The sequence below is a fragment of the Nocardia sp. NPDC046763 genome, from assembly GCF_040645495.1.
Classification (GTDB): Bacteria; Actinomycetota; Actinomycetes; order Mycobacteriales; family Mycobacteriaceae; genus Nocardia.
On the sequence record NZ_JBEYYI010000030.1, the window covers coordinates 1 to 55,933 of the forward strand.

58 protein-coding genes and 2 pseudogenes are annotated in these 55,933 nt (G+C 68.8%); 29 read left to right on the forward strand and 31 right to left on the reverse strand.

What is annotated here, in order from left to right:
* Positions 1-789: 789 nt before the first annotated feature.
* The 4 genes from ABZ909_RS35110 to ABZ909_RS35125 all read right to left on the reverse strand — a co-directional run bounded on the left by ABZ909_RS35110 (position 790) and on the right by ABZ909_RS35125 (position 5,903).
* Positions 790-1,281 carry a recombinase family protein gene (locus tag ABZ909_RS35110; protein ID WP_357008607.1) on the reverse strand — a complete coding sequence of 164 codons (492 nt, stop codon included), beginning with the start codon at positions 1,279-1,281 and terminating at the stop codon, positions 790-792.
* A 68-nt stretch (positions 1,282-1,349) separates the two neighbouring features.
* Positions 1,350-2,099 (reverse strand): type 1 glutamine amidotransferase domain-containing protein, encoded by a 750-nt coding sequence (locus ABZ909_RS35115; RefSeq protein WP_357008610.1) that lies wholly within the window; start codon positions 2,097-2,099, stop codon positions 1,350-1,352.
* 689 nt (positions 2,100-2,788) lie between these two features.
* Positions 2,789-3,781, reverse strand: coding sequence for an IPT/TIG domain-containing protein (locus ABZ909_RS35120; RefSeq protein WP_357008613.1), 993 nt, complete (start codon positions 3,779-3,781; stop codon positions 2,789-2,791).
* Between the two features lie 1,036 nt (positions 3,782-4,817).
* Positions 4,818-5,903, reverse strand: coding sequence for a hypothetical protein (locus tag ABZ909_RS35125; RefSeq protein ID WP_357008616.1), 1,086 nt, complete (start codon positions 5,901-5,903; stop codon positions 4,818-4,820).
* A 530-nt stretch (positions 5,904-6,433) separates the two neighbouring features.
* On the opposite strand from ABZ909_RS35125, the gene ABZ909_RS35130 reads away from it, so the two are divergent.
* The gene (locus ABZ909_RS35130) at positions 6,434-6,940 is read left to right on the forward strand and encodes an IS30 family transposase (protein WP_357008619.1); all 507 of its coding nucleotides are present in this window, start codon (positions 6,434-6,436) and stop codon (positions 6,938-6,940) included.
* Between the two features lie 109 nt (positions 6,941-7,049).
* Here ABZ909_RS35130 and ABZ909_RS35135 read toward each other — a convergent pair whose 3' ends face one another.
* The 3 genes from ABZ909_RS35135 to ABZ909_RS35145 form a co-directional block, all read right to left on the reverse strand.
* Complete coding sequence (locus tag ABZ909_RS35135) at positions 7,050-8,639, reverse strand: carboxylesterase family protein (RefSeq protein WP_357008622.1); 1,590 nt, start codon at positions 8,637-8,639, stop codon at positions 7,050-7,052.
* A 261-nt stretch (positions 8,640-8,900) separates the two neighbouring features.
* Positions 8,901-9,281 carry a glycine cleavage system protein GcvH gene (gene gcvH, locus ABZ909_RS35140; protein ID WP_357008625.1) on the reverse strand — a complete coding sequence of 127 codons (381 nt, stop codon included), beginning with the start codon at positions 9,279-9,281 and terminating at the stop codon, positions 8,901-8,903.
* Between the two features lie 778 nt (positions 9,282-10,059).
* Positions 10,060-10,467, reverse strand: a complete 408-nt coding sequence (locus ABZ909_RS35145; protein ID WP_357008628.1) for a hypothetical protein — start codon at positions 10,465-10,467, stop codon at positions 10,060-10,062.
* 601 nt (positions 10,468-11,068) lie between these two features.
* On the opposite strand from ABZ909_RS35145, the gene ABZ909_RS35150 reads away from it, so the two are divergent.
* Positions 11,069-11,509 carry a hypothetical protein gene (locus ABZ909_RS35150; RefSeq protein ID WP_357008631.1) on the forward strand — a complete coding sequence of 147 codons (441 nt, stop codon included), beginning with the start codon at positions 11,069-11,071 and terminating at the stop codon, positions 11,507-11,509.
* An 18-nt stretch (positions 11,510-11,527) separates the two neighbouring features.
* Here ABZ909_RS35150 and ABZ909_RS35155 read toward each other — a convergent pair whose 3' ends face one another.
* Together ABZ909_RS35155 and ABZ909_RS35160 are read right to left on the reverse strand one after the other, a co-directional pair.
* Positions 11,528-11,842 carry a transcriptional regulator gene (locus tag ABZ909_RS35155; RefSeq protein ID WP_357008633.1) on the reverse strand — a complete coding sequence of 105 codons (315 nt, stop codon included), beginning with the start codon at positions 11,840-11,842 and terminating at the stop codon, positions 11,528-11,530.
* Positions 11,839-12,303: a hypothetical protein gene (locus ABZ909_RS35160; protein ID WP_357008635.1), complete on the reverse strand. Its 465-nt coding sequence runs from the start codon at positions 12,301-12,303 to the stop codon at positions 11,839-11,841. The genes ABZ909_RS35155 and ABZ909_RS35160 overlap by 4 nt, the downstream gene beginning before the upstream one ends.
* 258 nt (positions 12,304-12,561) lie before the next feature.
* On the opposite strand from ABZ909_RS35160, the gene ABZ909_RS35165 reads away from it, so the two are divergent.
* Positions 12,562-13,785: an MFS transporter gene (locus ABZ909_RS35165; protein ID WP_357008637.1), complete on the forward strand. Its 1,224-nt coding sequence runs from the start codon at positions 12,562-12,564 to the stop codon at positions 13,783-13,785.
* A gap of 8 nt (positions 13,786-13,793) precedes the next feature.
* On the opposite strand, the gene ABZ909_RS35170 is transcribed toward ABZ909_RS35165, so the two are convergent.
* The 7 genes from ABZ909_RS35170 to ABZ909_RS35200 all read right to left on the reverse strand — a co-directional run bounded on the left by ABZ909_RS35170 (position 13,794) and on the right by ABZ909_RS35200 (position 22,335).
* On the reverse strand, positions 13,794-15,662 hold the full coding sequence (locus ABZ909_RS35170; protein WP_357008640.1) for a Na+/H+ antiporter: 1,869 nt from the start codon (positions 15,660-15,662) through the stop codon (positions 13,794-13,796).
* 121 nt (positions 15,663-15,783) lie between these two features.
* Complete coding sequence (locus tag ABZ909_RS35175; protein ID WP_357008643.1) at positions 15,784-16,140, reverse strand: hypothetical protein; 357 nt, start codon at positions 16,138-16,140, stop codon at positions 15,784-15,786.
* Between the two features lie 206 nt (positions 16,141-16,346).
* On the reverse strand, positions 16,347-17,681 hold the full coding sequence (locus ABZ909_RS35180; RefSeq protein ID WP_357008646.1) for a pyridoxal-phosphate dependent enzyme: 1,335 nt from the start codon (positions 17,679-17,681) through the stop codon (positions 16,347-16,349).
* Positions 17,681-19,102, reverse strand: a complete 1,422-nt coding sequence (locus tag ABZ909_RS35185; RefSeq protein WP_357008648.1) for a decarboxylase — start codon at positions 19,100-19,102, stop codon at positions 17,681-17,683. The genes ABZ909_RS35180 and ABZ909_RS35185 overlap by 1 nt, the downstream gene beginning before the upstream one ends.
* The gene (locus ABZ909_RS35190; protein ID WP_357008939.1) at positions 19,099-20,349 is read right to left on the reverse strand and encodes a heavy-metal-associated domain-containing protein; all 1,251 of its coding nucleotides are present in this window, start codon (positions 20,347-20,349) and stop codon (positions 19,099-19,101) included. The genes ABZ909_RS35185 and ABZ909_RS35190 overlap by 4 nt, the downstream gene beginning before the upstream one ends.
* A 2-nt stretch (positions 20,350-20,351) precedes the next feature.
* Positions 20,352-21,632 (reverse strand): aminotransferase class V-fold PLP-dependent enzyme, encoded by a 1,281-nt coding sequence (locus ABZ909_RS35195; RefSeq protein WP_357008651.1) that lies wholly within the window; start codon positions 21,630-21,632, stop codon positions 20,352-20,354.
* Positions 21,633-21,759: 127 nt separating this feature from the next.
* The gene (locus tag ABZ909_RS35200; RefSeq protein WP_357008654.1) at positions 21,760-22,335 is read right to left on the reverse strand and encodes a DUF2599 domain-containing protein; all 576 of its coding nucleotides are present in this window, start codon (positions 22,333-22,335) and stop codon (positions 21,760-21,762) included.
* A gap of 237 nt (positions 22,336-22,572) precedes the next feature.
* Between ABZ909_RS35200 and ABZ909_RS35205 the strand changes: the two genes are divergently transcribed.
* A complete protein-coding gene (locus ABZ909_RS35205) occupies positions 22,573-23,037 on the forward strand; it encodes a hypothetical protein (protein WP_357008657.1) in 465 nt (154 codons plus the stop codon).
* 113 nt (positions 23,038-23,150) lie between these two features.
* Here ABZ909_RS35205 and ABZ909_RS35210 read toward each other — a convergent pair whose 3' ends face one another.
* A complete protein-coding gene (locus tag ABZ909_RS35210; protein WP_357008659.1) occupies positions 23,151-24,881 on the reverse strand; it encodes a GMC family oxidoreductase in 1,731 nt (576 codons plus the stop codon).
* 100 nt (positions 24,882-24,981) lie between these two features.
* Between ABZ909_RS35210 and ABZ909_RS35215 the strand changes: the two genes are divergently transcribed.
* Positions 24,982-25,659: a MerR family transcriptional regulator gene (locus ABZ909_RS35215; protein ID WP_357008662.1), complete on the forward strand. Its 678-nt coding sequence runs from the start codon at positions 24,982-24,984 to the stop codon at positions 25,657-25,659.
* A 20-nt stretch (positions 25,660-25,679) separates the two neighbouring features.
* On the opposite strand, the gene ABZ909_RS35220 is transcribed toward ABZ909_RS35215, so the two are convergent.
* The 3 genes from ABZ909_RS35220 to ABZ909_RS35230 all read right to left on the reverse strand — a co-directional run bounded on the left by ABZ909_RS35220 (position 25,680) and on the right by ABZ909_RS35230 (position 28,841).
* Positions 25,680-27,044, reverse strand: a complete 1,365-nt coding sequence (locus ABZ909_RS35220; RefSeq protein ID WP_357008664.1) for a family 1 glycosylhydrolase — start codon at positions 27,042-27,044, stop codon at positions 25,680-25,682.
* A gap of 311 nt (positions 27,045-27,355) precedes the next feature.
* Positions 27,356-28,678, reverse strand: coding sequence for a family 1 glycosylhydrolase (locus tag ABZ909_RS35225; protein ID WP_357008667.1), 1,323 nt, complete (start codon positions 28,676-28,678; stop codon positions 27,356-27,358).
* A 7-nt stretch (positions 28,679-28,685) separates the two neighbouring features.
* The gene (locus tag ABZ909_RS35230; protein WP_357008954.1) at positions 28,686-28,841 is read right to left on the reverse strand and encodes a hypothetical protein; all 156 of its coding nucleotides are present in this window, start codon (positions 28,839-28,841) and stop codon (positions 28,686-28,688) included.
* A gap of 18 nt (positions 28,842-28,859) precedes the next feature.
* Here ABZ909_RS35230 and ABZ909_RS35235 point away from each other — a divergent pair, with 18 nt between their 5' ends.
* Positions 28,860-29,027 carry a hypothetical protein gene (locus ABZ909_RS35235; protein WP_357008942.1) on the forward strand — a complete coding sequence of 56 codons (168 nt, stop codon included), beginning with the start codon at positions 28,860-28,862 and terminating at the stop codon, positions 29,025-29,027.
* Between the two features lie 116 nt (positions 29,028-29,143).
* Here ABZ909_RS35235 and ABZ909_RS35240 read toward each other — a convergent pair whose 3' ends face one another.
* Both ABZ909_RS35240 and ABZ909_RS35245 read right to left on the reverse strand, forming a co-directional pair.
* Positions 29,144-29,863, reverse strand: a complete 720-nt coding sequence (locus tag ABZ909_RS35240; protein WP_357008670.1) for an SDR family NAD(P)-dependent oxidoreductase — start codon at positions 29,861-29,863, stop codon at positions 29,144-29,146.
* Positions 29,864-30,161: 298 nt separating this feature from the next.
* Positions 30,162-30,680, reverse strand: coding sequence for a hypothetical protein (locus ABZ909_RS35245; RefSeq protein ID WP_357008672.1), 519 nt, complete (start codon positions 30,678-30,680; stop codon positions 30,162-30,164).
* A 108-nt stretch (positions 30,681-30,788) separates the two neighbouring features.
* On the opposite strand from ABZ909_RS35245, the gene ABZ909_RS35250 reads away from it, so the two are divergent.
* The 3 genes from ABZ909_RS35250 to ABZ909_RS35260 all read left to right on the forward strand — a co-directional run bounded on the left by ABZ909_RS35250 (position 30,789) and on the right by ABZ909_RS35260 (position 32,938).
* A complete protein-coding gene (locus ABZ909_RS35250; protein ID WP_357008675.1) occupies positions 30,789-31,547 on the forward strand; it encodes a hypothetical protein in 759 nt (252 codons plus the stop codon).
* Between the two features lie 116 nt (positions 31,548-31,663).
* Entirely contained in the window at positions 31,664-32,113 is a 450-nt protein-coding gene (locus ABZ909_RS35255; RefSeq protein WP_357008945.1) for a helix-turn-helix transcriptional regulator, read from the forward strand.
* Between the two features lie 84 nt (positions 32,114-32,197).
* On the forward strand, positions 32,198-32,938 hold the full coding sequence (locus tag ABZ909_RS35260) for an aquaporin (RefSeq protein ID WP_357008677.1): 741 nt from the start codon (positions 32,198-32,200) through the stop codon (positions 32,936-32,938).
* Here ABZ909_RS35260 and ABZ909_RS35265 read toward each other — a convergent pair.
* Together ABZ909_RS35265 and ABZ909_RS35270 are read right to left on the reverse strand one after the other, a co-directional pair.
* Entirely contained in the window at positions 32,935-33,906 is a 972-nt protein-coding gene (locus tag ABZ909_RS35265) for an aldo/keto reductase (protein ID WP_357008680.1), read from the reverse strand. The two genes, ABZ909_RS35260 and ABZ909_RS35265, sit on opposite strands and share 4 nt — an antisense overlap.
* Positions 33,907-33,994: 88 nt before the next feature.
* Positions 33,995-34,300: a hypothetical protein gene (locus ABZ909_RS35270; protein ID WP_357008683.1), complete on the reverse strand. Its 306-nt coding sequence runs from the start codon at positions 34,298-34,300 to the stop codon at positions 33,995-33,997.
* Between the two features lie 103 nt (positions 34,301-34,403).
* Between ABZ909_RS35270 and ABZ909_RS35275 the strand changes: the two genes are divergently transcribed.
* The 8 genes and pseudogenes from ABZ909_RS35275 to ABZ909_RS35310 all read left to right on the forward strand — a co-directional run bounded on the left by ABZ909_RS35275 (position 34,404) and on the right by ABZ909_RS35310 (position 39,236).
* On the forward strand, positions 34,404-34,577 hold the full coding sequence (locus ABZ909_RS35275) for a hypothetical protein (RefSeq protein WP_357008686.1): 174 nt from the start codon (positions 34,404-34,406) through the stop codon (positions 34,575-34,577).
* Positions 34,574-34,861, forward strand: a pseudogene (locus ABZ909_RS35280) (alkanesulfonate monooxygenase); the annotation flags it as partial. The gene ABZ909_RS35275 and the pseudogene ABZ909_RS35280, both read left to right, overlap by 4 nt.
* Positions 34,861-35,019, forward strand: a pseudogene (locus tag ABZ909_RS35285) (ABC transporter substrate-binding protein); the annotation flags it as partial. The pseudogenes ABZ909_RS35280 and ABZ909_RS35285, both read left to right, overlap by 1 nt.
* A 394-nt stretch (positions 35,020-35,413) precedes the next feature.
* The gene (locus tag ABZ909_RS35290; RefSeq protein WP_357008689.1) at positions 35,414-36,943 is read left to right on the forward strand and encodes an ATP-binding protein; all 1,530 of its coding nucleotides are present in this window, start codon (positions 35,414-35,416) and stop codon (positions 36,941-36,943) included.
* Positions 36,940-37,374, forward strand: coding sequence for a roadblock/LC7 domain-containing protein (locus tag ABZ909_RS35295; protein WP_354832976.1), 435 nt, complete (start codon positions 36,940-36,942; stop codon positions 37,372-37,374). Before ABZ909_RS35290 ends, ABZ909_RS35295 begins: the two co-directional genes overlap by 4 nt.
* Positions 37,371-37,718 carry a DUF742 domain-containing protein gene (locus ABZ909_RS35300; RefSeq protein ID WP_357008692.1) on the forward strand — a complete coding sequence of 116 codons (348 nt, stop codon included), beginning with the start codon at positions 37,371-37,373 and terminating at the stop codon, positions 37,716-37,718. The genes ABZ909_RS35295 and ABZ909_RS35300 overlap by 4 nt, the downstream gene beginning before the upstream one ends.
* Positions 37,693-38,289 carry an ATP/GTP-binding protein gene (locus tag ABZ909_RS35305; protein ID WP_354832972.1) on the forward strand — a complete coding sequence of 199 codons (597 nt, stop codon included), beginning with the start codon at positions 37,693-37,695 and terminating at the stop codon, positions 38,287-38,289. Before ABZ909_RS35300 ends, ABZ909_RS35305 begins: the two co-directional genes overlap by 26 nt.
* Positions 38,290-38,444: 155 nt before the next feature.
* Positions 38,445-39,236 carry an alpha/beta hydrolase gene (locus ABZ909_RS35310; RefSeq protein WP_357008695.1) on the forward strand — a complete coding sequence of 264 codons (792 nt, stop codon included), beginning with the start codon at positions 38,445-38,447 and terminating at the stop codon, positions 39,234-39,236.
* Here ABZ909_RS35310 and ABZ909_RS35315 read toward each other — a convergent pair whose 3' ends face one another.
* Positions 39,237-40,025 carry a helix-turn-helix transcriptional regulator gene (locus tag ABZ909_RS35315; protein WP_357008697.1) on the reverse strand — a complete coding sequence of 263 codons (789 nt, stop codon included), beginning with the start codon at positions 40,023-40,025 and terminating at the stop codon, positions 39,237-39,239.
* A 293-nt stretch (positions 40,026-40,318) separates the two neighbouring features.
* On the opposite strand from ABZ909_RS35315, the gene ABZ909_RS35320 reads away from it, so the two are divergent.
* From ABZ909_RS35320 to ABZ909_RS35350, 7 genes are all read left to right on the forward strand, one after another.
* Positions 40,319-41,500, forward strand: a complete 1,182-nt coding sequence (locus ABZ909_RS35320) for a 2-deoxy-scyllo-inosose synthase (protein WP_357008700.1) — start codon at positions 40,319-40,321, stop codon at positions 41,498-41,500.
* A 7-nt stretch (positions 41,501-41,507) separates the two neighbouring features.
* Positions 41,508-42,809: a DegT/DnrJ/EryC1/StrS family aminotransferase gene (locus tag ABZ909_RS35325; protein WP_357008703.1), complete on the forward strand. Its 1,302-nt coding sequence runs from the start codon at positions 41,508-41,510 to the stop codon at positions 42,807-42,809.
* Positions 42,806-44,011, forward strand: coding sequence for a GNAT family N-acetyltransferase (locus ABZ909_RS35330; protein ID WP_357008706.1), 1,206 nt, complete (start codon positions 42,806-42,808; stop codon positions 44,009-44,011). Before ABZ909_RS35325 ends, ABZ909_RS35330 begins: the two co-directional genes overlap by 4 nt.
* Before the next feature lie 27 nt (positions 44,012-44,038).
* On the forward strand, positions 44,039-45,178 hold the full coding sequence (locus ABZ909_RS35335) for a cytochrome P450 (protein ID WP_357008709.1): 1,140 nt from the start codon (positions 44,039-44,041) through the stop codon (positions 45,176-45,178).
* Positions 45,179-45,206: 28 nt separating this feature from the next.
* Complete coding sequence (locus ABZ909_RS35340; protein WP_357008712.1) at positions 45,207-46,826, forward strand: MDR family MFS transporter; 1,620 nt, start codon at positions 45,207-45,209, stop codon at positions 46,824-46,826.
* A 128-nt stretch (positions 46,827-46,954) separates the two neighbouring features.
* Positions 46,955-47,614 carry a GNAT family protein gene (locus tag ABZ909_RS35345; RefSeq protein ID WP_357008715.1) on the forward strand — a complete coding sequence of 220 codons (660 nt, stop codon included), beginning with the start codon at positions 46,955-46,957 and terminating at the stop codon, positions 47,612-47,614.
* A gap of 12 nt (positions 47,615-47,626) precedes the next feature.
* Positions 47,627-47,791 (forward strand): hypothetical protein, encoded by a 165-nt coding sequence (locus ABZ909_RS35350; RefSeq protein WP_357008718.1) that lies wholly within the window; start codon positions 47,627-47,629, stop codon positions 47,789-47,791.
* Between the two features lie 120 nt (positions 47,792-47,911).
* Here ABZ909_RS35350 and ABZ909_RS35355 read toward each other — a convergent pair whose 3' ends face one another.
* The gene (locus ABZ909_RS35355; protein ID WP_357008721.1) at positions 47,912-48,121 is read right to left on the reverse strand and encodes a hypothetical protein; all 210 of its coding nucleotides are present in this window, start codon (positions 48,119-48,121) and stop codon (positions 47,912-47,914) included.
* 93 nt (positions 48,122-48,214) lie between these two features.
* Between ABZ909_RS35355 and ABZ909_RS35360 the strand changes: the two genes are divergently transcribed.
* Positions 48,215-48,637, forward strand: coding sequence for a pyridoxamine 5'-phosphate oxidase family protein (locus ABZ909_RS35360; protein WP_357008725.1), 423 nt, complete (start codon positions 48,215-48,217; stop codon positions 48,635-48,637).
* Positions 48,638-48,685: 48 nt separating this feature from the next.
* Here the strand turns inward: ABZ909_RS35360 and ABZ909_RS35365 are convergent, their stop codons facing one another.
* From ABZ909_RS35365 to ABZ909_RS35380, 4 genes are all read right to left on the reverse strand, one after another.
* Positions 48,686-49,123 (reverse strand): heme-binding protein, encoded by a 438-nt coding sequence (locus ABZ909_RS35365; protein ID WP_357008728.1) that lies wholly within the window; start codon positions 49,121-49,123, stop codon positions 48,686-48,688.
* A 153-nt stretch (positions 49,124-49,276) separates the two neighbouring features.
* Complete coding sequence (locus ABZ909_RS35370) at positions 49,277-49,849, reverse strand: dihydrofolate reductase family protein (protein WP_357008731.1); 573 nt, start codon at positions 49,847-49,849, stop codon at positions 49,277-49,279.
* A 61-nt stretch (positions 49,850-49,910) separates the two neighbouring features.
* Positions 49,911-50,645, reverse strand: coding sequence for an SRPBCC domain-containing protein (locus ABZ909_RS35375; RefSeq protein ID WP_357008734.1), 735 nt, complete (start codon positions 50,643-50,645; stop codon positions 49,911-49,913).
* Positions 50,646-50,647: 2 nt separating this feature from the next.
* Positions 50,648-51,265, reverse strand: coding sequence for a helix-turn-helix domain-containing protein (locus ABZ909_RS35380; protein WP_357008737.1), 618 nt, complete (start codon positions 51,263-51,265; stop codon positions 50,648-50,650).
* Positions 51,266-51,334: 69 nt separating this feature from the next.
* Between ABZ909_RS35380 and ABZ909_RS35385 the strand changes: the two genes are divergently transcribed.
* The 3 genes from ABZ909_RS35385 (at position 51,335) to ABZ909_RS35395 (ending at position 53,431) form a co-directional block, all read left to right on the forward strand.
* The gene (locus ABZ909_RS35385; RefSeq protein ID WP_357008740.1) at positions 51,335-51,607 is read left to right on the forward strand and encodes a hypothetical protein; all 273 of its coding nucleotides are present in this window, start codon (positions 51,335-51,337) and stop codon (positions 51,605-51,607) included.
* Between the two features lie 6 nt (positions 51,608-51,613).
* A complete protein-coding gene (locus ABZ909_RS35390) occupies positions 51,614-52,144 on the forward strand; it encodes a hypothetical protein (protein ID WP_357008743.1) in 531 nt (176 codons plus the stop codon).
* Between the two features lie 108 nt (positions 52,145-52,252).
* Positions 52,253-53,431: an FAD-dependent oxidoreductase gene (locus tag ABZ909_RS35395; RefSeq protein ID WP_357008746.1), complete on the forward strand. Its 1,179-nt coding sequence runs from the start codon at positions 52,253-52,255 to the stop codon at positions 53,429-53,431.
* A 26-nt stretch (positions 53,432-53,457) separates the two neighbouring features.
* Here the strand turns inward: ABZ909_RS35395 and ABZ909_RS35400 are convergent, their stop codons facing one another.
* On the reverse strand, positions 53,458-54,681 hold the full coding sequence (locus ABZ909_RS35400; protein ID WP_357008748.1) for a site-specific integrase: 1,224 nt from the start codon (positions 54,679-54,681) through the stop codon (positions 53,458-53,460).
* Positions 54,682-54,704: 23 nt separating this feature from the next.
* Here ABZ909_RS35400 and ABZ909_RS35405 point away from each other — a divergent pair, with 23 nt between their 5' ends.
* Positions 54,705-55,922, forward strand: coding sequence for an epoxide hydrolase family protein (locus ABZ909_RS35405; RefSeq protein ID WP_357008751.1), 1,218 nt, complete (start codon positions 54,705-54,707; stop codon positions 55,920-55,922).
* The last annotated feature ends 11 nt before the right edge of the window (positions 55,923-55,933 follow it).

The following is a 55,933-nucleotide window of genomic DNA, read 5'->3' on the forward strand; positions in this document are numbered from 1 at the left end:
GCCATGCAACACCGCACCGACAACCTCCTCGACGGCTTCCTCGCCGAAACCGGACTCACCCTCGACTCGGTAACTCCATGAATTCATCCTCAGTACTACCGGAACCCCCATTATCGGTCGATGTAATAGGTCGTTGTCCGGAAAACGGTTCTCGACACATGTGACTCGCAGCGATAAATGACGGTACTTTCGCGCTGTCATGTAGCGCTCGCGACCAGGGAGGCGACTGCGCGGGTGGCCGACTTTCGGCGTCTGGGTCCCCGCATCCGGTCGCGGTCGATGCGTCGTGGTGTGCTTCGGGGTGCTGATCGCGCGTCGAAGCGCGCCCGTACCCGATTCGCTCGAGCCGCAAGCGTATCGGCAACCACCGACAGGATGACATTGCCGCGTACACGGCAAGCTTTACCGAACCGGACTGCGGAAACGATCAGTGCCACAAGGTGTCTCACCAACATTCGTTGCCGATTCACGACACGGACCGGGTCCCCGGCCGGCCGAGCGTGCGCGGGAGAATCCGGCACCATCCCGACAATTCACGACGCGGTGCCGTCGGGATGGTGCTGCCGGGCTCGGAAAGGTCATGCGTAACTGCCCGGCGCTGAACCCTCTTGAACACCAACGGGATAACTCATACCTCTACGAGACAACCCGTCATCGACCCGCCACAAGTGCCCAAAGCCTCTTTCCGCGTTGGGGTTCCGGTAGTAATCGCCCGAATTCCGTTGGATTCTCAGCGATTACTACCGGAACCCCCCAAGGCCGGAGTCTCAGCCTGCAACTAGCTGACGGTCACCGTGCAGGTCCGGTGACGGTGTCGGCGCGCAGGCAACTGTAGACGGTTTCGCGGCTGATGCCGAATTCCTTGGCCAGCAACGACTTCGACTCACCCGCTGCGGCACGGTCGCGCAGCCTCCCGGCCTGTTCGGTGATGAGGACGGGTTTGCGGCCGGCGTAGGCGCCGCGCGCCTTGGCCGCGGCGACGCCCTCGCGCTGGCGTTCCAGGATCAGACGCAGCAGGGTCGCCATCGGTGAGTCCTCGCCGGTGAAGATCAAGCTCTCCTTCACGAATTCCACCCGCACGCCCTTGCCGGTGAGCAACCGGACCAGGCGGCGCAGGTCGTCGAGGTCGCGGGCGAGCCGGTCCATCGGGTGCACGATGCTGGCCCTCACGCCGGATCCATGCACTTTCGCGTGGGGGATCAATTCTCGGGCGGTTGTTCGAGTTCGTCGCTGATGAGATGCTCGGCGATGTCCGCGCTCGGGCCGCTCGAGGCCGACCACGCGATCCAGCGGGGTGGCGACTCGTCCGTGTTCGGCCTGAGTTGTCGGAGCACGTCTTCGGTGAGCCGTTATGAGGTGGTGAGTAGCTCGAGGTAGCGGCGAGCGAACAAGTAGGCATCGCCGGGCCAGCGCGCGGACAGGTAGTTGCCGTCGAGCACCGTGAAGGCAGGAGCGTCATCGGTGGCCGTGCCGCGGCGCACCAGTTCGATAGGGCCACGCTGGAATTGAGTGTCGGGGTGAGTCAGTGCAGCGCGGACCTCGTCCTCGACGTAGGCGGGATAGGTGCGGTAGTAGCGGCCCAGGCGCCAGGCGGTGGAGAAATAGGCGCTGCGCTCCATGTATTTCGGAAGACACGTGGTGAAGCGGTCGGCGAGGGCACTTCGGCCGGTGGCCGGATCCTGGGCGCGAGCCAGGACCAGCACGCCATGGCAGATCGCGCCGACCGGCCGATTCAGTGTCCAGAAGCGGCTGATCTGTTGTTGCAGTGGCCGGGAGCCCAGGTACTGGCGCATGCCGGGTGCGTGACCGCCCGGCAGCAGCAGCCCATCGAACTGTGCGACATCGATGTCCGACCAGCTGAGCGTGGCGCGGAACTCCGGAGCGGCGCAGAGTTGGTGGTAGAACTTCTTGGGCTCGTCTTCTGCACCGAGTTGGCCGAACAGGACACCGGTCAGCAGCCGGGGGTCGGCTTGCGGGACAACGCCGGCCCGCTCGGTGGCGAACACGACCTGATGTCCGGCATCAGTGAGAATGCGCCAGGGAACGGCGACCTCGGTCACGTCGAAATCCCTGTCGGGGACGGGCATCAGTACGCGCATTCCAACATCCTTCTATGAACGATCGTGAGCAGGTACTCGACTGGCCGCATTCGCCCTCTGATGGCCCGGACGCCAGAGCGGGGGAGAGGCCACATCGCCGCGTCAACCTTGCGCGGATCGTCGTCGCCCTCTCGGCGTCGGCCGGGGACAGCGTGAAGAACCGGAACAGCTCTTCGCGGCTGATCTCCGGGAACTCCTGCAGACGGGCCAACTCCTCATCCGCGAACACCCGCGTCGCTACGAACCAACCAATAGCGTTGGGAGCCAAGCCAACCAGCAACCGGCCGTCACCGCAGGTCGAATCCGTGATTCACCCGCGGGCCGCTGCGGCTACGGCATATCCGTTGTTTTCGGCGGTTGCTACCGGAACCCCAGGTCGGCGGAGATGGTTTCGACCAGGGCCATGCGCTGGTCGAACAGGTCGAATGTGGTTGTGGTGTAGATCAGTTCGGTGTCCAGCGGGACCACGCCGAGCACCGGTTTGGGCAGGTCGAACGCGGTGTCGAGCAGGTACCGGAGTTGCCCGGCCAGTTCGCCATCACGAGACCGACCATGAGGCGGGCCTCCTTCGACTGTGAGAACGCTGGTCGAGTGTCGTAACCGCCAGCATCGAAGGAGGCCCGCCCTAAAGGTGGAACCACAGGTGAGCAATCCCGATGAGCGTCAGTCGGGATCTTCAGTGAGCACCATCAGAGGAAGGTGAAGGCGACGCTGCCGCTGGTTCCGCTTGGGGTGGTGACGGTGACCGAGACCGCGCCGGGCAGGTGGGCGGGGGTGACTGCGGTGATCACGGTGTCGGAGAGGACGGTGAACGAGGCCGCTGGTGTGCCGCCGAAACTGACGTCGGTGGTGCCTTCCAGTGCTGTGCCGGTGAGGGTGACCGTCGTCCCGCCGAGCAAGGTCCCCGTAGTGGGAGAGATGGCGGCGAGAGTGGGTGCCGCGGCGAAGGTGTAGGCGACGCCGTTGCTTGTTGCGCTTGCGGTGGTGACGGTGACCAGCACTGTGTTGGGCGATCCCAGGGGGGTGACGGCGGTGATCGTGGTGTCGGACAGGACGGTGAACGAGGCGGCTGGTGTGCCGTCGAAACTGACCGCGGTGGTGCCGGTCAGTGACCTTCCGGTGATGATGACGGTTTGCCCGCCTGCCGTCGGCCCTGAGTTGGGAGAGATGCAGGACAACGTGGGAACCACGGCAAAGGTGAAGGACACGCTGTTGCTGGTTCCGAACGCGTTGGTGACGGTGACCGAGACTGCGCCTGCCGCGTGGGCGGGGGTGACGGCGGAGATCTGGCTGTCGGAGAGGACGGTGAACGAGGCCGCTGGTGTGCCGCCGAAACTCACAGCGCTCACGGTTGCCAGCCCTGTGCCGTTGAGGACGACCGTCGTCCCGCCTGAGGTCGCCCCTACCGTGGGAGAGATGGAGGTGAGGACGGGAGCGCCGTAGGTGTAGGACACGCCGTTGCTGACTCCGTCGGAGTTGGTGACGGTGACCTGCACTGTGCCGGCCGCGTGGGCTGGGGCGATGGCCGTGATCGAGGTGGAGGAGTTGATGGTGAACGTCGCTGCGGTACCGCCGAATAGCACGGTGGTGGGAGTGAGGGTGAACCCGGTTCCGGTGATCACGACGCTGTTGGCCCCGGTGGTCGGGCCCGCGTTCGGAGACAGGGATGTGATGGTAGGCATGATGTTCGCCGCCTTACTGCTGTAGTGATGATTGCTTCTGCTGCACCGGGTGGTTGCCCGGCACTTGTGATGCGGCCCGCTATCTCCAGTAATGCCTCGGATCGGTTACCGGGCAACGCGTCTCCCGGTCCGTTTTCGTCCGGTTCGCCGATTCCTGCCGGGTGTCGCAGACCCCGACACCCGCCCGGCCCGCAACCCTTGCACTCCTGCGGTTTTGCGGGCCGTGGCGAGATCCGCGCCCGCGGCGGCCGCGAGATCCTCGCTCGGCCAGGGCCCGCCGCCGTGCCGGGCCACGACATCACCGATCGTGTGCGTCACCCCCAGGTCGTGCGCCTGCTCGGCCAGACCGCCGTGGGTTCCTCACCGCCGCCGGCCTTTTCGCCGCCGACCTCATCGTCGACGTGCCGGGCCGCATCGGCGCCGCCGATGTAGCCATCGACCCCAGGCGATCTCCCACCGATGCTCCAACCGGGTCTGATCCCGCCGCACACACGTCTTCACGCACGACATATCCGTGATCACGAGCTGCTCGCCCAGACGCTCCACCACGACCAACCGAACACCGACACCGAGGACGGAGCGCGCATCTACTCCGCCAGGAGTCTCGATCAGATCCAAGCGTGGCTGGACACATAGGGCGACAGGCCCCGGCCCAGACATGCCGGGCCCGTCTCGACCGCTGTCACGAAGGGGACGGGACCTCGGCCTCTAACACCGAGGATCCCTTGCCACACCGACATTTTCGCCGCGGGTTCGAGTCGTGGGCGCCGATGAGCTCGCGACCCGGCACACCTAGGCACCCCGACTTCGCCACACGTTTTTCGACACGGCATCCGAACGACAATCCTGCTGTGACTCGCGGCGGAAAGTGGCGGTGTTTCCGTGGTGCCAATTGGCGCCGATCACGAGGTTCTGCGGGCGTCCGTGCGGCAGGGGATGGCTCGGGTTGCCGACGCTACGCCGAGCGCAGCACAGTAATCGGCGGCGATATTCGGCGATCCGGTTACCTACCTGAAACGTTGCCTGATGCGGCGATCTACGTGTGCCGGCTCGGCTCAGAGGTGCCGAGTCCCCACTGCACGAGCTTCTCAACAGGGATGTTCCATGCTCGCACCGCGGAGTTGGGGACGAACGTCGTGATTTCTGGAATTCCCTCCAGTTCCGGGACCGTGGCGAGGAAGTGGAGGTATCTGCCATCTTCGAGCCGGGTCGAGAAGGGTTGCTCCTGATCGTCGGGTCCGGGTTCGAACAACAGCTCGGGCTCATCGGCGAGCCACGGTTCCAGCAGATCCTCGACTTGGGTGAAAGTGACTCCGTTGAGCCAGTCCCGTTGCGGTTGTCCTGTGACGTAATCGTCGATCACGGAGAAGCAGAGAGTCGACCAGTCTTCGATATCGCTTGCTCGGCACTGGTCGGCCAGTCCGTCGATATCGAAATCATGCACGTCGGGATCCGGATCGCCCGCAGCCAAGCTGACGTAGCCGGCGTCGATATCCTGGCCGTCGGCACCGAACGCCCCCAAGGCGGAGTCCACCGCTGCGGCGAACCTGTTGTACTCGTCGAGTGTGAAGAATTCACACCAGTCGGGGACTGCGTCGCGCGTGGTGGGTGGGTCTGCGCGCTCGGCTTCCCGGCAGGCGGCCCGCAGCGGGGTGGCGGATTTCTGCAGGGTGCCCCGTTCTCGGTCTCGGACCAGCTGACGCAGATAGAATTCCGGGATCACACCTGTCGTGAATTCTGCCGGGGTGTTGGAGCGGATGACGGGGGCGCGGTTGTAGGGGTTGAGGTCGTCACCTGCACGATCCTGATAGCCCCAGCGGGCCGGTGCGACACGCAACAGGACTTCACCGATGTATCGCACTGTGCCGGTGGTGAACTCCGCGTTGTCCTGGATGCCGATGGCGGCCTGGTCCGGGTAGCGCGCGAGCACGATCGGTTCCAGCGGGTCCAGGGAGTCGAGGGTGAAGTCGAAAGGAAAGTCCGCAGGCAGATGGGAACGGCGCCACTGCTGCAGCGCACTTCCCATGCCGGCCAGCCATCTGTCCAGAAAGACGCGCGCCGGTTCGGTCATGTTCTTGCGGTCCTCGGCCATGTACGCCTCGGCCCGGTCATCCTCATGCACGATGTCCATCCTCGCGTACTGCTGGCGGGTTCCCATCTTTGAGTAGCGCGCTCGATCTCTGACCCGACCGTCGGTCGATGCACCGACCGTGTCTGGCGATCACGCGGGTATCCGGTCAGTGGTGAAACGAATCCATTTCATGAGCAACGCCGGAACCACCTACTCGCCTGTAATAGCCCGCTCACCCGGCGGTATGTGTCTCGTCAACGATGGTGGGTTCAAGGGGTCGCTGCATCGCTGCGTGGATGATCATGTCAGCGTGGAGGTTTGGGTGCGGGACTACGGGATGTCGGCTGCTCGCCAGGAGGAGTTGTGGCGCCGGTGGCGGGCCGGCGAGTCGTTCAGTGCGATAGCTCGATCCCTCGAGATGCCGCTGCAGCACGTCCGGCGGTTCCTCGCGCAGACCGCACGGCCTATCGGGCGGCCGTTGCCGATCATCAGTCGTATCAGCGCGCGCGACGGCCGAAACCAGCCAAGCTGGCGCGGAATCGGTTGCTGCGAGACCTTGTCGAGGACAAGCTCGCCCACTGTTGGCGTCCGAGCAGATCGCCGGTTGGCTGCGCCACCAGTTCCCTGGCGACGAATCGATGCGGGTCTCGCATGAGGCGATCTATCCGACCTTGTTCGATCCTCGGCGAAAGGCGATCGAGCGAACCCTGTCACGCAAACTCCGCACTGGCCGGCTGATGAGACATCCGAAACGAGCGCGCCGTCGGGACGGGCGCGCAGTCATCAGCGACCTGGTACCGATCAGCGAACGCCCGATCGCCGGCCACAAGGCCATCACCGCGGCGACAGGTACCCCGATCTACCTGTGCAAGCCTCGAAGCCCGTGGCAACGCGGCACCAACGAGAACACCAATCGCCCACTGCGCCAATACCTGCCGAAAAATGCCGACCTGCGCCGCTGGAGCCAAAGCGACCTCGACACCATCGCCGACGAACTCAACCACCGCCCCCGCAAGATCCACGGCTACCGCAGTCCCGCCGAGGTCTACGCTGACCACCTGAACAGCGGTGACGCACTGACCGTTTGAGCCCGCCATCGTTTTCCGAACGCATTGCTAATCGCCACACCGCCCGGCTCCACACGAGAGGAGCCGGGTGACGTGCCGTCCGGGGCTCACACGTTCGGGCAGGGGGGTATCAGTCGGTGTCGGCGGACAACTCGACGTTGTCCCACAGCTGTCGTTCTATCCCACGGGGGTCGTCGACGATCTGGTTCACCTCGACGTTGTCCTTGTAGAAGGTCATGGTCGATCGTTTGTTCGTGTTGTAGACCGGCCAGTTCTTCAGGGCGCCGGTTTCGGCGAACTCGATCCAGCGGGCGTGTATGGCCGTGGCCAGGTCGGCCGGGGGATCTTGGAGCAGTTCGTCGACGCCTTTGGCTGTGAGGGTGTCCCACACGAAGGGGATATCGGTGACGTGGCATGCGCCCAGCGGATGCCGGCCGACATAGGTTTTGCCCGAGCGCCATCCCAGTTCGTACACATAGGTTTTCGAGTCCCCGCCCCGGTCGGCCCGGGCCTCGGCCACCCGGATGGTGGAGATCCGGAACAGCCGGTCGGACATGACGGCGGAGAACACCTCGCACGGCAGGGATCGGGTGTAGGGGGCGCTCGACCGCGAAGCGTACTTGTCGTACATCGTGTCCGGCGCGCCGTAGACACCGAGCCGTTGCTGCAACGGTTTCGCCTCGGCGTCCACGATGGCCTTGTAGGGCATCGTGAAGAGCCGGTGCTCTTCGGTGGTGGTGCCGATCAGCAGCGGGATGTGAGCACCCGCGCCGGCGCGGATGCGGTCGTAGGCGATGCCGGACACCACGTCGTTGTCGACGACCGGCAGGAACGACATGCCGCAGGAGGCGATCGTGGTGGGGCCGAACCTGTCCGGGTCGGCGGTGTCGACGACCTCCTGATGCACCTGCTGCTGGGCGGCGATCAGATCGCTGAACGCGACCGCTCGCAGCGCGGTGGCGGTCGGTTCGACTTTCAGTTTCTCCGCGACCGCGGCCACCACCAGGGCCGCGTCCTGGGTGCTCTGTGCGATGTGGGCGGTGCCGCTTTGCACGATGGCCTTGTCGAACAGAGTGGGCCTGCTCGCCATCAGCGCGAGAATGCTCATCGCGCCGGCCGATTCGCCGAACACCGTGACATTGCCGGGGTCGCCGCCGAAGTTCTCGATGTTGTCGCGGACCCATTGCAGGGCCAGGATCTGGTCGAGCAGTCCGCGGTTGGCCGGGGCGGGGGCATCGGGCAGATACCCGAATCCCTCCAACCCCAGCCGGTAGTTGAAACTGACCAGCACCACACCGTCGCGAGCGAACGCTGTGCCGTCGTAGGCGGTTCCCGCCGACGCTCCCCGCACGAACGCACCCCCGTGGATCCACACCATCACCGGTCGCGGCTGCCCGGGTCGGCGCTGCGCCCACACGTTGATCGTCAGCCAGTCGGTCGACTTCTGGTTGATCCCGCCGATCAGCGCGGGATCGCCACCGAGCAACAGATCGCCGATGCCCGCGGTGCCACGCGGCGGCGTCGGACCGAACGCGTGCGCCGGATACGAGTCGATCCAGGGGTCCGGTGGTTGCGGTGCGACGAAACGGTTCGACTGCCACAGACCCGGCTCGACCCGCAGTTGCCCGTACGGGATCCCGAGGAACGCGCCGATCCCGTCCTCGACTCGCCCGGCAACCGGTCCGTAGCCGGTACGCACTTCCCACGTTTCAAACGACACGATGCCACCCCTGCCTTCCGTCGAAACCCGAGCAGCCCCACCCGAACCCGACGACCGGTCACCGACCGCCACGGCAGCAAAAACCGCTGGCTGCGTGCCGCGATGATCCAGGTCTACCCCACAAGCAAGCCGAGCGGATGCTGCGGGAGACCTGCCGCCTCCCAACACAAGCCTGACAGAACACCGCGCCCCATATGCCCGTTTCGCCACCGCACCAGCAAACGGATGTTCGACCGGATCGTCCGCGCAGTTCCAGCCTGATCAGCCCACGAGTTTCTGGTACGCGGCCGCGTCGAGCAGGCCGTCGCTCGAGGCCCCGGCGGCCAGCTTGATCCGGAACAACCACGTCCCGTAGGGATCGCTGTTGACGTCTTCCGGGACGTCCGCGGCATCGGTGTTGATCTCGACGATCTCGCCGGTGAACGGCGTGTAGATCTCGGTGGCCACCTTGACCGATTCCACCATGCCGACGCCCTCACCTGCTTTGACCCGCTTACCAACCGTGGGCAATTCGAGGAGCATGATGTCGCCGAGCTGGTTTTGGGCATAGTCGGTGAGTCCGACAGTCAGCCGGCCATCGGACTCGGTCCGGACCCACTCGTGATCGTCGGTGTACTCGAGGTCGGCCGGTATCGAGGACATCACGAACTCCCATCGGTAGTTGGTTACTCGTCCCTGCGGGGGGCTGGCCCCAGTAAAGGAAGGGTAGCGACGGAAGAAGGATCAGTGGGGCAACTATGGGGCCGACGCGTTCCCTGGTGACCTCTCGCGTACGCGCGCCCGCGCGCGAAGCCCGGGATCGATCCTGCGCTGAATTCACGATCGATGCCGCCGAAACCCTTGGAGACCATCGTTTTCCGAACGGCCCCTGTGTGTTCGAGTCGCCACGAGCGACCACGCGCAGCGGTGAACGCCAACGCGTGCAGATGTCCGTTCGTCGGGTCCGCCAGTCGTGAATCTGCTTATGCGAGAACGCAGCATCCGATGCGAGTCGGCAGCAGACGGGTTGTCCGGGACCCCCGTGTCCGACCACGACCGATATCGGTTGTGGCGTGTCGCCGGAGCGACACTCGGCCGGCGACGTATTCGGATTGACACCAGTGGTCCAAGCTCTCCCACTGAAGGTCGGCAGCCTCCCGACATCGTTTTCCGAACGCCGCTATCAGGGCAGTTGGGGATGTCGGGGGTCCGCTGCCGCGCGGCGCACGGGCGGCAGCGGCCACCGTCGAAGAGAATTCTCGTTCATGTCCGATACCGAATCGTCGGCCGAGCGATCACGGCGTCAGCACATCGTCCATCGTCTAGCTCCTGGGCGCACGGGGTTCCGGTAGTAATCACCGCTACCAACGGATTACGCATATACGTTGTTTTTTCGGCGATTATTACCGGAACCCCTGCTCGCGCGGACCCGCCCGGGTCGCTAGCCGGTGACCACGCAGGCGCTGCCGAGGTTGAGGCCGGTGCTGACCGTGACCAACGCCCACTGCGAGCCGTTGTAGGTCCAGGCCTGGATGTAGTGCACTCCGGTCGAGGTCGGCGTCCAGCTGGAGGTGCCGGTGCCGCCGCTGCCGAGGCTGAACTGCTGCTGACCGAAGGTGGCGGTATTGCTGTCGTAGAGCCAGACGTATTCGTACGGGCTGCCGTTCACGGTGACCGTGTACGAACAGTTGGTGCCGTAGCCACCGCCGCCGAGACCGATGCTCGACCCGCTGGACACGCTGACACTGGTGACATACGCCGACGCCTGCGGCGCGGCGAGCACGAGCGCCGCGGCTGCGGCTGCGAAGGTGGTGAATGCGGTGAGGGCCGACTTCCGTGACCGGATCATCGTCGATCATCTCCCCAGATGAACGGAGGAATGGGATCTTTCGCGCCAATGGCGCATTCCACCAGTGTCGGTGTTCGGGACCCCCGGCACACGCGTATCGGGCTACTCGTTCCGGGCCGTCCCGGTGGTCGTCCCGGCCTCATGATCAGCGGTTATCGTCCAGCTGGCACCGATCGGTCCGAAAAGTTCGATGCCCCTAACGATCCCCTAATTCCCGTGCCCATCGAGCGATGCAGCTATCTTGCCGCTACCGTTCTGGATATCCGAATCGTGCCCAGGCGGACACGCGCAGACGCCCCCGGCACCGGATGCCCGCGAGTCTCTTCCCCGGGACTCGCACCCGCGTCCCCGCATCAGGCGGCGCCGCGAACACGGCGGCGCCGAGGCCACCCCCGATCCCGGCCTCGGCGCCGCCGCACCGCAATTCGAGACCGCGACACCTCCCCGGCATCGTGACGGCGATCGACCACGATTCCGCCGCAAAACCATCGGAAACCGGCCGGTGCTGCAATGATCGATCCGGATTTGTCTTCAGTTCGGGTCGGCACCGCGAATCAACCTGTGCCCGTGGACTGTTCGAGGTGCAGAAGGATCGCCCTGTATGACCGCAAGCCGGTACGCCAGTAAACCCGTCGTCGCCGACGTGCCCGAGCCCTCCAGCTGGGGACGCCATCTGGGAATCAACGAGGATGTCGCCGACGGTCTCGACGCCGGGCAACTCGGCGCACTGATCTTCGTCCGGAAACTGGTGCGCTGCTGGTACATCGCCAATGTGCTACTGGCGCTGTCGATCTGGGCCGCGATCGCGCTGTGGGCGCGCCTCTACGGGCAGGCCACCTTCGGTGACTGCGCCGCGGTCAGCGGGTTCACCAGCCGCTGCGACCCCGGCTGGCAGTCGCTGATCATGGGGCTGGTCAGCGGATTCGTGGTCGCGACGGCGGTGTTCGTGCTGACCTCGCTGCCCTGCTTCGTGATCGGCTACGCCATCCGCTGGTCGGCGCGCGCCATGGCCGACCGCAACGAATGGCGAATCACCGACTGATCCCCCGGCCGTCGCTGCCTAGTCGGCGGGATTCTCCGGCGGCGTCGCCCCGGCGACGATCTCGCGCAGCGCCGCGACATGCCCGTCGAAGGCGTCACGCCCGGCACGGGTCAGGCGGGCCCGAACCTTGCGGCGACTGCCCTCCAGACGGCGTTCGGTGGCGACATACCCGGCGTCCTCCAGCGTCGCCAACTGCTTCGACAACGCCGAATCCGACAGATTCAACCGCTCTTTGAGGAAGGCGAACTCCGCCCAATCCGCCGCGGCCAATGTCGCGACCAGAGTCAATCGCGTACTCGGGTGGATCAATTCATCGAAGCGGGCCACGCTCACGCGCGCACCCAGCGACGCCCCATCCGCAGCGTCTCCGGCCCGCCGAACCCGATGACAGCCGCGATCAACACCGCCGACCACGTCCGCGGATGCCCGGCTCCATCGGCGTGCAGCAGCAGGGCCGCCACCGCGGTCAGCGCGGCCAGGATCAGCAGCATGGTGATCACGACCAGTGGTGTGTGCCGTCCGGCGACCTCCGTGCTGACCTGAACCCGACCGGTGCGGTGCCGTCCATCCAGCAACCGTGACGCCAGCGCCGAATGCCCTGCGCCGAACGCCAGCGTCGCGACCGCCGTCAGCCACCCTGGCCCGAAATCTCCGATCACCCCCAAAAACACCCAGCCGCAACCCATTCCCCACCAGTACCCCCGCGGCAACCCGACCTCCTCGGCCACCTGCCGCCGCGCCCGCCCCGCCGCATCCAGCGCCGCCCGGGCCTGATCCGGAGTAATGCCGTCCATGTCGACTCCTCACTTTCCTAGTAGGAAAGTAAGAATCTACTTTCCTGGTAGGAAAGTCAAGCGATGGTTGGTAGCCGACCGGCCATTTCGGGTCCGGCACCGCGAAGAGCATTGCGCACGAACATGATCGACAGCACCCCGCAGGGGCGGTCGCCACATCGCCGGCCCCTGACCGAAATGCTGCGACGTCCGGCCCGAAGCGCCGACCCGCTCGCGACCGCCCGGGCTGAGGGCGGCCGGCAGGGGAGACTGTCGCTCATGGCGGACAAGATCGAGCGGGGGCCGGCGGATCGGCCGGCCGGGGTGAACCGACTGTCGCCCCTGCGGTTCGTGACGGCGTTCGGTGTGGTGAGCATGCTCGCCGACGTCGTCTACGAGGGGGCGCGGTCGATCACCGGCCCGTATCTGGCCACCCTGGGCGCCTCGGCCGCACTGGTCGGCTTCGTCACCGGAGCCGGCGAGGCGGTCGCGCTGGTGTTCCGCCTCGTGACAGGCCCGTTGTCGGACCGCACCGGCCGGCACTGGGCATTGTCGATCACCGGGTACGCGCTGACGGTGGTGTCGGTGCCACTGATGGCGCTGGCGACCTGGTTGTGGCCCGCCGCCGGGCTGGTGGTCGCCGAACGGTTCGGCAAGGCCGTGCGCACTCCAGCGCGCGACTCCATGCTCGCCCAGGCCGCGAGCGCGGGCATCGGGCGCGGGAAGGCGTTCGCGGTGCACGAGGCACTCGACCAATCCGGGGCGCTGCTGGGACCGCTGCTGGTCGCAGCGATGATCGTGCTCTCCGGCTTCCGGCTCGGATTCGCCGTACTCGCCCTTCCCGGCGCGTTGGCGCTGCTCACCCTGGCCTGGTTGCGGCGCGCGGTGCCCCGGCCGGCGGCCTATGAAACCGGGCATCACGACGCCGGGACCGCCGTGCGCGCCGATGGCCGGTTACCGGGCCGATTCTGGCTCTACGCGGCGTTCACCGCGACCTCGATGGCCGGGTTCGCCACGTTCGGGGTGCTGTCGTTCCATCTGCAGGCCCGTCACGTGCTCCCCGACGGTCTGATCCCGGTCACCTACGCCGCCGCCATGGGTGCGGCGGCGCTGGCCGCGCTCGCCTCGGGGCACCTCTACGACCGGATCGGGTTGCGGGGGCTGGTGATTGCGCTGCCGCTCTCGGCGGCGGTGCCGCTGCTGTCGTTCTCGACCCATGCCGGTCCGGTGTGGGTGGGAGCGATCGTGTGGGGCGCGGCGATGGGCATCCACGAATCCACCCTGCGCGCCGCGGTCGCCGACATGGTCCCCGCCGCACGCCGCGGCACCGGATACGGCGTGTTCACCGCCGTCTACGGTCTGGCCTGGCTGGCCGGCTCCACCCTGATCGGCGTGCTCTACGGTCGTTCGGTGTCCGCGGTCGTCGTGTTCACCCTCGCCACGCAGGCGGTCGCACTGATGTTGTTCGTGCCGTTGGCATTCGGCGGCTCATCCCGCCGTTGACCTCGCGGTCAGCCCAGCAGTTCGTCCAGATAGCACCAGCGCCAGGATTCGCCGGGCTCGACGCTGCGCATGACCGGGTGGCCGGTGCTGTCGAAGTGCTTGGTGGCGTGATTGCCGGGGGAGGAGTCACAGCAGGCGACGTGCCCGCAGTCCAGGCACATGCGCAGGTGGACCCAGACCAGGCCCTCGTCGAGGCATTCACCGCAGGCATCGGGGGTGTCGGGGGTGCGGACGCAGGGGGCCTCGCGCAGGTGCTCGCAGGCGCCGGCGGTGACGGGGGAGCGCAGCGGCGTGCCGTCGTCCTCGTCGGCCTCGGCGACACGGTCGATGGTGGACTCCTCGATGTCGAGGGTGGCCATGACCGCCTGCAGGACCTCCTGATCGACCTGGCCCGAATCACGGATGCGCAGCACGGTTTCGCGTTCGGCGGCGAGCATGGCCAGGCGCAGACGTCGGTACTCGCCGCTGGGGGTGACGCGCTGGGATTCGGAGCGGCCCAGCAACTCCCACGCAGCCTGGGCGCGCACCACCACGCGATTGCGCAGGGCGTCGACCACGTCCGGCGGGGTTTCGGGGGCGATGTTCTCCTCGAGCGCCTTCAGTCCCGCGACGGTGGCCTGTTGCAGCAGATTCGCTTCCTGCAGGAGGTCTTCGGCCTGACTGGGCCCGCGCAACCGCAGCACCCGCACCAGCCACGGCAGCGACAAGCCTTGCAGCAGCAGCGTTCCGCCCACCACCACGACCGCCAGCAGCCGCAGCGTCGCCAGCTCCGGGGTATCGCCGGGCAGCAGCAGCGCCGCGGCCAGCGTCACCACCCCGCGCATGCCCGCCCACGCCACCACCGCCGGACCGGTCCACTCCGGCTTGGGTTTTCCCTGCCGCCGCCCTTCGACCCGCCAGGCAGCGTAGGTCGCCGGGAACACCCACACCGGGCGCACCACGATCACCGTCACCAGCACCGCCGCGCAGGTCCACAGCAGCGTCGAATGCGACAGCCCGCTGTGCCAGGCATCCTCGACCAGATGCCGAACCTGCAGGCCGATCAGCAGGAAAACCGCGCTCTCGAGCAGGAATTGGATGGTGCGCCAGTTGGTGTGCTCGGCGATGCGCGAGGCCGCGCTCTGCCACTGCGGGGCGCCGTGACCCAGGATCAGGCCACAGGTCACCACCGCGATCACACCCGAGGCGTGCACCCCTTCGGCGGGCAGGTACGCGATCCACGGCACCAGCAGCGACACACTCGTGTCCAGCACCGGATCGCTGATGCGGCGGCGCAGGAACGCCAGCACCATCGCCGCCACCCCGCCGATGAGCGCGCCACCACCGGCCGCGCCGATGAAACTCGCGCCCGCCTCCCACATCGTCACGCTGCCGGCCGTGGCGGCCACCGCGGTGCGCAGGGTCACCAGCGCGGTCGCGTCGTTGAACAGCGACTCGCCCTCGAGCAGCGTCACGATCCGGCGCGGCATCCCGACCCGGCGCGCCACCGCCGTGGCCGCCACCGCATCGGGCGGGGCCACGATCGCGCCGATCGCCACTGCCGCCGAGAACGGCACCGGCAGCAGCCAATACACCACCCCGCCCACCGCGAACGCGGTGAACAGCACCAATCCCACCGACAGCAGAGTGATCGTGGTCTTCTTCGGCCGGAAGTCCACCAGTGATGTGCGGATCGCCGTCGTGTACAGCAGCGGCGGCAGCAACCCCAGCAACACCAGTTCGGGTTCGACATCGAACTCCGGCACGAACGGCAGATACGAGCCGATCACCCCGGCCACGGTGAGCACGAACGGCTCACCGAGCCCCAGCCGGCGCGCACCGGCCGCCAATGCGACCGCCACCGACACCAGCAATACGAGTCCGAACGCCCACTCCACGAGATCATCGTGCCAGCCGCCGTGTTCGATTCCGCCATCGGCTCGCCACCAGCGAACAACCCCGCCCCGGCCACCGGCGCGGGACGAACCCGGCCGGACTCGCCTCGTCGTGGGACCGGGGCTACTCCGCGTGCCCGGACCGCGAGCGGGTGATCGCGAAGACCCCGAACCGGGCGGCCAGCGCCACCAGCCACAGCACCACGCCGACCAGGTTGAACACCGTCCCGGCATCGGTATAGGCACCGATCAGGATGGAGACGACACCCGCCGAGAAACACACGACGGTGGTGGCATGACAGACGGTCAGAGTGATGCGCAGGTCGGTGTCCGGACCGGCGGCTGGCTCGATGCTGATGGTGAAACTCCTGGCAACGCTGGTGAATTCGACCCCCGGCACCTTAGCGCCCCGCACGCCCAAGTGCAGACTCCACGAGTTCACCGACGTCGCACCGGACCGCGGCCCGATCCCGGTTACCATGTTGCCCAACATGATTCGCGGGCGGGGGACCGATGCGCGTGGATGCCGAGCACCACTGGCCATTGGCGGCTGCGCCCGAGTGGGCGACCGGGCCGGGCAACTCGCGGTCGATGCCCGCGTCATCGCCGTCCTGGTCGCCCTCGGCCCGCGACTACGGCGCACGCCCGCACCATTCGGGGCCGCCCGAGAATCGGTTGCCCCGTAACTCATTCGGGACGCGGCGCGGATTCCATGGGTTTGCCCGCATCCCGCCACGCGGTGATGCCGCCCGCGAGGCTGCGCGCGTCGTACCCGGCGCGGCGGGCCACGGCCGCGAAGCGCAGCGACACCTCACCGACCGGGCAGACGAAAACCACGGGGCGCGAACGCGAGAACGGGACGCCCTGGGTGAGCATGTCGTCGAGGTGATCGTCGCGGATGTTCATTGCGCCCGGCACGTGCGCGATCCGGTAGGCCATGGCGCCCCGGGTATCGACGATGGTCGGGCGGGCGGTGCGGTCGAGCTGCTCGAGCTCATCGGGGGACAGGGCCGGGGTGGCCGACAATTCGTCCGCGGTCGGGGCGGGCGCGCGCCCGGGTTTGCCGAACAGCTCCGGGCGACGTTTGCGGATGTAGGTCAGGTACGGTTCCAGGCGGTCGCAGACGATGACGACCGCGACGAGCGGATCGGCCCGGGCGGCGGGCAGTTCCAGGGTCGCGAGGAACTCCAGGGCCGCGGCATAGGCCGCACCGCTGGTGGGTCCGGCGAGCACACCGTGTGCCGTGGCCAGTTCGAGCGTCGCGTCGACCGCGCGGCCGGCCTCGATCGCCATGATGCGGTCGTAGAAATCGGGCTGGAACAGGCCGACATCCCACATCTCGGTCTCCGAGCGGATACCGGGAATGAAATCGGAACGCTCGGACACCACCGCGATGGTCTTCAGCTCCGGATTGTGTTTGCGCAGAAATGTCGCCGTGCCGCGCGTCGACCCGGTGGTGCCCAGCCCGCCGACGAGATAGTCGACCCGGGTGATGCCGTCGCGCGCCAGATCCTCGTGGATCTCCCGCCCGGTCCCGTGATGGTGGGCCTCGATGTTCTTCTCGCTGGTGTACTGCGATGGGTGATACCAGCCCCCGGGCGTGCGCGCCATGGTCGATTCGATGATCGAGTACACGTCGTTGGGCGCGGTCGGATCCGGGCACTCCGACAATCCGGGCAGCTCCTCGATGTCGGTGCCCAGCAGCTGCAACAGCTCCCGCACCTCGGCGACCTTGATCCGGTTGGTCACCGCCCGCAACCCGATCCCGTGCATGGCCGCCAGAATGCGCAGCGCCTTGGCGGTATTGCCGCTCGAGGCCTCGATCAGGGTCTTCTTCTGCGCGACGATGTCATGCAGGTCGTCGCGGATCATGCCCCACGCCACTCGGTCCTTCACCGACCCGAACGGGTTGTAGAACTCCAGCTTCGCGTACAGCTCCACGTGCGCGAGCCCATGCACGGCCGGATCCAGACGCAGCAGTGGGGTATTGCCGATCAGCTCGGTGATGTGGTCGTAGAGCATCAGTGCACCTCGTGCCAGTCGACGTCGCGGCCCACCGAAAACGTCCCGGACCGCTGCACCACGGCCAGTTTCGGCGGCACCGGATGCATGGATGCACGCGCTGCCGACAAATCCATGTGGTAGGCAGCGGTATTGGGGAAGACGACGAAGTCCCCGGGAGCGGGCAGCCGCGGCAGCCACACCTTGTGATTGGTGATCAGATCCCGCTCCAGGCACAACCGCCCGGCCAGGAACACCCCCACCGCACCGGAATTCGCGTCGGCCGAATCGCGGGCGGGCACCAGGATCGGGTCCACCATCACCTCCTGATCGGCCGGGGTGACGGTATCGCGGCTCAGATCCAGATTCACCAGCGTGCTGCCGTCCGCGGTCTCCTTCACGAATTCCACCCGCGCCACCGTGATTCCGGCGTGGTCGACCAGCGCCTTGCCCGGCTCCAGCCAGATCTCGATCGAGTTCTCCCCAGCCAGCTGTGCAAAAGTGCGGCCCCCCTGGGATTCCAACCCCGTATCCAGCAGGTCTGCCAGCATCCGGTCGGCACTCACAATGTTGGCGTATTTGTGAAAAACCGGTGTCCCGTGTACCGCGCCGTCCTCGAGATGGAACCCGAAGGTGTTGCCGCCCCAGGTCATCGGCTCCCCGCGCCCCACCAGCGATTCCCGCAGCGCGTGCACATACGCATCGAACGCATCCGCGTCCGCGGTGAACACCTGCCGGAACCCGCCACCGATATCGAGCACCGACGGCGCCAGCCCGTATCCGTAGGCGCGTTCGGTCAACGCCAGGCAACTCTCCACCGCCCGCACCCGCTCGGCCGGTTCCCCCGAATCCAGGTGAAAGGCGAACCCGCGGAACTCGATCCGCTCCCGCTGCGCCGCCAGCAGCGCCAGCACGGCATCGATGCGATGCAGCGGCACCCCGAACCGGCTGATCGGTGTCCCCGCGAACCCGCACACCCGCACCAGCACCGGAACCCGCGTCGGCGTCAGCGCCGCAATGCGTTCCAGCTCCCACGCATTGTCCACGTTGATCGTCACCCCACTACCCACCAGCTCCCGCACGAACCCCTCGCCCTTGGGCCCGGTCACCTCGATCCGCTCCGGCTCGAACCCCGCCTTCAGCGCACTGTCGAGCTCGGCCGCAGAGGCCACGTCGATCCCGGCGCCCGCCGCCCGCGCCGCCTCCACGAACGCCCGCGACTGATTCACCTTGTGCGCGTAGCAGATCCGGAACCCCGGCACCCGGTCCGCCAGCTCTGCCCGCAACCGCTCCAGGTTCTCGGCGAACACCTGCGGAAACACCAGATGTGCGGGCGACCCGAACTCGGCCACCGCGTCGGCCACCGCGTCCGGCGCGGCCACGAACTCCCGCACCAGCGCATGCATCTTCGCCGGCAGTCCCGGCGGTGCGGTAGCCGTCATACGGCGGATTCGGTGGGTGCGGGTGTGACCGCGGTCGGGTTGTAGCCGCTGTCGCGCAAGGCCTCGAACACGCGATGGCGGTTGCGGGGGCTGCGGAACTCCGCGACCACCCGCTTGCTGCTCAAGTCGATGTCCTGCACGCCCACGCTCATCGACTCCAGCACCCCGGTGATGGTGCGGATGCAGTGCTTGCAGGTCATGTCGGGCACATAGAACACCCGGTCCTCGGCGGCGAGTTCCGCGGTGTCCGAGCCGGTGTCGGCCGCCACCTCGGCGACGGTGACCCGATCCACGATGCGGGTGAACACGTCGGTGAACGTGTCGATGACCACCGGCAGGATGCTGTAGTGCTCCCCGTCGAGCTGATGCGGCATGGCCGCCAGGCACGCCGGGCGCGTCCCGGGCGGCAGCAGCGCGTACTGGCGCGAGATCAGATCCAGCTCGTCGTGGTATCTGGCGATGGCCGCGGCCACGCTCAAACCCTCGGTGTGGGTGGCGCGGCGCATGACCCGGTGCGCGTCCCGGATGGTCATGTCCTTCATCGCGCGCAGCGTCGCCACCGTCTCCGCCGAATACCGTACGGTCCCATCGGGTTGGGTGGTCAACGTCCCCGCGATCATGCCGCGCCGGTAGCTCGAGGCCTGCAGCTCCCAATACCAGCGCGTCGCCACCGCCCCGTAGATCCCCGAATCCCGCATGCCGGCCGCGAATTCGGCCGGCGTCCGATACGGCGTCCACCGCGCCAGCAGCGCGTGCTGGGCCAGCGCCCGCCCCGCCGCCTCGATACCCACCCGGAAGATCTCGGACGGCTCGTGATCGGTGGTGGTGCCCTCGAGCACCGCCTCGTTACGCGGCGTCAGCTCCGACATGCGCCGGGTCAGTGCGGTATCGGCCTGCAGCGCATGCCACAGCGTCAGCACCGTCTCGCGCATGGCGATGGGCACGATCGGGCCCAGACCGCCCACGCGGTAGTGCCCGGTATTGGGGATGCCGTCGCTGTCGGTCCAGGCGATGCGATGGGTCGCGCTGGTCACCTGGTCGGCGCGGCACGGGCGCATGAACCGTTCCAGGTACAGCCGCTGCGACAGCGTCAGATGCGAGCCCGGTTCCGATTGCAGTGCCGCGCACGTGTATTCGACGCGCCGCGGCGGCGGCAGCACCGGGGGCGCGCCCAGGCCGGGCCGGGCCAGCGCGGCCAGCACCCGGGAGGCGGCACGCCGGTCGTAGCGGGGTTCGGGGCCGGACATGGTCAAGAGACCTCCTCGGCGATCGTGGCGACACACTCGGTGAACCGGTCGATCTCGTCGACGGTGTTGTAGACGTGGGTACTGACCCGCACCGAGTCCTCGTCCATCGGCACATCGTCGGCGGGCACACAGTGCGCGCCGGTGCGCACCAGGAACCCGAGCTCGCTGAGCACGAACCCGAGATCGGTGGCGCTGATCCCCTCCAGGGTGAAAGACGCGATCCCGTAGCCGGTTTCGCACGGCGCGTGCGCCGGACCCGGCAAGAACTCCACGCCCGGTATCGGGCGCAGGCCCGCGATCAGCCGCTGTGTCAGCGCCCGATTGTGGGCCGCGACGGCGTCCAGGCCCAGGTCGTCGAGCACCTCGAGGGCCGCGCCGAGCGCGAGAATGCCGGGGATATTGTGGGTGCCGCCCTCCAGCAACTGCGGCATGGAGCCGGCCAGCAGCCCCGAATCACCCAGCGACACCGCCGAATTGCCGCCCGGCAGGAACGGTGCCAGTTCACCATGGCGTCGGCGGCGGCAGTACAGCACACCGGTCCCGGGCGCCCCGAACATCTTGTGCGCGGAGAACACCGCGAAATCCGCGTCCAGCTCCGCCACCCGCACCGGCAGATGCCCGCCGGACTGGCTGCAGTCGAAACACAGTGCGATCGCCGGATCGATGCGCCCGCGCAACTCCTCGAGGGTGGTCAGCGCCCCGAACACGTGATGCAGATGCCCCACGGTGATCAGCCGGGTGCGCGGGGTGATCCGCGCGGCCACATCCTCGACATCGGCCTCGCCCAGCTCGGTGACCCGGTAGGGCACCAGCCGGATCGTGCGCCCGAACCCGCCCAGCAACCGCCGCAGGTGATGCCACGGATACACGTTCGAGGCGTGATCGCGTGGGCTGTAGAGGATCTCGTCGCCGTCGCGCAGCGTCGTCAGCCCCCACGACAGCGCCACCGCATTGAGACCGGCCGTGGACCCGCCGGTGAACACCACCTCATCCGGTGCGGCCCCGATGAATTCGGCCATCCGCTCGCGCACCGCCTCGATGCGGTGGGTCAGGCTGCTCGCCCACGGATAGGTGCCGCGTCCGGCATTGGCGGTGCGCTCACTGTGATAGCGGTGCACCGCGCGGATCACCGGCAGCGGCTTCTGGGTGGTGGACGCCGAATCGAGGTAGACGTCGGAGGTTTCGGTCAGCGCGGGGAAGAGCCGGCGCAGCGGCCGGCGCGCCGGTTCCCGGGCGGCGGCGGGCGGCGTGGGCGTAGAGGTCGGGGATGCGGAGGCGCGCACCGGAACCCTCCCTCCCAGGAGTTTGCGCTGGACGCCACCAACGATACGCACATTTGCGGTGCGCTCGAAGGTTCTCGCGGGCAACAGCTTTCGTCGGTGCGGCTTCGTGACCGCATCGAACGACCGCTCAGCGGTCGGGTCCGCCCGGATTGCACAGGGCCGCCACGGTCGCGTCGTAACCCACCGCGGGCCGCCACGGTTCGAGATTCCAGCTGGTCTTGTCCGGTGCGACCACCCGCGCCCACTCCCAGTGGCAGCGGAACTGGTCGTACATGCCGGGGGTGTCGGCGTCGGGCGCGGAGGTGAGCACCTCCTGCCAGGCCCGCCCCAGCGCGGCGGGGAAGGTGTCGGCGCGCCCGGCCTGCGTCGGATAGACCCGCAACCGGCGGCCGTCGGAGTCGTCGGTCCATTCGGTGTGGTCGATGAGCGCCTGATCCGGGAACGGATCCACCGTCGGCACCCCCGGTGTGGTCGGCGACGTACTCGTGATCGGCGCGGACGAACCGGTGGGCTGGGGTGCGCCGGTGGCCGGGGACGACGCGGAGGGCGGGGAGCCGGCGACCGTCGAGGGGTGCGGCGCCAGCGTCAGCGAACTCACCACCACCGGCGGCGAATCCTCGGCCGCCCCGCAACCGGTCAGTACCAGTGTCAGCGCGAGCACGGGCGAGCCACCCGCGAGTTTCCAGCGCCGCCGCATGGGCATTCGCCCCTTCCTTCCGATCGGTCCTGCCTGGATCCGACGCTACCAGCGGCGATTACGCGCATACCGTACTCGCGGGTAGCTAGGAACTTCAGCGTTCCGAGTACGCCTGCGCTGGTGCATTGGCCCAGACAGCACCTACGATGTCACGCGCAGGGCGGTTCGTGAAAGAGGGGACCGTCCGGCACCCTTGGTACCGGATGGTTGCTGACTGGCAGGGGAACAATGAACGCCGCGACTGTGAAATTGCTTGTGTGGGAGTGCGACAACACCCTGTGGGACGGGGTGGTCTGCGACTCCACCGCCGGCGCGCTGCGCGCCGAGGCCGCGCGCTCGCTGCGCATCCTCAACGAGCGCGGCGTCATGCACGCCGTCGCCTCCCGCGGCGAATGGGCCTGGACGGTAGAGCAATTGCGCCGCCACGGCGTGGCCGAGCGCTTCGCCGCCGTCGAGGTCGGCTGGGGCCGCAAGTCCGCGGCCATCACCCGCATCGCCGAAACCCTGGGCGTGGGCCTGGACCAGGTCGGCTACATCGACGCCGAACCGCTCGAGCGCAGCGAGGTCGCCCACGCCCTGCCACAGGTGCGCTGCTACGCCGCCCGCCACGTGGATGTGCTTGCCGCGCTGCAGGAATTCCGCGCCCCCGTCGGCGACGTCCCGCCGCCCACCTCCCCGATGGGATTCGCCCACATCCACGCCCGCTGACCCACGCGACGTCACGGCGCTGACCAGCGCTGTGACACGGCGCTGACCAGCGCCACGTCACAGGCCCGCCGATCGGAATCGATCGACGGGCCTGCGCTGTAGCCGACGTTGGATCAGGCGGGGGTGGATTCGGTCCCGCCGCTGCGGATCTCGACGATCGGCAGCACCAGCGCCGCCGGGGCGCTCGCCGGGACCATCGGCTGCACCGGTGCAACGGGTGCAATACGGGCGTAGCCCGCCGCCTGCGACGGGCGGGTGTCGGCCTCGCCCTTGTTGGGCCACAGTGCGGCCGCGCGCTCGGCCTGTGCGGTGATGGTCAGCGACGGGTTCACGCCCAGGTTCGCCGAGACCGCCGCGCCGTCGACCACGCTCAGGGTCGGATAGCCGTAGACGCGGTGGTAGGGGTCGATGACACCGTGGTCGGCGTCCGCGCCGATCGCCGCGCCGCCCAGGAAGTGGGCGGTCAGCGGGATATTGAACACCTCACCCCAGGAACCGCCCGCGACACCGCCGATCTTGTCCGCGACCGCGCGGGTGACCTGGTTGCCGACCGGGATCCAGGTCGGATTCGGTTCGCCGTGGCCCTGTTTGGAGGTCAGCTTGCGCCCGAACAGGCCGCGCTTGGTATAGGTGGTGATGGAGTTGTCCAGATGCTGCATGACCAGCGAGATGATGGTGCGCTCGCTCCAGTTGCGCACCGACAGGAACTGCAGCAGCGTCAGCGGGTGCAGCAGCACCGTCCACAGGAACCGCAGCCAGCGCGGGATCTTGCCGCCGCCGTCGACCATGAGCGTCTGCAGCAGGCCCATCGAGTTGGAGCCCTTGCCGTAGCGGACCGGCTCGATGTGGGTGTCGGGGGTGGGGTGGATGGAGGAGGTGATGGCCACGCCGCGGGTGAAGTCCACATCCGGGTTCACCTTGCGGGTGGCCGCGCCCACGATGGACTCGGAGTTGGTGCGGGTCAGCACGCCCAGCCGCGGCGAGAGCTGCGGCAGCACCCCCTTGTCGCGCATGGCGAACAGCAGCTGCTGGGTGCCGCGGGTGCCGGCGGCCAGCACCACGTGCTTGGCGGTGTAGGTCTTGGGCTGTTTGCGCAGCCAGGCGCCGGTGCGCTCGGTCTCCACGTCCCAGGTGCCGTCGGGCAGCGGGCGCACGGTGGTGACCGTGGTCATCGGGAACACCTGCGCGCCACCCTTTTCCGCCAGGTACAGGTAGTTCTTGACCAGGGTGTTCTTGGCGTTGTGGCGGCAGCCGGTCATGCACTCGCCGCATTCGATGCAGCCGGTGCGGTCCGGGCCCGCGCCGCCGAAGAACGGGTCGGGCACGGTCTTGCCCGCCTCGCCGAAGAACACTCCGACCGGGGTCTGCACGAAGGTGTCGCCGACGCCCATGTCCTCGGCGATCTGCTTGAACACCTCGTCGGCGGGGGTCATGTGCGGGTTGGTGACCACGCCGAGCATCTTGCGGGCCTGGTCGTAGTAGGGCATGAGTTCGTCGTGCCAGTCGGTGATCTCGCGCCACTGCGGGTCCTGGAAGAACGGGGCCGGGGGCACATAGAGGGTGTTGGCGTAGTTCAGTGAGCCGCCGCCCACGCCCGCGCCCGCGAGGATGAGGACATCGCGCAGCGGGTGGATGCGCTGAATCCCGAAGCAGCCCAGCTTCGGCGCCCACAGGAACTTGCGCAGGTCCCAGCTGGTGTCGGGGACCTGGTCGTCGGCGAAACGCCGACCGGCCTCGAGTACACCGACGGTGTAGCCCTTCTCGGTCAGGCGCAGTGCGCTCACACTGCCGCCGAATCCTGACCCGACGATGAGCACGTCGAAATCGGTGTCGCGTTGGGTCATGGAATCTCCCTTGTCGTCGTCGACAGTGTGGCGGCGGTTACGCTAATGTGGACAGTTGTAACTGTCAACGTCAACTGGTAGCGGTATCTATGCTGTTCGGGTGGATCGATACAGCCGTCTGCAACTCGCCGAACTCAGCGGTGTCGCCGCCCGCACCATCCGCTACTACCACTCGGTCGGCGTGCTACCCCGGCCCGGCCGGGCCGGTAAGGAAGCCGTCTACGGTTCCGAACACCTCGAACGGCTGCGCGCCATCACCGCCATGCAGGCGCGCGGGCTGCGCCTGGACGCGATCCGCGAGGTGTTCGAGGCCGAGGTACCCGCAGACGGCGACTGGCGTGAGGTCTTCGATCCGCGCTACAGCGCCGAGGCCGACACCCGCACGATCCTCGACGACGAGGCCCTGACCGAGTTGCTCGGCGATCGCCGCCCCGAGATCCTCGACGACCTGCTCGCCGCGGGCTACCTGGAGCGCATAGGCGAGCGCTGGCGGGTGCCCGAACCGGCCATGCTCACCGGGGCGCTCATCCTCTACGACGTGGGCACCGACATCGCCCTGTCGGGCGTACTGCGCAAGCTGATCCGCACCCATCTCGCGACCCTGGCCGACGAGATGATCCGCGTCATCCGCGAGGCCTCGGGCGCGGAGTACAGCGGCGAGGGCGTGGACCTGGATCTCGACCGCTTCCGCGACCGGTTCCGGGCCGCGGCCCGTGAGGTCGGCGGGGTCACCCTGGTGGAGGAGATCGAACGCGCGGTGCGTGAACCTCGCCGCTGAACCCCGCCGCGGCGGCCGGATCAGGGCGCGGGGACCGGGGCCGCGCTGGGGACGGTGACGGGAGAATCGCAGCTGGCGGGCGGATCCACCAGGTGGCAGTCCGAGGGGAAGCGCACCGGCTCGTAACGGGAGGGCACGCCGCCGACGGTGATGATCTGGCGGTAGGTGTCCACGGCGTCGGTGGGTTTGCGGGTCAGGCTCGGATCGGTGAGCACGTCGACGGTGTAGAGGCCGAAACGCGGTGTGTAGGAACCCCACTCGTAGTTGTCGGTGAGACTCCAGTAGTTGTAGCCGACGAGGTTCATGCCGTCGGCCCTGGCGCGCTGCAGCCAGTAGACGGTGTCGCGCAGGTGATCCGAGCGGGTGTAACCGTCGGCGCGGGGCTTGCCGTTCTCGGTGGGCATCCCGTTCTCCACCACCCACAGCGGCTTGCCCGGGAACTTCTGCGAATAGTGTTGCAGCGCATAGTAGATGCCCTCGGGCCGGATGGGCAGCTCCCACATCCCGGCCGGCGGCGCGCCCGAACCGTCGGGCAGGTTGACGGCATTGGACCTGGGCGGCTCGAGGCCGAAGTAGTAGTCCACGCCGATGAAGTCGAGTTTGCCGCCGATGCGGTCCATGAGCGGGCCGTTGACCTGCGACTCCGAACCGGCCACATACCCGACATTGCTGGTGACCAGCGCCTTGGGCTGCACCTGGTGGATGTAGTCGTAGATCTGGTTGTGTACCTGGGCGACCTCGTCGAGCATCTGGTCGGCGTCGGTGTCGTTCTGGCGCACCTCGTGCATGATGTAGGCGACCGGCTCGTTCACCGTGACCCACACCGGATTTCGCGAGGTGTAGCGGTCGACCACCTTGTGGGCATTGGCCAGCCAGTCGTCCACCATGCCCGGATTGCGCCAGCCGCCGCGCTCGGCCTCCCAGCCCGGATACACCCAATGGTCCAGTGTCAGCATGGGTTCCATGCCATTGGCCACGATGTCGTCGACGAGCCGGTCGTAGAAGGCGAACCCGTCCTCGTCCCAGACCCCGGGCTCGGGCTGCAGCCGTGCCCATTCGATGCCGATGCGGAACACCTTCGACCCGAGGCTCGCGGCCAGGGCGATGTCGCTGGGGTAGCGGGAGCGGAAGTCGATGGAGTCGCGGTAGCGGTCCCAGCCGGGATTGGCGTCGATGTAGTGCATCCAGTTGCTGTCGGGCGCATGCCCCTCGGACTGGAATCCCGACGCGGCCACGCCCCACAGGAAGTCCGGGCCCAGGCTGCCGCGCGCGCCGGCCGCGGGCGCCGGGGTGGCCGGGGTGGCGTGGGCGACGCTCGCCACCGGGAGCAGCATCGCAGCGGCCGCGAGCGAGGCCAGGACGAGGCGGTGCAGTCGTCTGCGCATCGGGGCTCCTCCTCCGGGACGGGTGGTAGGAATGTCCCGAATCGGAGCGTAGCTGCTGGTTAACTGAATTTCGGGGCAGCGGTGGGCGTGTCGCGGTGCGCGACCGGTCTCCCCGCCCCCCGGTCGGCGTCCGGTTTTCCGGTCCGGAAAAGCCGTGCGGGGCCGTCACCAGCCACTTTACCCGCCTGCGCGCGATCCGCGGTGTCGGTACACGCCTACCGTTCGAGTCGTACCGGCCTGTGGCCCAAGCAGTTCCACGGGGGGGAGTAACAGTCCGGTGCAACCAGCCGGCGCTCGAGCGTGTCACGGAGTCAGCGGGGCAGGGCGACCGGGTCGGCGCAGCTGTCGAGGGCGTCCACCAGCGAGCAGGTCGCGGGCGAGCGCGTCGGCAGGTAGCCGGCGGGCACGCCGCCGTCGTGGGTGATGGCGCGGTAGGTATCCACGGCGTCGGTGGGGCGGCGGGTCAGGCTCGGATCGGTGCGCACGTCGACGGTGTAGAGGCCGAAACGCGGTGTGTAGGAACCCCACTCGTAGTTGTCGGTGAGACTCCAGTAGTTGTAGCCGATGACGTTCATGCCGTCGGCCCTGGCGCGCTGCAACCAGTAGACGGTGTCGCGCAGGTCGTCGGCGCGGGCGTAGCCGTCGGCGCGGGGCGCGCCGTTCTCGGTGGGCATGCCGTTCTCCACGATGTAGAGCGGCTTGCCGGGGAACCGGCGGGCGAAGTGGCGCAGCGTGTAGTACAGGCCATCGGCTTGCAGCGGCAGCTTCCACAGCGCCGACGAGGCGAAGTTGGCGTACTCGGCGGCCGTGCCGGGGGACAGGCCGTAGTAGTCGATGCCGACGAAATCCAGCTTGGCCGCGATCGCATCGAGCATGGCGCCGTTGACGATCGGATCCGCGGCGGGCACGTAGGCGACATTGCTGGTCACCATGGCGTCGGCCTGGCGGGTGTGGATGTAGTCGTAGATGCTGTTGTGCGCCTGCGCGAGTCGCGCCTGCATGGCCGGCACGTCGGCGGCGGGCAGCCCCCCGTTGCGGACCTCGTTCATGATGTAGGCGAAGGGCTCGTTGATGGTGACCCACATCGGATCGTCGCCGGCGTAGCGGTCGACCACCGTACGCATGGTCGCCAGCCAGTCCTCGACCATGCCCGGATTCGCCCATCCGCCGCGATCGGCTTCCCACCCCGGATACACCCAGTGGTCGAGGGTGATCATCGGCCGCATTCCGGCGGCCCGGATGGCCGCGATCACCTTGTCGTAGAAGGCGAATCCGTCCTCGTCCCACACCCCCGGCCGCGGTTGCACCCGCGCCCATTCGATGCTGAGCCGGTAGGTGTCGACGCCCAGATTCGCGGCCAGCGCGATATCGGCGGCATACCGGTCGTAGAAGTCGACGCTGTCGCCGTAGCGGTCGTAATCCGGGTGGGTGTCCACGTACCGGCGCCAATTGCTGTCGGGCGCATGGCCTTCGTTCTGGAACCCCGCCGCGGCCACACCCCAGTGGAAGCCGGAGCCCAGTGCGGGCAGGTCCGACGGGGCGGGCGCGGCACCGGCCGGGGTGCCGGTCGCGAGCACAGCGGTGGCGGCCACGGCCAGGGCGGCGACGGCATGGCGGCGGGCGTGCGTACGCACGGTCTCCTCATTCGGCAGGCAGCGAATCGGGCAGGCGTCCGGCATTATTGCCGACGCGCGCCCACACAACCCGGGGTTCGGCCGAACAGTCCGGTCCGGGCACGACGTCGAGATAGCGGGAAGCTGGCGCACCGAGCTGAATCCGGCCCTGATCGCCGAGCACTACGACGACCTACTACGGCTGGCTGGATCGGTCGAGTTCGGGCACGCCACCGCGTCCGCGCTGGTCGGCAAGCTGTCGACAGCACGCTCTGGCCGCGGCGCTGAAGGAATACGAGGCCGTGCGCCGAAGCCTGTGTCGACATCCAGGAGCACGGCGAGCGGGAAGACGCCACGCTGGCCGCATTGATCGCGATCATCGCCGGGCGACCGGGAGCGCTACCGGACCGGCTGCTCGGCAAGGACGACCGCATCCTGCAACGCAAGGCGACCTGTGCTGTTGCCGGGCACCGGGCTCGTCGCTGCTCACCAGGAAACCCGGCCGGCGTCGTTGAAGTATCCGCCGGTGGGCCCGTCGTCGTCGAGAGTCGCCAGGCGGATCGCAATGCGGGCGCCGTCGGCGGCGGTGCGGGTCACGCCGGGAAGATCCTTGGTGAAGTCGGTCGCGCAGGGACCGGGATCTGCGGCGTTGACCTTGATGCCCTCGCCATCAAGGTGTTTGGCGTATTGGACGGTGATGTGGTTGAGAGCAGATTTGGACGGAGAGTAGGCGACATTCGCGGGCAGGCCGGTGAAGTAGTCCTCCGGGTCGGACATGCGGCTGATCGAGCCGAGGCCGGAGCTGACGTTGACGATGCGGCCGCGGCGTGAACGTCGCAAAAGCGGCAACATTGCTTCGGTGACGGCCACAACGCCGAAAACGTTGGTGGCGAACACCGCTCGGAGTGTGTCGAGTTCGACTGAGCCGGGCTGCTGATTGTGGCGAGGGCCAGCGATGCCGGCGTTGTTCACCAAGACGTCCAGGCGCCCGTGTCGCGTAGCGATCCACTTGGCCGCGGCGGTGGGGTCGTCAGCTGTAGTGACATCCAGCCGGATCGCGTGGGCGTGGATGCCGTCGCCACGCAACCGGGCAGCGGCTCGTTCGCCCTGTTCCGAATCACGAGCACCGACCAGCACCGCCGCGCCGAGATGTCCCAGTCCAGCGGCGATTTCGTAGCCGATACCGCGATTGGCGCCGGTGATCAATGCGACCGACCGGCGTGTGTTCTGATGTCATATCGCCAGCTCAACACAGCAGCGCCGCAGGCACCAGGACCGAGTTGGTCTGCACGGATACCTTGCTGCTGGAGACTCGGGAGCTGGTCTATTTCGTGGCCGTCGCCGAGGAACTGCATTTGGGGCGGGCCGCGCAAAGAGTCGTATCGCCCAGCCCGCGTTGTCATGGGCGATCGCCTGGCTGGAACGGCGCATGAGCGTGGCGTTGCTGCACCGCACCAGCCGGCATGGGCGCACGGGGTCTCGGTGGTGGACACGGCGAGGATGCTCACTCGGCGGGCTCGTCGCCGTGCGGGTTCGGGCCCCAGCCCGGTCGGCCGGGGCCGTGGCGCTGCGGGTGGTCCGGACCGCCCGGTTGCCCGGGCCCGCCGAAGGGCCAGCCCGGAATCTTCGGCATGCCAGGCATTTTCGCCCAGTCGGGCGGCTCCGGCATGAGTGGCAGCTGTGGCACCTCGGGCATGTGCGGGACCGGCGGGACCGGCGGGATCTGGATGCCCGCGGCGGGCCCGCCGAAGCGCTGGAATGCGGCTTGGCGTGAGGTGCCGAAGATTTCGCCGATCTCGGCCCAGGTGCGGCCCTCGTCGCGGGCCTGGCGGACCAGGGAGCGCAGCACGTCGTCGACGACGCCGTCGAGGCTGCGGGCCGCGCGCAGCGCCGCCATGACCGACGGCGCGGGCTTGCCGTCGCCGGGCCGCAGCACCTCGGCGACGAATTCGGCATTGGTGGACAACAGTTTTGCCAGGACCGCGCGCTCGTCGGCGGGGTCTCTGTGTCGGGGATCACTCACATGTAAATGCTGCCTTTACAGGAGAACCCCTGTCAAGGAACGATTTACACGCTCGCGAATACTGGTCATTAGCTGAAAGGGGGGCGGCGGGTTTGCCGCGCCTATAACGTGGTCGTCAGCGATCAGGAGGTGCTGGGTGAGGACACCGACGACATGACCGATCCCGAGAGATGCGCGGCCGAGCACGAGCTGTTCGAGCTGGTCCGCAAGGCCGGATTCGAGGGGCCGGCCTGGAAACTGCTGGCGGACAGTCTGGTTCGCCACGCATTGGCCGTGCTGGGGCCGTGGGTACGCAGTGGCTGGATTTTCTCGGTGGCCGAGCAGAAGCGCATGCCGCTTCGCCCGACCGCGCAGGAACGACTGCTGGTGGAGACCCGCTTCACCGAGGACTTCGTGCAGGAGACCATCACCCGCGCGCTGGAGCGCTTCCGCCGCAATGCCCGCGACGGCGACGGCTGGAATGCCGACGGCGGCCTCAGCCTGGGCAGCTACTTCATCGGCGCGTGTGTGCTGGCCTTCGTCGAGCACTTCCGCCGCAGCCGCCGCACGGGCGACCTCTACCAGTTCCGGGCCGCGGCCTCGGTGGCCATCGTGACCGAGGACGGCCCGGACCTGATGGCGGTGCTGGCCTCCGCCGAGGACGTAGCCGGTTCGGTGGTGGACCGGCTGGCGTTCCGCAGCCGCCTGGCCGAGCTCGGCGACCGCGACCGTGGGCTGGTGTGGGGCAAGGCCATGGGCCTGACCGGCCGCGAAGTCCAGCATCTGTTCGACTTCCCGTCCGTGAAGGCGGTCGAACAGCGCTGGGCCCGACTGAAAGGCGACCACGGCTGGATGACCGGCCTCGACGGCAAGGAGGCGGCCGAATGAGCCCCGACCGCGCGCCGGACCCGGTGGCCCGCATCGCCGAGCTGCTCGAGCGGTCCTCGCTGAACGAGCCCGCGCTGCAACGGCTCTACGCCCGCATCCCGCACCGCGTCGCCGAACTGCAGGCCACCCCGACCACCGTCCCCGCGCCCGCGTCCGGATTCGCGGACCGGCTCAACAGGCTCTTCGAGGTCGTGCCCGCCCCGGGCGAGCGCCCACACACCAACTCCGAGGTGGCCGCCCAGCTGACCGCGTGGGGCCACCCCATCTCCAAGCCCTATCTGAGCCAGCTGCGCTCGGGCGTGCGGACCGACCCCTCCCGCGAGACGATTGCCGCGCTGGCCCGCTTCTTCCGGGTCCGGTCGGCCTATTTCGCCGACGACGCCTACACCACCGCTGCCGACCTGGACTCCGACCTGATCGCCCGGCTGCAGTTCCACGGCCTGCGCAAACTGTCCACGCGGGCCTTCGATCTGAGCGAGGAGTCCCAGAACCTGCTGACCTCCATGGCCGATCGCCTGCGCGTCACCGAGGGTCTGCCCGAGGTCGGCGGCGGCGGGGTCGATTGATCGCCGAACCCGGCCGCGCCTGATATACGAAATATCTTGCGGCGACGCGGTCCTGCGCCAACGCTGGTCTGCCACCGTGTCCGGGTGCCGAACCATGAACGTCCGCTGATCGATCCCTCCGACACCGCGCCCGCCGAGGCCGGACTGTCGCTGGCGCGGCGCTCGGCAGCCGAGTTCGCCGGAACCGCGGCGCTGGCGGCGGTCGTGATCGGCTCCGGGATCGCGGCCGAACAGCTCTCGCCCGGAGATCTCGGACTGCAGCTGCTGGAGAACTCCACCGCGAGCGCCTTCGGCCTGGCCGTGCTGATCCTGGCGTTCGGCCCGATTTCGGGCGCCCACTTCAATCCCGTGATGTCACTGGCGGATTGGCTCGGCGGGCGGCGGCAGCGCACCGGGCTCGGCACCCGGGAACTGGGAGCCTACGTGTCCGCGCAGTGCGCGGGCGCGATCGTCGGTGCCTTGCTGGCCAACGCCATGTTCGATCGCACTCCACTCCAGATCGCGACCCACCATCGTGTCACCGGCGGCCACCTGCTCGGCGAAATCCTCGCCGCCGCCGGGCTGATCGCCGTGGGCTTCGCCGCCGCCCGCCAGGGCCGCGGTGCGAGCGCCGCGGCCCTGGCCGCGTACCTCGGCTCGGCCATCTGGTTCACCAGTTCGGGTTCCTTCGCCAACCCCGCACTCACCATGGGCCGCATGCTCTCGGACTCCTTCACGGGCATCGCCCCGGCCTCGGTGCCCGCGTTCGCCGCGGCCCAGATCGTCGGCGGCCTGGCCGGTTCGAGCCTGATGACCCTGCTGTACCGGCCGGCCGGGACCGACTAGGGGTGGCGCGTCGTCGAGGGGACCGCGAAGGAGGTGCGGTCGCCCGACCAGCCTTCGGGCGGGACCAGCTTGTCGAGCTCGGCGAGGTCCTCGGCGCTGAGCTCGACCGCGGCGGCCGCGGCGTTCTCCAGAATGCGCGCCGAGCGGCGGCTGCCGGGAATCGGCATGATGTCCGGCCCCTGCGCCAGCAGCCAGGCCAGCGCCAGTTGCCCGGCCGAGATGCCCAGGCGCGCGGCCAGGTCCCGCAGCGCCGCCACCTGCGCGAGATTCTCGTCGAGATGCTCGCCCTGGAAGCGCGGGTCATTGCGCCGGAAGTCGCTGTCGGCGACCGTGGCCGAATCCAGTGTGGCAGTGAGCAATCCGCGACCCAGTGGGCTGTAGGGCACGATCCCGACCCCGAGTTCGCGTGCCACCGGGACGATATCGCGTTCGGGCGCGCGCCACAGCATCGACCACTCGAACTGCACCGCTGCGATCGGGTGCTCCGCCACCGCCTCCCGCAGTTGCTGCGGGGTGGCCTCCGAGATGCCCAGGTGCCGCACCTTTCCGGCCTTCACCAATTCCGCCATGGCTCCGACGGTCTCGGCCACCGGCACCTCCGGGTCGATCCGGTGCAGGTAGTACAGGTCGATCACCTCGCGCCCGAGCCGCTGCAGCGATTCCTCGCAGTACCCGCGCACATGCTCGGGCTTGCCGTCGAGTCCCACGCCGGTCTCGGTCCGCACGATCCCGAACTTGGTGGCCACCAGGGCTTTCGTCCCCGCCAGCGCCCGTCCGACCAGCCGCTCGTTGTGCCCGCGCCCATAGCTCATCGCCGTATCGAACACGGTGACGCCCGCGTCCATCGCGTCCCGGATGGCCGCGGTCGACTCGCCGTCGTCGGCCGCCCCGTACCCCTGGGAGAACCCCATACACCCCAGCCCGATCGCCGACACCGTCACACCATTGCCGAGCCGCTGTTCACGCATGCCGCCCATCGTGTCAGCCGCGCCCGCCGCCCACCAATCCGAATTCGAATGAAATCCATTGATTGCCAGATGGATCGGCGCATCCGGGTCAGTCGGCGGCGGCGGCGAAACGAGCGGCGATGTCGGCGGCGGTGATCTTGGCCAGATCGACCAGGAACGGGAGCCGTTCGGGAATCATGAGCGCGGTCGTTCCGCGCAGCCCCAGCGTGAACCGGCAGGGCGCGCCGGGCGTCTGGATGGGGACGGCCAGCGTGCGGAAGCCGGGGTCGAGTTCCTCGTCGTTGTAGGCGGGGCGCTGTCCGCCGCGGCCGGGCGCACCGTGCGGGCGGGCATCGAGGTGCCCGTCATCGGGCGCGAGACCGAGACCGAGGCGTGGGCCAGGGTCGAAAGGCAATGGCGCGAACTGTATCCGGACGGGCCGGGTGCGGCGGCGCTGGACCTCGGCGACGGGCGCTTGGCGGGCTTCACCCGGCTGGGATATCCGCAGGCCATCGGCTTTGGTCGGCAGCTACGAGCAGGTGGCGCGGCGATTGCGGGCGTACGCGACGGCCGGCGTCGACACCGTGGTGCTGTCCGGGCACCCGCACCTCGAGGAGGTCTACCGCGCCGCGGAACACCTGCTGTTCCTCGCCGACCCGACCGGCCGCACGGTGAAGGAGGCCACCGCATGACCATCGACATCTATTGGCGCATCGGCATGGAGGGCGATCACGCCTCACTGCGCACCCCGCGCCGCTACAACCGCGGCCACGCCGGCGGCTACTGTCCCGGCAATATCGCCCCGGCCGTGCGCGCGGGCGAGCTCGACGGCTACAGCTACCTCGACCCGGCCGCGGCCGGGGCCCGCGCCTCGGAATCGGCCGGGTTCCTCGGTGGCCTGCTGCCGTCGTTCCCCATCACCGAGGACCCGTGGGCGGTGGCCGCCGCCCTGGCCCGCGAGACCACCACCTACCGGTCGGTCCGGTGACTGCGGAGTTCCTCGATGAGCAACAGCGCGCGGCGGACCTGCTGACGGCCAACGGCTTGCTGCCCCGGCGGATCGATGTGCGGGCGGCGGTCGTTCCCTGGATCGCCGATGCGGTCACTGCCACGACGGCGGCCGCCGCGGGCTGAGGCCGCACGAGCAGCGCCCGTTGCCGCGTGGCATCCGGTGGAGACGATTTGCCGAAGCGGTCTCCACCGGATGCCATGTGCCATTCTGCTGCCGCAACCGGGAGGTTGCTGGCGTGCGAGCAGGGCTGGGGCGTGCACGAGGGGCGGGAGAGCGCGGACCCCGGGGCGGTGGTCGAGTGACCAATTGCCAGGCCGCGGACCTCGGGTTCGGGTCGCCCGGCTGAACGGGTCCTTCCGCACCGGGGCTTCGGGATGCAAATCGGGGTGAAATGCTGTGAGCTGCACGGGCTCCGGGTTGCGGTTTGCTCGGAGATACCGAAAGGTTAGGGGAGACAGAGGATTCTGCTATGGTGGCTCCGCCGATTTCAGGATCGGCCGGACGACAAGAGAATTGATGAATCAAGACAACGCCGTGCTGCTTTCCTGGGTTCTTGCTGCCGCGCTGCTATTCGCCGTGGTCGGGCTGCTGTTTCTGTGGCGTGCCATGCGCGCCGAACGCGGGCGGGTTGCCGCCCTGCGCGAGGAGCAGGCCAACCGCGATGTCGCGGTCGAGGACATGATCGTGAACCTGACCGAGAACGTCGTGCCCGCCATCGGCGCGGCCGTCCGTCGCTCGGACCCCGACAACCCCACCGTGGACCTGCCGATCGTGCTCGAGCAGTCGCGCATCGCGGAGCTGGTGTGGCAGTGGACCGCCCGCTGCGGCGAGGAGCTGCAGAAGGTGGCCGCCGAGACCCGCGACCGGGTCCGGCGCGAGGCCGAGACCGAAGCGCAGCTCGTGGTGGCGCAGGCCGAATCCGAGCGTGAGACCGCGGTGGCCCAGGTCGAGGAGGTGGCTCAGCTGGCCATCGCCCAGGCCGAGGAGGCCGCCCGCGTCGCCGTCGCGCAGGCCGGGGAGGCCTCGCGCACCGCGGTCGCCGAGGCCGCCGACAGCGCCCGCGCCCAGGTGGAGGGCTCCGCCCGCGAGGCCACCTCGGCCGCGGTGCGCGCCTTCGGCGCTTCGGTGGTGAGTCTCGGCGCGGACGTCAGCCAGGTGCTCAGCGCCGCGCTGCGTCAGCACCGCAATGACGAGACCTTCGAAACGCTCACCCGCATCGACCATTCCGTGCAGCAGATGATCCGCCAGGCGCAGTCCTATGTGATCGTCTGTGGTGGCCTGCCCGGCCGCCGCTGGCCGCAGCAGACCCTCACCGACGTGGTGGGCGGCGCCACCGGCCGAGTCCGCGACTACACCCGGGTGCGCGCTACCGAACTGGACCGCCCGGTCGTGAGCCGCGCGGTGGAGCCGCTGGTGCACACCGTCGCGACGCTACTCGACAACGCGCTGCGCTACTCGCCGCCGACCTCCTACGTGGACATCGGTTTCCAGGAGGGCCACCACGGCATTACGGTGATCATCGACGACGCCGGTGTGCGGATGAATCCCGAGCAGCTCGAGGAGACCCGCCGCGTCCTCGCGGGCGACCAGCTCGTCGACATCCACGCGCTGGGCCCGACCCCGCGCGTCGGCTTCCCCGGCGTGGCCGCGCTCGCGCGCCGCTACGGCTTCTCCGTCTACATCGACGGCCCCAATATGTACGGCGGCATGCGCGCCATGGTCTTCATTCCGGAGACCCTGCTGGCCGCGCCCGCGCCGACACCCGTGGCCGTTGCCGCCCCGACCCCCGTGCCGGCGCCCGCCCGGATTCCGGCACCCGACCCGGAACCCACGGTGGTGGCCATGGATTCGGTGCCTCAGGAACTCACTTCCGGCGGCCTGCCCAAGCGGCGCCGCCGCTCGGCGTCGGTGTCGGTGGCGGCACCCGTGCGCCCGGTCGTCGTGGATTCGACATCCGCGCGACCCGACATCGCCGCTGCCTGGCACAGCGGCTCCCAGCGCGGTCGAGCGGCCGCGTTCGAGCACTCCGAAGGGATGACATCGTGACCGGTACGCCCGCGACGGCCGTCAGTGACACGAACCGGCTGGCCTGGTTGCTGGACGATCTCGAAGCGCCGGGGGTCCGGTTCGCCGTCCTGCTATCCGAGGACGGCCTGCGCATCGCCCACACCGGTGGCGTGAGCATCGACGACGCCGAGCGTTTCGCCGCGGCCGCCTCCGGCCTGCGGGCCCTGGGCAAGGCGCTCGCCGAGTTCTGCGGCGGCACCTCCGACAATGCGGTGCGCCAGAACATGACCGAGTACGCCGACGGGATGATCTTCATCACCGCCGCCGGAGCCGGTGCGCTGCTGGGTGTTTCGACCACCCAGGACGTGGATGTCAGCCTGGTCGCGCACCGGATGAACGAACTGGCCCTGCGGGTCGGGCGTGAGCTCGGCAGTATGTCGCGGACCAGGGCGGATCTGCCGCGCTCATGAGTCGGCCGCGGCGCGACCCCGATCTGGTCCGGGCGTATGTGCGCACCGGCGGCCGATCGCGCCCGACGCGGGTGCTGGATCTGGTCAGTCTGGTTGTCGCGGTGGCCGATCCGGCCCCCGGCGCGTCGCCCGATGCCCGCCGCATCATCCAGCTCGCCCGCCGCGGCGTGCTGACGCTGGCCGAGTTGGCGGCCTATCTGGACCTGCCGCCGTCGGTCGTGAAGATCCTGGTGGCGGATCTACTGGACAGCGGTCATTTGGCCGTCCCGACCCCGGTGGAAGCGCTGCCGGGCAAAGCCCTCTTGGAGGAGGTACTCGATGGACTCCGCGCTCTCTCCGCATGAGCGCGTCGTCGACTATGTGCCGCAGACCGTCACCCGCACCGTAAAGTTGCTGGTGGCGGGGAACTTCGGCGTCGGGAAGACCACGTTCGTGGGTAGCGTGTCGGAGATCCGGCCGCTGCGCACCGAGGAGACGATCACCGAGGCCAGCGTCGGCGTCGACGATATGGCCGGGCTGCCGGGCAAGACCACCACCACGGTGGCCATGGACTTCGGCCGCATCACCCTGAATCCGCGTCTGGCGCTGTACCTGTTCGGCACGCCCGGCCAGCGCCGCTTCGTGCCCATCTGGGAAGACCTGGCCGTCGGCGCGCTGGGCGCGCTGGTGCTGGTCGATACCCGCCGGCTGGAGAAGGCCGACGAATCGCTGTCCATCCTCGAGGAACGCGGTGTGCCGTTCGCGGTGGCCGTCAACGACTTCGAGGGCGCGCCCAAGCATCCGCTCGACGAGGTCCGCGATGCGCTGGACCTCGACCAGGGCACGCCGCTGATGCGGCTCGACGCCCGGGACCGCAATCCGTGCCTGCAATCGCTGATCACCCTGGTCGAGTACCTGTTGGAGCCGCGCGTCTAGCCGTATTTTCCACGGGCAGAACATCATTCGTGGTGAAAGGCCCGGCCCGGCCGCCTGCGTGACGCATCTCGCAAGGCCATCCATCCGAGCTGATCCGAGCTGGAATCTGCGCTACGGTGAGCGCTTCCTGCCAGGTGAAGCGAAAGAGTTTCGGAATGCCGTTTGCGAGCCGCGGATCGGTCAAGATCCACTACACCGATACCGGCGGGCCGGGGCCGGCGGTGGTGTTCGGGCACAGCCTGTTCATGGACCAGGAGATGTTCGCCCCGCAGATGGACGCGCTCGCGCCCGACTACCGGATCATCGCCATCGACTCGCGTGGGCACGGGGCCAGCGAGGACGACGAAACCCCGTTCAGCTACTGGGATCTCGCCCGTGACGCCTGGGCGGTGGTGGACGAGCTGGGGCTCGAGCGCGTCGTGGTGGGCGGGGTCGCGCACGGCGGGTTCACGGCCGTGCGCATGGCGCTGCTGGCGCGGCCACGGGTGGCGGGGCTGATCGTGATCGGGTCGAGCGCGCAGGCCATGACGCCGCAGCGGCGCGCCGGGTATCGCGAGGTGCTCGACATGTGGGCGAGCAGCGCGACACCGGGGCCCACCATCAAGATGGTGTGCTCGCTGATGATCGGGGCCACCGCCGACGATCAGCAGCCGTGGCGGGCGAAATGGGCCACCGCACCGCGTAATCGGATGCGGCTGGCGGGCGAATGCCTGGTCAACCGTGACTCGGTGCGCGAGTTGCTCGGTGACATCGCCTGTCCGGCGCTGGTGATCCGCGGGCTGGCCGATCAGGCCACGAGCGCCGAGGAGGTCGCGGAACTGGCTGCCGCGCTGGGCAGTCCGGCCCCGGTCCACACCATCGCCGGGGCCGCCATGACACCGAACCTCACCCACCCCGGCGAGGTCAACGCGCTGCTGCGGGAGTTCCTCGCCGCCCTGCCGTCCTGATCAGGTCTCGACCAGCCCGAGGAACAGCTGGTGCGCCGGGCCCGGCGCGGTCCCGCGATAGCGCTGCACCCGCACGTCGAACACGGTGGCGGTGCGCGGATCGCGCAGGGTGAAGGTGGGGTCGTGGCGGCCGATGTGCACATGCCCCGCGGTCCACAGCCGCCGGAAGTCGGGCTGCTCGCCCAGTTCCCGCAGCAGCCGGTCGATACCGTCGCGGTCGCGGGTCCCGGCGGCGTAGGCGCGGAAGCGCCCGACCATCAGCCGGGCCTCGCGTTCCCACTCCTCGACCACGAGGCGTGCCCGCGGGTCGGTGAACATCCACCGCAGCACGTGCCCCTGCCGCGACAATCCCGGCAGGGCCGCGTCGAAGGCGCTGTTGCACGCCACCACGTGCCAGCCGTCGTCGAGGGCCGCCGCCAGATGCGGCAGCAGCGCGTCCAGAATTGTGCGCATCGGGCGCACCGCCGGATCCCCGCCGCGCAGCGCCCGCACGGACGACACGGCCGGGCGCTGCTGGGCCAGGTGGTAGAGGTGGATGCGCTCGGCCACATCCAGTTCCAGCACAGCCGCCAGCGAATCCAGAATGGCCGGGCCAGGATTGAGCGCCTCACCCTGTTCGATCTTGGCGATATAGCCCAGGCTGGCGTGGGTGGCTTCGGCCAGCTGCTTCCGGGTCAGGCCCGCCGGATGCCGGCCGGTGGCCCGTGCGCGCCGCTCGCGCACGAACTCGGCCAGCGTGGGCGCGCGCAGCCCCTCGGCGGTCGGCAGCCCGAATTCGTTGTCGGCCAACGGCATCCCCTCGAACAGATCAGCGTGCCTCCACCCTAGGTGCCCGCCCGCCGCCGGGTGCGGCGGAACGACGAGCCGGGGTGCCCGGACTCGGCGGTACCACCGCCGGTGGTCGCGGCGCGGAAGCCTGTTTCGCGCAGTGGTGCTCGCGAATTCGCGTGCTCATGACTGGGGTGTCCGAGCGGTTGCCAAGCGGGGAGCTCGCATTCGATATTGGCCGTGCGAGGGACGGCAGCGGCGCCGGCCGGGGAGTCGACGGGGGGATCGGCGAATAGCGAGGAGCGGCACCGGAAATGTCCAGTAATTCATTGTCGGGCGACGAATCGGGGCTGCGGTCGCGCCCGATAGTGATCGGGGAACAATCGTTTCCCTATTATTTCGGCCGCGACTGCGTCACCGAGATCGGTGCGGCCATCGCCGCGCTGGGCGCGGACCGGCTGGTATTCGTCACCGATGACGAGGTGCTGTCGCGCTACCGCCGTGATATCGACCGGCTGGCCGGATCGATTCCGTCCCTGATCCTTTCGCATCCGTCCGGCGAGTCGATGAAAACGCTGACCTGCCTGTCCGGCCACCTGGAAACCGCTTTGCGCGCGGGCGTCACGCGGCGTTCGGTGGTGGTGTCCTTCGGTGGTGGCGTGCCCGGAAATCTGGCGGGGCTGATGGCGAATCTGCTGTTCCGGGGTGTACGGCTGGTGCACGTGCCGACCACAACCATCGCCGCGATGGATTCGGTGCTCTCGCTCAAGCAGGCCATCAACAGCGGCGTGGGCAAGAACCATCTGGGCACCTATTACGCGCCGGAGGCGGTATTCACCGACGTCGAGTTCTTCACCACCCTGCCGGAGCGTGAATTGCGCTCGGGCCTGTGCGAAATGGCGAAGAACTGCCTCGCGATCGACCCGTCCGCCTTGGCGGGGTTGCGGGAGGTCATCGGGAATATGGCCGCACCGGATTCGCTGCTGTGGCTGCTGGACGCGAGCATTGCCGCGAAATCCGCGGTCACCCGGGACGACACGTACGAGCGAGGCGCCGGCCTGGTCCTCGAATACGGGCACACCGTCGGCCACGCCATCGAGATCTGCGATCATCGCGTGCGCGGCGCGGCCGGGTCGCCGCACGGCGCCGCGATTGCGCTGGGAATGCTGGTGGCCGCGCACATCTCGCACGCGCGCGGGTGGCTGTCCGACGACGAGGTGAGTGTCCACTACGAGATCGTCACCGGTCTGGGAGTGGAGCCCGCGCTGCCGGATTCGGTGCGCATCGACGATGTGCTCAGGGTGGTCGCCGACGACAACAAGAAGGGCTATCTCCCGCCTCGGCCCGATGCGGTGCCGTTCGTGCTGCTGCGCGCGCTCGGCCGCCCGGAGCGCACCGGCGACCTGCCGCTGGTGCCGGTGGCGGTGCGCGAGATCCGCGCCGCCCTCGACGTGATCGCCCAGCCGTCGGCGTCCGCGCCGGTCGTGGTCGGGTAGGCCCGCCATGCTCGCGATACACGGCGGCACACCGGTGCGCTCGGCGCGTCCGTGGCCGCGCTGGCCCCAGTACGACAATCGCACCGCCGCGGAACTGCTTGCCGCACTGCACTCGTCGCGCTGGTCGGTCACCTGGTACAGCCCGAGCGGCGGCAAGTCCCGGGAACGATTGTTCGGGGAGGCGTTCGCCCGTTACAACGGCGCGGATTACGGGGTCAGCGTCGACCACGGCTCGAGCGCCCTTGTCATCGCGCTCGAAGCGCTCGGCATCGGCCCCGGCGACGAGGTGATCGTCCCCGCCATGACCTGGGTCGCCCCGGCCACCGCGGTGCTGCGGGTGGGCGCGGTCCCGGTGCTCGTCGACGTCGATCCCGCCACCGGCTGCCTCACCGCCGACCACCTCGGCGCCGCGATCTCGGCACGCACCAGAGCGGTCATCGTGGTGCACCTGGCCTGTACCGCAGCCGAACTCGACCGGATCACCGCGGCCACCGACGCCGCCGGGCTGGCGCTGATCGAGGACTGCTCGCAGGCCCACGGCACCCGATGGGCCGGACGCGCGGTCGGCACCTTCGGTGAGATCGGCGTCTTCAGCCTCGGTGCCGCGAAATCCCTGGCCGCCGGGGAGGCCGGGGCCGCGATCACCGGCAGCCACGAGCTCTACCGGCGAATGCTCATGCTGCGCGCCGACTCCCGCGGATACACCGACGACGGGCCCGCGCCCGGGGAGTACGAGCTCGTCGAGGACGGCACGGTCATGGGCGCGAACTATTGCATGTCCGAGCTGACCGCGGCGTTGCTGCTCGACCAGCTGCCACGCCTGGACGACCAACACACGATCCGCGAGACGCGCGCCAAGGAACTGGAAGCGGGGCTGCCCGGAATCCCCGGCCTGGCACCCGTTCCGGTGCCCGCTCCGGTGGACCGGCGGGCCGTCTACGAATACGGAATCCGATTCACGCCAGACACTTTCGGTGACGCCACCGTCGACCAGGTGGCCGCGGCCCTCACCGCCGAACTGGGCACCAAGGTCTACCCGCCGCGCGTGCCCCTGCACCGCAGCGCTCTGCTGCGCCCGCACACCAAACCCCGCTTCGCGCGTTGGTGGGCCGACGCCGTCGAACGCGCCGCCGGTCGCCGCTTCCCCGGAGCCGACGACTACCGCGACCACACCCTGCTGCTGCACCACAGCGTGCTGCTGGGCCGGCGCGGCGACGTCGACGACATCCTGACCGCGCTCGACAAGGTGCGCGCCCACGCCGCCGACCTGCCCGCACACCCCGCCCCCGACCCGAAAGGCATGGCATGACATCGGAACTCATGGCGGACTGGGAGAGCCGCATCATCGACGGCATCATCACCCGCCGGGCCGTCGAATCGGACTGGGAGGAGTTGCGCGGCCGCTACGCCCGCGCGTTCGGCGGGGTGAAGACCCACGACTTCGAGGCGTGGAAGCGGCAGTTCCGGCTCGAGGACATCGCGGTGGTCGAGGACGTCTCGGTAGCGCGGGAACCGCGCATCGTGGGGACCGCCGCGATCATCCGCACCACGGTGACCGCGCCCGGCGGCGCACAGCTGTCGGTCGCGGCGTGCGCGCAGGGCATGGTCGCCACCACCCACCAGAAGCGCGGCATCTACGCCAAGGTCCAGGCCGAGCTCATGACCATCGCCATGGAGACCGAAGCGGATGTGCTGGCCGCCATGCCCGGCCCGGGCGGCAGCTACGCCTATGTCGGGGTCACGACGCACACCCGGCACCTGCGCATCGACCGGGGGCGCGCGAAACTGCGGGTCTCCGAGCGGGATTCGGCCTCGGTGCGGGAGGTCGGGCTGGCGGAATCGGTGGGGGAGCTGCGGCAGATCTACGCGCTGTGGCAGCAGGCCACCCCGGGCGCACTGGATCGCGGCGAATCCTGGTGGGCGAGTGCCATCAGCCCGCAGTCCTTCATCATCGTGCACCCGGACGGCTACGTGATATACGACCTGACTGGGAATACGGTGCTGGTCAAGGACTTTTGTGCGCTGACCGTGGCCGCGCGCCGGGAACTGCTGCGGTGCCTGCTCGGGCAGGGCGAGTACACGGAGATCCGGATGGACACCGCGCTCGACGACCCCACCCCGCTGCTGCTCGAGGACTCCCGCGCGGCCGCGGTGACCGGGATCGACGCGGGCCTGTGGATGTGGATCCTGAACCTGCCCAAGGCCATCGCGTCGCGGGAGTTCCGCGGCGACTTCCACGGGGTGGTCGAGGTCGCCGACCCGTGGGGCCTGAGTTCCGGCGCCTACCTGCTCGACGTCGCCGGCGGTCACGGTAGCTGGTCGCCCGTCGAGGAGGCCGTGGCCGATGTCCGCATCGGCCCGCTGGAACTCACCACCGCCTACTTCGGTGCGCACACCCTCGGCGAGCTCGCACGCGCCGGTCGGGTGGAGGAGATCACCACCGGTGCCCTCGAGGCCCTGGATCGCGCGTTCACCCCCGCGCGGAAACCGTTCAACACCACGCCGTTCTGATCGAACTCCCCTGAGGACAGCACCGCCATGACTATGCCGCCCCCTCCGTCCATCTGCCCGGTGACCGGGATCGTCGGATCCGGGGTCACCCGGGTCACCACGCCCACCGGCGATCCGGCCTGGCTGGTCACCGGTCACGAGCTGGTGCGCGACCTGTTCACCGATCCGCGGCTGGGCCGCGCGCATCGCACGCCGGAAACCGCGGCGCGGCTGGGGGAGTCGGCCTTCTCGGGCGGACCGATCGGCAATTTCGACACCGAGCTCGAGGACCACGCGCGCATGCGCACCCTGCTGCAACCGCACTTCTCGCCCAGACGGATGCGGGAGCTGCGGCCGCGGGTCGAGCAACTCACCTCGGAACTGCTCGACGCGATGGCGGACCAGGGCTCGCCCGCCGATCTGCAGGCCGCGCTCGCCCTGCCGCTGCCATTGCTGGTGATCTGCGAGCTGCTCGGGGTGCCATACACCGACCGGAACCTATTCCGGGACTGGGTCGATGCGGTCGGCAATGTCACCGACCGCGCCAAGGTCGAGCAGGGCGTGGCCGAGCTGTTCGCCTACTGCCTGGAGCTGGTCGGGGAGAAGCGGCGCGATCCCGGCGACGACGTCGTGTCCCGGCTGTGCGCGATCGACGGCGTCGCCGACACCGAAATCGCCACGCACGCCATGGTTCTGCTGTTCGCCGGGCACGAGACCTCGGCGGTACAGATCGGGGTCGGGGTGCGCATGCTGCTGGAGAATCCCGGCCAGTGGCGGCTGCTGCACGAACGGCCCGAACTGGTGGCCTCCGCCGCCGAGGAACTGCTGCGCGCCTGCGACGCCAGCAGCCTGCCCCGGTACGCGCGCAGCGCACTCGAGGTCGCCGATGTGGAGATCGCGGCCGGCGATCTGGTGCTGCTGGGCATCGCCTCCGCCAATCACGACCGGGCGCTGTTCACCGATCCCGAGCGCGTGGACATCACCCGGCAGGAGGCCGCGCACTTCCTGTTCGGCTACGGCCCCCGCTACTGCCTGGGCGCGCCGCTGGCCCGGCTCGAACTGCAGGTCGCCTTCGGGCAACTCGTGCGCCGATTCCCCACCCTGACCCTCGCCGTCGACCCGGCCACCCTCGCCGAGCGGGACGAGGTCTTCACCGGCGGACTGACCGCGCTGCCCGTGCGCTGGTGACCACCCTTCAGCACCGAGGACTCACGATATGGCTCTCGCCACCACCGATTCCGCGCCCCTCGTCATGACGCAGCGGCGCATCTGGCTCATCTTCGCAGCCCTGTCCGCGGGACTGCTGCTCGCCAGCCTCGATCAGATGATCACCGGCGCGGCCATGCCCACCATCGTCGGTCAGCTCGGCGGCGTCCCGCACATGGCCTGGACCACGACCGCCTACCTGCTGGCCACCACCCTCGTCATGCCGTTGTACGGCAAGTTCGGCGATTTGTTCGGGCGGCGTTGGCTTTTCCTGTTCGCCATCACCGTGTTCACGGCGGCCTCGTTCGGGGCGGCGATGTCGACCGGGTTCTGGGAGTTCATCGCCTTCCGCGCGCTGCAGGGCGTGGGAGGCGGCGGGCTGATGATTCTCGCCCAGGCCACCATGGCCGATGTGGTGCCCGCCCGGGAACTCGGCAAGTTCGGTGCGCCGATGGGCGCGATCTTCGGGCTCACCGCGGTCGGCGGGCCCATCCTCGGGGGCGAGTTCGCCGATCATCTGGGCTGGCGGTGGTGTTTCTGGATCAATGTGCCGATCGGGTTGGCGGCCTTGATCATTGCCGCGCGATATCTGACCCTGCCCAGCAAGCGGCCGACCGTGCGGCCGGACTATCTCGGGGCGGCGCTGATGAGCGCGGGCACCACCCTGCTCATCCTGATCAGCGACTGGGGCGGCAAACGCTACGGGTGGGGCTCACCCACCATGCTCGCCATGATGTTGACCGTGGCGGTGGTGATCTCGGTATTCATCGGCGTGGAATCGCGGGCCGCCGAACCGATGCTCCCGCTGGGACTGTTCCGCAACCGCACCTTCGCGACCACCTCGCTGCTCGGATTCACCATGGGGCTGATCATGTTCGCGTCGGTGGCGTTCGTGCCGACGTTTCTCCAAATGGCTACGGGCGTCTCGGCGTCGGCGTCCGGGCTGCTGTCGATTCCCATGACCATCGGCATGTTCCTGACCGTGTCCGTCACCCTGGGCGCGGTGACCCGCACCGGCCGCTACCGGGTGTATCCGCCACTGGGCGTGATCATCATCGCCGCGGGCATGATCTGGATGACGCGCCTGGACGCACACACCCCGGCGTGGGTGGTATCGGCGATGCTGTTCGTCATCGGGCTGGGGATCGGCATGGTCATGCAGCTGCTGGTGCTGCTGGTCCAGAACGCCGTTCCCGCAACGGATGTCGGGACGGCGACGAGTGCGAACAACTACTTCCGTGAGATGGGCGGTGCGCTGGGCGTCGCCATCTTCGGCTCCATCTTCACCCACCGGCTCACCGGCAATCTGGATGCCGCCTTCCGGGCGCACCCCGGCGACGTGCTGTCCGCCGGGGTCGACCCGGCGGCCCTGCCGCCGGCGGTCGTCAACCAGCTTCCGGCGGCGCTGCGCGATGCCATCGTCGGGTCCTACGCCCATGCGCTGGTTCCCGTGTTCGCGTACCTGCTCCCCGGCCTGGCGATCGCTTTCGTTGTGGCCCTGCTGATTCCACATATTCCTCTGGCGGACGTATCCGGTCTGGTGGCCCGCGAGGAGGCGGTCCACGACGCCGACCGCGAGGGGCACGACGAGAAGGAACCCACGACGATCCTGGGCACGCCGCCCGCCTGACCCGATCCCGCCGCTCCGGACCGGGCTGTGCACATGGCGAAGGGGGCCGCTGGAGAGCTACGGATCCGGGGTCGTAGGGTTGGGGCGAGCGGCGAAAAGTCGTGTGGGGCAATCGTGCAGGGGTGGGCATGGTGTTGATGCTGTCGGGGACGATCGTCGAACTGACCGAGCTGACGGTGGACGATGTCGCGCCGCTGACAGCGGCGGCCGGCGAATCGCGCACCTCCTACACCCACGCCCATGTCCCCGCCGACAGGGCGGGCATGCGGCGCTGGGTGGACCAGGCGCTGGCCGCCCGCGCGGCCGATCGGCAAGTGCCGCTGGTGATCCGCCGGGCGGGCTCCGGTGACGTCCTCGGCACCAGCAGCTTCCACCTCGAACAGTGGCCCTGGCCCGCCCACGTCACCGCGCGGCCCGACACCCCAGACGCCGTCGAGATCGGCTCCACCTGGCTGGCGCAGTCTGCCCAGCGCACCGGCGCCAACCGCGAAGCCAAACTCCTGATGCTCGACCACGCCTTCACCGACTGGCAGGTCCACCGGGTCCGCTTCCGCACCGACGTCCGAAACGCCCGTTCCCGCCGGGCCATCGAACGCCTCGGCGCCACCCTCGACGGCATCCTCCGCGCCGACTTCGCCGGCGCCGACGCCACCATCCGGGACTCCGCGTACTACTCCATCCTCGCCGCCGAATGGCCCGCCATCCGCCCGCATCTGCTGGCCGCGACCCAGACTCGAGAATTCGCCGATCCGGCGCTCGGCCTCCACCCCCGCGGCGGCAGTGCGTAGTACAACTACAGCATGGGAAGAGCGCCAACGGTCGGTCTCTACGTCCTCGCACTGATAGTCGTAGTCGTCGGCGTGGACATCCTCTTCTTCCGAAACCACTTCTGGGAACGCCTGATGGTGAACATCGGCGTCGTCCTGATCTTCGCAGCCTTCTACCTGAGGTTCCTGAAGAGCTAGCGCCGTGCGAGGCCGCTACGAGATCGATGCGATGACGAGCTCCGGCAGCCACTGGCTCCCGACGCACCAGGCCGGACACCCGGCCTTCCGAGCCCGCCTCGGCGGACTGCGCGCCGCGGGTCAGACGAGTTCGACCTCGTCGAACCGGACGGTGAAGCTGTGGCGGCGTTCGCGCAGGACGCCGCCCTCCCGATGGACGAGGCCCTCACTGAAATCGATGCGTAGTTCTTCCCGGCGCTTGTCGACGGTACGCACGACGCCGCAGATTCCAATGAACGGCCCCTCCGGGAAGTACACGACATCGCCTGGACCATATTCGGTAAAGCCCACGCCGCCACAGTAATCCACGCCGCTGTTCTTCGCCTTTGGGCGCGCTGGCGTGATCGCCTCCGTCCCAGCCGATCGATGTGACATGGTGGACCGATGGCCACCTGGAGAGAGTTCGAGCATGCCGCGCCCGAACTGGCCGCCGCCGTGCGGGCCAGGTTCGAGGCGACCAAACACCACGTGCTGGCGACCATCCGCCGCGACGGCGCACCCAGGGTCAGCGGCACCGAGGTCGAGTTCACCGACACGGACCTGAAATTCGGATCGATGGCCGACGCCGTGAAGGTCCGCGACCTGCAACGCGACGGCCGCTGCGCCCTGCACGCCAACCCCGGCGACGGTTCCATGGACGGCGGCGACGGCAAAGTTTCGGGCGTCGCGGTCGAAATCCCGGTGAGGGAAGGCAACTCGTTCCGGCTCGATATCCGAGAAGCCGTGCACACGACGGTCGACGGCGACGAACTGGTCATTCGGTGGTGGACACCGAACAACGGATTGCGCGAGATCCGCCGGAAATAGCCGACCGGGCCCGCGCCGAATCACCCTCGGTGCGGGCCCGACGCCCGGTCAGGCCAGGTGGGAACGGTCTTCGTGCCACTGCTCGACAGCAGTTCGCACAGCCAAATCATCTTCTTTGGCGTGCGCACCCGAGGCCCCCGCCGCGCCCAGAATCACCCCGTTCTCGGTCACGAGAACACCGCCTGCGTACGGCACGAAATCACCGCCGTAAAGATGCTGGATACTGCCGGTGATCGCCCCCGGCAATTCGACAACCCCCGACGCCCGCAGTGTCAGCAACGCCGTGCGAGCCTTCGCCACCGCAATCCGGCTCGTCATCGGCATCCCGCCGTCCGCGCGGCGCAACACGATCACCGACCCGGTGACGTCGACAACCGCCACTGCAAGTGGCGGAAACTCACTCTCGGCCCCAACTCGCAGCGCAGCCGCCACCAACCAATCAGCCTCGGCCAAAGCCAAACCCGGCAACCGGGGAGTCTCACCCATCCACACACCCTATCCCCGCCCCATCGGGCAGCCGTCCGCCCGGTGGGGCGAATTCGCCTCGTAGTCAGCATCTTCGGCGAACTTCGACGCCACGTCCGAGCGACGGCCGACCGGTGAGTCCTCCGGGGAACTGCCCGATCCGGGCCGGATGCCTCAACGGACGACGTCGAAGATGTTCTTCTGGATTCCGTTGGCGTAGGTGGCGGATTCGACCAGCTTCAGCTTCTGGGCGTCCTTGTCGGACTCGGAGAACAGGCGCTTGCCCGCGCCGAGCAGGAGCGGGTAGACCAGCAGGTGGTAGCGGTCGATCAGGCCCGCGTCGGAGAGGCTGCGGTTGAGGGAGGCGCTGCCGTGGATGATGATCGGGCCGCCGTCGGTGTCCTTCAGCGCGGCCACCTCGTCGATGGAGCGCAGGATGGTGGTCTCGCCCCAGTTCGTCACCAGGTCGGCATCGGTGAGGGTGGTGGAGACGACGTATTTCGGTATGCCCTTGTACCCGGCGAAATCCGCCATGTCCGGCCACACCGGGCTGAACGCCTCATAGCTGACGCGGCCCATCAACATCGCGGTGGCTTCCTCCTGCTCCCGTCCCTTGATCTCGTAGGCCTCGGGAACGAATTCGACGTCCTTGAAGGTCCAGCCGGAGTTCCGGTAGCCGGGTTCGCCACCCGGGCCCTCTACGACGCCGTCGAGGGAAATGAAGGCGGTGCTGATGAGAGTGCGCATGTTCTGCTCCTCGATATGTGGTGTGTCGGTTGGTGATTCGAATGGTTCGCCCGGGGCTGGTTCAGCCCAGCAGGTCGGTGAGCCACTGTTGCCAGGCGGCCTCGGCCCCGGCGGTGTCGGGACCGAAGAGGTGATGGAACATCAGCGCGAGTCCGGTGGGGGCGTGGTGGAAGGTGTAGAGCCCGTCGGCGGTGCGGATCTCGAAACGCTCGTCGTCGGCCCACACCACCTCACCGTCGAGCGGCGGCAGGCCCGCCGGTTCGGCCCGCACCCGCGCGCCGACCGCCACGGGATCCGGTAGCGCCAGCGCCCGGATGAGCGCGGACCGCACCGCCTGCCCGGAAGAGCCCGTGGCGACGGCGAATACGGGAACCGCGATCCGGCCCGGGAAGTAGGTCAGGTATTCGCGCAGCGTGTTCAGGTGGAACGGCCAGCCGCGGCGCAGGGCGTCGTATTCGTCCTGCCAGTCGTCGCCCAGCATGCCGCTGTGAACCACCCGCAGGACGGTGCTGCCGCCCTCGCGCCCCTCGAGCAGATACTCGAAAGCCATGAACCGGCCGTCCTCGTCGGTCCCGGTGCGGGTGGCGAAGTGCTTGCCCGGCTCGTACGCGGTGATCACCGACTCTTCCCGCCGGCCACCGGTATCCATAGCGGCGATCCCGCTCGTCCGCCCCTCGACCTCATTGCGCCCCATGAACCACGAGTCGATCCCCGGCCCGGTCGCGATCGCCTCCCAGACCTGGTCCGGGCTGGCGGGCAGGGTCGCCTCCAGCTCGATCTCGAACGGATGCCCCATGGTCAGTTCTCCTGTCCCGCTTCGGATTCGGTGTCTTTCCGCTTCGCGGGTATCTGGTGCATGCCGACGACCACCCGGTGGTCGCGCCCGCCCGGTGCGGATTCGTCGTGGTAGCGGCTGACCAGTGTCGTCACCGCCTGCGCCAGCTCCTCGGCGAACGCCGCCCGGTCGGCCGCGGAGGCGAACCGCACCTGCGCGTCGATCCCGAAGGTCGCGACCCGCCGCTGCGCCCGGGCCGCGCCGGTCAGCAGCGCTCCGACCTCCTGCACCAGCCGCGAGCCCAGCGCCAGCAGCCACCGCGCCGACAACTGGTCGGGCGAGCGCGCCGGATCCGGACTGACCGCACCCAGCGCGCTGGGGGAGATCACGTAAGAGGCTGCCGCGGCCTGGAATACACGCTCGGTGACATTGCCCTTGCGCCGTTCCTCGACCAGCTCGACCAGCCCGTGCCGTTCCAGCTCCTTGAGGTGGTAGTTCACCTTCTGCCGGGGCAGCCCGAGCCGAACGGCGAGCATGGCGGCCGAGCCCGGCTCGGCGAGAGCGGCGAGGATCCGGGACCGGATCGGGTCCAGGGAAGCCTCGGCCGCAGCGGCTTCTTCGATCACAGCGACGTCCAGCACCAACCCAGGGTCTCACCGACAAAAATATTTGTCAAGGAAGTCTAAGTTGTCGGTTGTGGTGTGTCGCGGGTGCCGTCCGCGGTCGACCGAATCTTCGGCATTGACACCGGCCGGGTCGCGACGCACGCTGCGCCGGTGACGATTTTCTTGGTGATCGTGGTCGGGTTCTTCGCAGTGCTGTTCGGCTACGCCATGGTCACCGCGGTGGTGCATCGTGACCGCCGGCCGCGCAGCCGGCGCCGCGGCTCATTCGACGACTTCGGAATCTCCTCCGGCACTTCCCATTCCAGCATCCCACCAGAGCACGGTGGCCATCCCGACAGCGGCGGCTCGATCGACTGACGCGCCATGACCGTTCCTGCTGACTTCGGTCCGGACGCCTACGTCGTACGCACGAGACTGTGGCGGTGGCGCCGCGCGTCGCACGGCCGAGTGGTCTTCGCCGTCCACGGTGCGGGTGTCTACTTCGCTGCCGACGCGTTCAGCCCCGCCCAGACCGTGCCCTGGTCGCGAATCTGTGCGATCGAACTGTTCACCGAAACCACCTCGACACCGCGAAATCAGTTCAGTCACCGCTGCATCGGCGTGCGAGCTCGTGGCACCACCCAACCCCTCCGAGGCGGTCAGGCCGCCCGTCCGATACCCGAGTCGGCGGCCCGGCTCCTGCGCGACGCCGGTCGCGCCGACCTGATCCCCGGCGCCGACGGCACCACCCGCTGGGCGTACCGGCGCATGACAGGCTGGCGCGTCTCGCGTCCGAGCCTGACCGCGGCCCTCACCCGCCACGCGCCGCACATTCCGGTCATCGACGGTCCCTCCTGGCCGCCTGCCCTGACCTGGTCCGAGGCGCTCACGGCCCGTGAGCGACGGCCTCGGTGACGTCGGCGTCGCGGTGATCCGCGTCACCCGACACGCGCCGCGATGTCACACATCGGGCTCGAACGGTGTCTTCATGTCCGACACCACCAACGGTGAAGGAGGGCGGACATGGAACGGGTCGTCAAGGTCGTCGTGGTCGGCGGCGGATATGCGGGGATCATCGCGGCCAACCGGTTGCGGACTCGGGAGGACGTGGAGATCACGGTGATCAACCCGCGGCCACAGTTCGTGGAGCGAATTCGATTGCACCAGTTGGCCGCCGGCTCCGGTTCCGCCGCGGTCGAGTACGACGCCCTGCTCGGCGCGGGGATCCGGCTGATCGTCGATGAGGCGACGGTGATCGATGGGGTGCGGCGCAGCGTGGCGCTGAAGAGCGGAGGCAACGTGGCCTACGACTACCTCGTCTACGCCGTCGGCAGCCGCGGGGCGGCCCCGGCCGTCCCGGGCGCAGCCGAATACGCCTACGACATCGCGGAATTCGAGCAGGCCGAGCGACTGCGCGATGCCCTGGCCGGTGCGGACGCGGCCGCGCCGGTGACCGTGGTCGGCGGCGGGCCCACCGGCATCGAAACCGCCGCCGAGGTCGCCGAGCAGGGCCGCCGGGTCACCCTGGTGTGTGGGGGCCTGCTCGGCCCGTACCTGACAACGGCCGCCCGCCGCTCGGTCGCCAGACAACTGACCGCACTCGGCGTGACCATCGTCGACGGTCCGGATGCCAAGGTCACCACCGTTCACCCCCACAGTGTCGTGCTGGCCGACGGTCGTGAACTGCTCAGCCGGATCACGGTGTGGACGGCCGGTTTCGGTGTTCCGGACCTGGCCGCCCGCAGCGGCCTGAGCACCGACGCCGTCGGCCGCCTGCTCACCGACGAAACCCTCACCAGCATCGACGATCCCCGCATCCTGGCCGCCGGTGACGCCGCCGCCCCCTCCGGCCAACCCCTGCGCATGAGCTGCCAGGCCGCCATCCCACTCGGCGCCCATGCCGCCGGAACCGTCCTGAGCCGCCTCTCCGAAACCAACCCTGCCACAATCGATTTCGCGTTCGTCGGCCAGTGCATCAGCCTGGGCCGCAAACGTGCGACCATGCAGCTGGCCCACTTCGACGACACCGCCCGCCGGGCTTACCTCGCCGGCCGCGTTGCCGCCACCGTCAAGGAGGCGATCTGCAAATCCACCGTGTGGGGCCTCGCCCGCGAAGCCCGCAAACCCGGCTCCTACGCCGCCATCAAGGGTGGCAAGCGTCAGCAACGCATCACGGCCACCACGGCGATGGCCGATCAGTAGCGGTAGACCACCGGTCGAAATCGCCGCTACAGGCCCAGTTTCGTGACGGCGTTGTCCTCCAGTGGGTTGGCGGTGCGGATGTAGCCGTGGACGGTGCGGGGGTTGGACCAGCGGCCCTGGCGCATGATCTCGCGGTCGCTGGCGCCGCCGAGGGCGGCCTGGGTGGCGAAGCCGGCGCGCAGGGAGTGACCGGAGAACAGGGTGGGGTCGAGGCCGGCGCGGGCGGCATAACGCTTGACGAGTTCGGCGACCGCGCGGCCGGACATGGCGGTGGCGGCGATGCCACCGTGGCGTGAAATGGTCGGGAACAGCGGCAGATTCGGATCGGTGAGGGTGGTGCCGGTGAAGCCGTGGCAGCGGTGGATGCGGGGGTCGGGCGGCGGGGTGGCGTCGAGCCAGGCGCGCACGCCGGTGGCGGCGTGCGCCTCGCGCAGGCGGGTCCAATCGGCGAAGGCACAGACGGGGCAGGTATGCGGGCGCTGACCGCGGGGCAGAGCGACGCGTTGCTCGTTGACGCCGGTGGCATCGGTCTTGGTGGTGGGCAACTGGATCAGCAGCAGCGGCTCGCCGGTGGTGTGGTCGGTCGTGACAGCGACATCGGTGACCCGCAACGCGGCGATCTCACTGCGGCGCAGCGCCCCCGCGAATCCGACCAGCAACAGCAGCGTATCGCGGCGGCGGGCCGGTTCGGTGGGCCACTGCGCGGCCGGCAACTCGTTCAGCAGCTGATCGAGGGTGTGCAGCAGCACCGGCCGCTTCCGCTTGGGCCGGCTGCGCCGGGTGCGGCGGATACCGCGCAGGGTCAGCCGCACCACGTCGGCGCGGGTGGGGGATGGCAAACCGTTGGCGGCGTGCACGGCGGCCAGCGCCGCGGCCTTGCGCTCCAAAGTGGCGGCGCCGAAGGCCCATTCGCCGTTCTCCCGTCGCGCGTCCGCCGCTGCGGCCAGATACACCGCCACATCCAGGGCGTCCGCCGGCAGTGCCTGCCGCGCTTCCGCCGCGCACCAGGCCGCCCACGCGATCCAGTCGGTCCGGTACGCGCGCAAGGTATTCGCCGACTGCGACGCCTCGAGATACCGCCGCAGCGATCCGGCCTGCACCTCGTCGAAGCGATCGCGCACCAGCCGCAGCGCCGCCGCGTCGACCAGCACACTGCGCACCCCGCGCCGCAATTCACCGCGTACCTCGTCGGGCACCGCGATCACCGCGGTTTGTCCCACCGGCTCGGTGACCTCAGTCGGATCTGGCATGTCACCGACCCTAGATTGAATACGTGCTCCCGTTGCAGCAGACCCCGATTCACGTGTCCGACGACATCCTCGACGACCTCCGGCAGCGCCTGGCCTGGACCCGCTGGTTCGACGACGACGGCAATGCCGACGGCCACTATGGCGTACCCGCCGCCTATCTGCGTGAGTTGGTCGATCACTGGCGTACCGACTTCGATTGGCGCGCACAGGAAAAGGCGATGAACGCCTACGAGCAGTACCGCGTCGAGGTGGACGGCGTCCCCATCCACTTCCTGCGCAAACCCGGCGTCGGCGACAACCCGATCCCGCTGATTCTCACCCACGGCTGGCCCTGGACATTCTGGCACTGGTCCAAGGTGATCGACGCGCTGGCCGATCCGGCGGCGCACGGCGGTGATCCCGCCGACGCGTTCGAGGTCATCGTCCCCTCGCTGCCCGGCTTCGGTTTCTCCACCCCGATCCCGTCGCGCCCGGATCTGAACTTCTGGAAGATCGCCGACCTCTGGCACACCCTCATGACCGACGTGCTGGGCCATCGCACCTACGCCGCCGCCGGATGCGACGTCGGTGCCCTGGTGACCGGCCAGATCGGCCACAAATATGCCGACGCCCTCTACGGCATCCATATCGGCTCCGGTCAGCGCCTGGACATGTTCAACGGCGAACGCGCCTGGGACATCACCGGCGGCCGCCCGATTCCCGAGGGCCTGCCCGGCGAGGTGCACGCACGAATCATCGAGCTGGAGAAGCGATTCGCGGTCCACCTGACCGCGCAGATGCTCGCCCCCGCCACCCTGGCGCACGGCCTGTCGGATTCACCCGCGGGCATGCTGGCCTGGATCCTGGAGCGCTGGATGCACTGGAGCGACCACCGCGGCGGCGACTTCGAATCCGTGTTCAGCAAGGACGAGGTGCTGACCCACGCGACCATCTACTGGGCCACCAACTGCATCGGCAGCTCGATGCGCCTCTACGCCAACCACAATCGCTACCCCTGGACCCCGTCCCACGACCGCTGGCCGGTGATCGAGGCCCCCACCGGCCTCACCTTCGTCGCCCACGAGAACCCGCCCGGCGTCACCACCGCCCAACGCGCCCAGCAGTTCCGCGACAGCGAGCGCGGCGAGTGGTACCACCACGTGAATGTGACCGCCCACGATCACGGCGGCCACTTCATCCCCTGGGAGGTCCCGGCCGAATGGACCGACGACCTCCGCCGCACCTTCCGCGGCCGCCGCTAGCCTGCCGCCAC

Coding starts and splice junctions, on each gene's coding strand:
- ABZ909_RS35115 (WP_357008610.1), bottom strand. CDS start 2,099: ATGCGCGTACTGATGCCCGTCCCCGACAGGGATTTCGACGTGACCGAG.
- ABZ909_RS35120 (WP_357008613.1), bottom strand. CDS start 3,781: ATGCCTACCATCACATCCCTGTCTCCGAACGCGGGCCCGACCACCGGG.
- gcvH (WP_357008625.1), bottom strand. CDS start 9,281: ATGTCCTCGATACCGGCCGACCTCGAGTACACCGACGATCACGAGTGG.
- ABZ909_RS35145 (WP_357008628.1), bottom strand. CDS start 10,467: ATGATCCGGTCACGGAAGTCGGCCCTCACCGCATTCACCACCTTCGCA.
- ABZ909_RS35150 (WP_357008631.1), top strand. CDS start 11,069: ATGACCGCAAGCCGGTACGCCAGTAAACCCGTCGTCGCCGACGTGCCC.
- ABZ909_RS35160 (WP_357008635.1), bottom strand. CDS start 12,303: ATGGACGGCATTACTCCGGATCAGGCCCGGGCGGCGCTGGATGCGGCG.
- ABZ909_RS35165 (WP_357008637.1), top strand. CDS start 12,562: ATGGCGGACAAGATCGAGCGGGGGCCGGCGGATCGGCCGGCCGGGGTG.
- ABZ909_RS35175 (WP_357008643.1), bottom strand. CDS start 16,140: ATGGTAACCGGGATCGGGCCGCGGTCCGGTGCGACGTCGGTGAACTCG.
- ABZ909_RS35180 (WP_357008646.1), bottom strand. CDS start 17,681: ATGCTCTACGACCACATCACCGAGCTGATCGGCAATACCCCACTGCTG.
- ABZ909_RS35185 (WP_357008648.1), bottom strand. CDS start 19,102: ATGACGGCTACCGCACCGCCGGGACTGCCGGCGAAGATGCATGCGCTG.
- ABZ909_RS35190 (WP_357008939.1), bottom strand. CDS start 20,349: ATGTCCGGCCCCGAACCCCGCTACGACCGGCGTGCCGCCTCCCGGGTG.
- ABZ909_RS35200 (WP_357008654.1), bottom strand. CDS start 22,335: ATGCCCATGCGGCGGCGCTGGAAACTCGCGGGTGGCTCGCCCGTGCTC.
- ABZ909_RS35210 (WP_357008659.1), bottom strand. CDS start 24,881: ATGACCCAACGCGACACCGATTTCGACGTGCTCATCGTCGGGTCAGGA.
- ABZ909_RS35220 (WP_357008664.1), bottom strand. CDS start 27,044: ATGCGCAGACGACTGCACCGCCTCGTCCTGGCCTCGCTCGCGGCCGCT.
- ABZ909_RS35265 (WP_357008680.1), bottom strand. CDS start 33,906: ATGCGTGAACAGCGGCTCGGCAATGGTGTGACGGTGTCGGCGATCGGG.
- ABZ909_RS35290 (WP_357008689.1), top strand. CDS start 35,414: ATGAATCAAGACAACGCCGTGCTGCTTTCCTGGGTTCTTGCTGCCGCG.
- ABZ909_RS35300 (WP_357008692.1), top strand. CDS start 37,371: ATGAGTCGGCCGCGGCGCGACCCCGATCTGGTCCGGGCGTATGTGCGC.
- ABZ909_RS35305 (WP_354832972.1), top strand. CDS start 37,693: ATGGACTCCGCGCTCTCTCCGCATGAGCGCGTCGTCGACTATGTGCCG.
- ABZ909_RS35310 (WP_357008695.1), top strand. CDS start 38,445: ATGCCGTTTGCGAGCCGCGGATCGGTCAAGATCCACTACACCGATACC.
- ABZ909_RS35320 (WP_357008700.1), top strand. CDS start 40,319: ATGTCCAGTAATTCATTGTCGGGCGACGAATCGGGGCTGCGGTCGCGC.
- ABZ909_RS35325 (WP_357008703.1), top strand. CDS start 41,508: ATGCTCGCGATACACGGCGGCACACCGGTGCGCTCGGCGCGTCCGTGG.
- ABZ909_RS35330 (WP_357008706.1), top strand. CDS start 42,806: ATGACATCGGAACTCATGGCGGACTGGGAGAGCCGCATCATCGACGGC.
- ABZ909_RS35335 (WP_357008709.1), top strand. CDS start 44,039: ATGACTATGCCGCCCCCTCCGTCCATCTGCCCGGTGACCGGGATCGTC.
- ABZ909_RS35340 (WP_357008712.1), top strand. CDS start 45,207: ATGGCTCTCGCCACCACCGATTCCGCGCCCCTCGTCATGACGCAGCGG.
- ABZ909_RS35345 (WP_357008715.1), top strand. CDS start 46,955: ATGGTGTTGATGCTGTCGGGGACGATCGTCGAACTGACCGAGCTGACG.
- ABZ909_RS35350 (WP_357008718.1), top strand. CDS start 47,627: ATGGGAAGAGCGCCAACGGTCGGTCTCTACGTCCTCGCACTGATAGTC.
- ABZ909_RS35360 (WP_357008725.1), top strand. CDS start 48,215: ATGGCCACCTGGAGAGAGTTCGAGCATGCCGCGCCCGAACTGGCCGCC.
- ABZ909_RS35365 (WP_357008728.1), bottom strand. CDS start 49,123: ATGGGTGAGACTCCCCGGTTGCCGGGTTTGGCTTTGGCCGAGGCTGAT.
- ABZ909_RS35370 (WP_357008731.1), bottom strand. CDS start 49,849: ATGCGCACTCTCATCAGCACCGCCTTCATTTCCCTCGACGGCGTCGTA.
- ABZ909_RS35375 (WP_357008734.1), bottom strand. CDS start 50,645: ATGGGGCATCCGTTCGAGATCGAGCTGGAGGCGACCCTGCCCGCCAGC.
- ABZ909_RS35390 (WP_357008743.1), top strand. CDS start 51,614: ATGACCGTTCCTGCTGACTTCGGTCCGGACGCCTACGTCGTACGCACG.
- ABZ909_RS35395 (WP_357008746.1), top strand. CDS start 52,253: ATGGAACGGGTCGTCAAGGTCGTCGTGGTCGGCGGCGGATATGCGGGG.
- ABZ909_RS35400 (WP_357008748.1), bottom strand. CDS start 54,681: ATGCCAGATCCGACTGAGGTCACCGAGCCGGTGGGACAAACCGCGGTG.